This window comes from Streptomyces sp. NPDC028635 (assembly GCF_040637635.1).
Lineage (GTDB): Bacteria > Actinomycetota > Actinomycetes > Streptomycetales > Streptomycetaceae > Streptomyces.
In genome coordinates, this window is the sequence record NZ_JBEZWX010000005.1 from 1 (window position 1) to 54,749 (window position 54,749).

General features: G+C 73.0%; 54 protein-coding genes and 6 tRNA genes (1 of these 60 running past the window's edge). 24 read left to right on the top strand and 36 right to left on the bottom strand.

Annotated features, from left to right (window positions below; translation table 11 throughout):
• Positions 1–80 precede the first annotated feature (80 nt).
• A tRNA-Val gene (locus tag AB0E88_RS07125) sits at positions 81–152 on the bottom strand.
• 94 nt (positions 153–246) lie between these two features.
• On the bottom strand, positions 247–708 hold the full coding sequence (locus AB0E88_RS07130) for a TIGR02611 family protein (protein ID WP_361625175.1): 462 nt from the start codon (positions 706–708) through the stop codon (positions 247–249).
• A gap of 190 nt (positions 709–898) precedes the next feature.
• Between AB0E88_RS07130 and AB0E88_RS07135 the strand changes: the two genes are divergently transcribed.
• Positions 899–1,312, top strand: coding sequence for an SsgA family sporulation/cell division regulator (locus AB0E88_RS07135; protein WP_030011909.1), 414 nt, complete (start codon positions 899–901; stop codon positions 1,310–1,312).
• Between the two features lie 327 nt (positions 1,313–1,639).
• Entirely contained in the window at positions 1,640–2,200 is a 561-nt protein-coding gene (locus AB0E88_RS07140) for a CGNR zinc finger domain-containing protein (protein ID WP_361625178.1), read from the top strand.
• 54 nt (positions 2,201–2,254) lie between these two features.
• Here AB0E88_RS07140 and AB0E88_RS07145 read toward each other — a convergent pair whose 3' ends face one another.
• On the bottom strand, positions 2,255–2,422 hold the full coding sequence (locus AB0E88_RS07145) for a hypothetical protein (protein ID WP_361625181.1): 168 nt from the start codon (positions 2,420–2,422) through the stop codon (positions 2,255–2,257).
• Positions 2,423–2,600: 178 nt separating this feature from the next.
• Entirely contained in the window at positions 2,601–3,041 is a 441-nt protein-coding gene (locus AB0E88_RS07150) for a hypothetical protein (protein WP_361625184.1), read from the bottom strand.
• Positions 3,042–3,335: 294 nt separating this feature from the next.
• Between AB0E88_RS07150 and AB0E88_RS07155 the strand changes: the two genes are divergently transcribed.
• Positions 3,336–3,872: a DsbA family protein gene (locus tag AB0E88_RS07155; RefSeq protein WP_361625187.1), complete on the top strand. Its 537-nt coding sequence runs from the start codon at positions 3,336–3,338 to the stop codon at positions 3,870–3,872.
• A 150-nt stretch (positions 3,873–4,022) separates the two neighbouring features.
• Here the strand turns inward: AB0E88_RS07155 and AB0E88_RS07160 are convergent, their stop codons facing one another.
• The 3 genes from AB0E88_RS07160 to AB0E88_RS07170 all read right to left on the bottom strand — a co-directional run bounded on the left by AB0E88_RS07160 (position 4,023) and on the right by AB0E88_RS07170 (position 6,831).
• Positions 4,023–4,847: a GNAT family N-acetyltransferase gene (locus AB0E88_RS07160; RefSeq protein ID WP_361625190.1), complete on the bottom strand. Its 825-nt coding sequence runs from the start codon at positions 4,845–4,847 to the stop codon at positions 4,023–4,025.
• Positions 4,848–4,898: 51 nt separating this feature from the next.
• A complete protein-coding gene (locus tag AB0E88_RS07165) occupies positions 4,899–5,720 on the bottom strand; it encodes an aminodeoxychorismate lyase (RefSeq protein ID WP_361625193.1) in 822 nt (273 codons plus the stop codon).
• Between the two features lie 64 nt (positions 5,721–5,784).
• A complete protein-coding gene (locus AB0E88_RS07170; protein ID WP_361625196.1) occupies positions 5,785–6,831 on the bottom strand; it encodes a chorismate-binding protein in 1,047 nt (348 codons plus the stop codon).
• Positions 6,832–7,030: 199 nt separating this feature from the next.
• Here AB0E88_RS07170 and AB0E88_RS07175 point away from each other — a divergent pair.
• The 5 genes from AB0E88_RS07175 to AB0E88_RS07195 all read left to right on the top strand — a co-directional run bounded on the left by AB0E88_RS07175 (position 7,031) and on the right by AB0E88_RS07195 (position 7,512).
• Positions 7,031–7,103, top strand: a tRNA-Gly gene (locus AB0E88_RS07175).
• A 39-nt stretch (positions 7,104–7,142) separates the two neighbouring features.
• Positions 7,143–7,216, top strand: a tRNA-Cys gene (locus tag AB0E88_RS07180).
• 1 nt (position 7,217) lies between these two features.
• Positions 7,218–7,289: transfer RNA gene (locus AB0E88_RS07185), tRNA-Val, on the top strand.
• Between the two features lie 50 nt (positions 7,290–7,339).
• Positions 7,340–7,411, top strand: a tRNA-Val gene (locus AB0E88_RS07190).
• A gap of 29 nt (positions 7,412–7,440) precedes the next feature.
• Positions 7,441–7,512, top strand: a tRNA-Val gene (locus tag AB0E88_RS07195).
• 50 nt (positions 7,513–7,562) lie between these two features.
• Here AB0E88_RS07195 and AB0E88_RS07200 read toward each other — a convergent pair.
• The 3 genes from AB0E88_RS07200 to AB0E88_RS07210 all read right to left on the bottom strand — a co-directional run bounded on the left by AB0E88_RS07200 (position 7,563) and on the right by AB0E88_RS07210 (position 9,496).
• On the bottom strand, positions 7,563–7,859 hold the full coding sequence (locus AB0E88_RS07200; protein ID WP_361625199.1) for a zf-TFIIB domain-containing protein: 297 nt from the start codon (positions 7,857–7,859) through the stop codon (positions 7,563–7,565).
• 80 nt (positions 7,860–7,939) lie between these two features.
• Positions 7,940–9,118, bottom strand: coding sequence for a phosphotransferase (locus AB0E88_RS07205; RefSeq protein WP_361625202.1), 1,179 nt, complete (start codon positions 9,116–9,118; stop codon positions 7,940–7,942).
• Between the two features lie 183 nt (positions 9,119–9,301).
• Positions 9,302–9,496 carry a hypothetical protein gene (locus AB0E88_RS07210; protein ID WP_361625205.1) on the bottom strand — a complete coding sequence of 65 codons (195 nt, stop codon included), beginning with the start codon at positions 9,494–9,496 and terminating at the stop codon, positions 9,302–9,304.
• Positions 9,497–10,111: 615 nt separating this feature from the next.
• Between AB0E88_RS07210 and AB0E88_RS07215 the strand changes: the two genes are divergently transcribed.
• Positions 10,112–11,623, top strand: a complete 1,512-nt coding sequence (locus AB0E88_RS07215) for a protein kinase (protein WP_361625941.1) — start codon at positions 10,112–10,114, stop codon at positions 11,621–11,623.
• Positions 11,624–11,956: 333 nt separating this feature from the next.
• On the opposite strand, the gene AB0E88_RS07220 is transcribed toward AB0E88_RS07215, so the two are convergent.
• From AB0E88_RS07220 to AB0E88_RS07255, 8 genes are all read right to left on the bottom strand, one after another.
• Positions 11,957–12,775, bottom strand: a complete 819-nt coding sequence (locus tag AB0E88_RS07220; RefSeq protein WP_361625208.1) for an RNA methyltransferase — start codon at positions 12,773–12,775, stop codon at positions 11,957–11,959.
• 61 nt (positions 12,776–12,836) lie between these two features.
• Positions 12,837–14,063, bottom strand: a complete 1,227-nt coding sequence (gene cobA / locus AB0E88_RS07225; RefSeq protein ID WP_361625211.1) for a uroporphyrinogen-III C-methyltransferase — start codon at positions 14,061–14,063, stop codon at positions 12,837–12,839.
• A 144-nt stretch (positions 14,064–14,207) separates the two neighbouring features.
• A complete protein-coding gene (gene cobT, locus AB0E88_RS07230; protein WP_361625213.1) occupies positions 14,208–18,689 on the bottom strand; it encodes a nicotinate-nucleotide--dimethylbenzimidazole phosphoribosyltransferase in 4,482 nt (1,493 codons plus the stop codon).
• Between the two features lie 344 nt (positions 18,690–19,033).
• Positions 19,034–20,245 carry a precorrin-6y C5,15-methyltransferase (decarboxylating) subunit CbiE gene (gene cbiE, locus AB0E88_RS07235; protein ID WP_361625216.1) on the bottom strand — a complete coding sequence of 404 codons (1,212 nt, stop codon included), beginning with the start codon at positions 20,243–20,245 and terminating at the stop codon, positions 19,034–19,036.
• 85 nt (positions 20,246–20,330) lie between these two features.
• Entirely contained in the window at positions 20,331–20,969 is a 639-nt protein-coding gene (locus tag AB0E88_RS07240) for a GNAT family N-acetyltransferase (RefSeq protein ID WP_361625219.1), read from the bottom strand.
• 141 nt (positions 20,970–21,110) lie between these two features.
• On the bottom strand, positions 21,111–21,944 hold the full coding sequence (locus AB0E88_RS07245) for a MetQ/NlpA family ABC transporter substrate-binding protein (protein WP_361625223.1): 834 nt from the start codon (positions 21,942–21,944) through the stop codon (positions 21,111–21,113).
• Positions 21,945–22,009: 65 nt separating this feature from the next.
• Positions 22,010–22,753 carry a methionine ABC transporter permease gene (locus tag AB0E88_RS07250; RefSeq protein WP_361625226.1) on the bottom strand — a complete coding sequence of 248 codons (744 nt, stop codon included), beginning with the start codon at positions 22,751–22,753 and terminating at the stop codon, positions 22,010–22,012.
• Entirely contained in the window at positions 22,750–23,784 is a 1,035-nt protein-coding gene (locus tag AB0E88_RS07255) for an ATP-binding cassette domain-containing protein (RefSeq protein WP_361625229.1), read from the bottom strand. The genes AB0E88_RS07250 and AB0E88_RS07255 overlap by 4 nt, the downstream gene beginning before the upstream one ends.
• Positions 23,785–24,388: 604 nt before the next feature.
• Here AB0E88_RS07255 and AB0E88_RS07260 point away from each other — a divergent pair.
• A complete protein-coding gene (locus tag AB0E88_RS07260; protein ID WP_361625232.1) occupies positions 24,389–24,748 on the top strand; it encodes a hypothetical protein in 360 nt (119 codons plus the stop codon).
• A 1-nt stretch (position 24,749) separates the two neighbouring features.
• Positions 24,750–25,166, top strand: coding sequence for a hypothetical protein (locus AB0E88_RS07265; protein ID WP_361625235.1), 417 nt, complete (start codon positions 24,750–24,752; stop codon positions 25,164–25,166).
• Position 25,167: 1 nt separating this feature from the next.
• Here AB0E88_RS07265 and AB0E88_RS07270 read toward each other — a convergent pair whose 3' ends face one another.
• The 3 genes from AB0E88_RS07270 to AB0E88_RS07280 form a co-directional block, all read right to left on the bottom strand.
• Positions 25,168–25,665 (bottom strand): GNAT family N-acetyltransferase, encoded by a 498-nt coding sequence (locus AB0E88_RS07270; protein ID WP_361625238.1) that lies wholly within the window; start codon positions 25,663–25,665, stop codon positions 25,168–25,170.
• A gap of 57 nt (positions 25,666–25,722) precedes the next feature.
• A complete protein-coding gene (locus AB0E88_RS07275; protein ID WP_361625944.1) occupies positions 25,723–26,226 on the bottom strand; it encodes a sigma-70 family RNA polymerase sigma factor in 504 nt (167 codons plus the stop codon).
• Between the two features lie 207 nt (positions 26,227–26,433).
• Positions 26,434–27,615, bottom strand: a complete 1,182-nt coding sequence (locus AB0E88_RS07280) for a glycerophosphodiester phosphodiesterase (protein ID WP_361625241.1) — start codon at positions 27,613–27,615, stop codon at positions 26,434–26,436.
• Positions 27,616–27,958: 343 nt separating this feature from the next.
• On the opposite strand from AB0E88_RS07280, the gene AB0E88_RS07285 reads away from it, so the two are divergent.
• A complete protein-coding gene (locus AB0E88_RS07285) occupies positions 27,959–28,633 on the top strand; it encodes a lysophospholipid acyltransferase family protein (protein WP_361625244.1) in 675 nt (224 codons plus the stop codon).
• 132 nt (positions 28,634–28,765) lie between these two features.
• Here the strand turns inward: AB0E88_RS07285 and AB0E88_RS07290 are convergent, their stop codons facing one another.
• From AB0E88_RS07290 to AB0E88_RS07310, 5 genes are all read right to left on the bottom strand, one after another.
• A complete protein-coding gene (locus tag AB0E88_RS07290; RefSeq protein ID WP_361625247.1) occupies positions 28,766–30,283 on the bottom strand; it encodes an MFS transporter in 1,518 nt (505 codons plus the stop codon).
• A complete protein-coding gene (locus tag AB0E88_RS07295; RefSeq protein WP_361625250.1) occupies positions 30,280–30,846 on the bottom strand; it encodes a helix-turn-helix domain-containing protein in 567 nt (188 codons plus the stop codon). Before AB0E88_RS07295 ends, AB0E88_RS07290 begins: the two co-directional genes overlap by 4 nt.
• A gap of 94 nt (positions 30,847–30,940) precedes the next feature.
• Complete coding sequence (locus tag AB0E88_RS07300; protein WP_361625253.1) at positions 30,941–31,912, bottom strand: aldo/keto reductase; 972 nt, start codon at positions 31,910–31,912, stop codon at positions 30,941–30,943.
• A gap of 71 nt (positions 31,913–31,983) precedes the next feature.
• Positions 31,984–33,411, bottom strand: coding sequence for an argininosuccinate lyase (gene argH, locus AB0E88_RS07305; RefSeq protein ID WP_361625256.1), 1,428 nt, complete (start codon positions 33,409–33,411; stop codon positions 31,984–31,986).
• A 123-nt stretch (positions 33,412–33,534) separates the two neighbouring features.
• Positions 33,535–34,728 (bottom strand): argininosuccinate synthase, encoded by a 1,194-nt coding sequence (locus tag AB0E88_RS07310; protein ID WP_361625259.1) that lies wholly within the window; start codon positions 34,726–34,728, stop codon positions 33,535–33,537.
• Positions 34,729–34,871: 143 nt separating this feature from the next.
• Here AB0E88_RS07310 and AB0E88_RS07315 point away from each other — a divergent pair, with 143 nt between their 5' ends.
• The gene (locus AB0E88_RS07315; RefSeq protein WP_361625262.1) at positions 34,872–35,459 is read left to right on the top strand and encodes a pyridoxamine 5'-phosphate oxidase family protein; all 588 of its coding nucleotides are present in this window, start codon (positions 34,872–34,874) and stop codon (positions 35,457–35,459) included.
• 3 nt (positions 35,460–35,462) lie between these two features.
• Positions 35,463–36,164 (top strand): L,D-transpeptidase family protein, encoded by a 702-nt coding sequence (locus AB0E88_RS07320; protein ID WP_361625265.1) that lies wholly within the window; start codon positions 35,463–35,465, stop codon positions 36,162–36,164.
• On the opposite strand, the gene AB0E88_RS07325 is transcribed toward AB0E88_RS07320, so the two are convergent.
• On the bottom strand, positions 36,161–37,642 hold the full coding sequence (locus AB0E88_RS07325; RefSeq protein ID WP_361625947.1) for a HAMP domain-containing sensor histidine kinase: 1,482 nt from the start codon (positions 37,640–37,642) through the stop codon (positions 36,161–36,163). The two genes, AB0E88_RS07320 and AB0E88_RS07325, sit on opposite strands and share 4 nt — an antisense overlap.
• 20 nt (positions 37,643–37,662) lie before the next feature.
• The gene (locus tag AB0E88_RS07330) at positions 37,663–38,406 is read right to left on the bottom strand and encodes a response regulator transcription factor (protein ID WP_361625268.1); all 744 of its coding nucleotides are present in this window, start codon (positions 38,404–38,406) and stop codon (positions 37,663–37,665) included.
• 151 nt (positions 38,407–38,557) lie between these two features.
• Here AB0E88_RS07330 and AB0E88_RS07335 point away from each other — a divergent pair, with 151 nt between their 5' ends.
• The 8 genes from AB0E88_RS07335 to AB0E88_RS07370 all read left to right on the top strand — a co-directional run bounded on the left by AB0E88_RS07335 (position 38,558) and on the right by AB0E88_RS07370 (position 46,434).
• Entirely contained in the window at positions 38,558–39,910 is a 1,353-nt protein-coding gene (locus tag AB0E88_RS07335) for a ferric reductase-like transmembrane domain-containing protein (protein WP_361625271.1), read from the top strand.
• A gap of 11 nt (positions 39,911–39,921) precedes the next feature.
• The gene (locus AB0E88_RS07340) at positions 39,922–40,371 is read left to right on the top strand and encodes an FMN-binding protein (RefSeq protein WP_361625274.1); all 450 of its coding nucleotides are present in this window, start codon (positions 39,922–39,924) and stop codon (positions 40,369–40,371) included.
• 59 nt (positions 40,372–40,430) lie between these two features.
• The gene (locus AB0E88_RS07345) at positions 40,431–41,813 is read left to right on the top strand and encodes a ferredoxin reductase family protein (protein WP_361625277.1); all 1,383 of its coding nucleotides are present in this window, start codon (positions 40,431–40,433) and stop codon (positions 41,811–41,813) included.
• Between the two features lie 17 nt (positions 41,814–41,830).
• A complete protein-coding gene (locus AB0E88_RS07350) occupies positions 41,831–42,562 on the top strand; it encodes an FMN-binding protein (RefSeq protein WP_361625280.1) in 732 nt (243 codons plus the stop codon).
• 4 nt (positions 42,563–42,566) lie between these two features.
• Positions 42,567–43,349 (top strand): FAD:protein FMN transferase, encoded by a 783-nt coding sequence (locus AB0E88_RS07355; RefSeq protein WP_361625283.1) that lies wholly within the window; start codon positions 42,567–42,569, stop codon positions 43,347–43,349.
• 162 nt (positions 43,350–43,511) lie between these two features.
• Entirely contained in the window at positions 43,512–43,661 is a 150-nt protein-coding gene (locus tag AB0E88_RS07360; RefSeq protein WP_361625286.1) for a hypothetical protein, read from the top strand.
• An 80-nt stretch (positions 43,662–43,741) separates the two neighbouring features.
• Positions 43,742–45,577 (top strand): ABC transporter ATP-binding protein, encoded by a 1,836-nt coding sequence (locus AB0E88_RS07365; protein WP_361625289.1) that lies wholly within the window; start codon positions 43,742–43,744, stop codon positions 45,575–45,577.
• Positions 45,574–46,434, top strand: coding sequence for a serine/threonine-protein kinase (locus AB0E88_RS07370; RefSeq protein WP_361625292.1), 861 nt, complete (start codon positions 45,574–45,576; stop codon positions 46,432–46,434). The genes AB0E88_RS07365 and AB0E88_RS07370 overlap by 4 nt, the downstream gene beginning before the upstream one ends.
• A gap of 60 nt (positions 46,435–46,494) precedes the next feature.
• On the opposite strand, the gene AB0E88_RS07375 is transcribed toward AB0E88_RS07370, so the two are convergent.
• The 7 genes from AB0E88_RS07375 to argC all read right to left on the bottom strand — a co-directional run bounded on the left by AB0E88_RS07375 (position 46,495) and on the right by argC (position 52,766).
• Positions 46,495–47,271: a hypothetical protein gene (locus tag AB0E88_RS07375; RefSeq protein ID WP_361625295.1), complete on the bottom strand. Its 777-nt coding sequence runs from the start codon at positions 47,269–47,271 to the stop codon at positions 46,495–46,497.
• On the bottom strand, positions 47,261–47,848 hold the full coding sequence (locus AB0E88_RS07380) for an RNA polymerase sigma factor (protein ID WP_361625298.1): 588 nt from the start codon (positions 47,846–47,848) through the stop codon (positions 47,261–47,263). The genes AB0E88_RS07375 and AB0E88_RS07380 overlap by 11 nt, the downstream gene beginning before the upstream one ends.
• A 96-nt stretch (positions 47,849–47,944) precedes the next feature.
• The gene (locus AB0E88_RS07385; protein ID WP_361625301.1) at positions 47,945–48,487 is read right to left on the bottom strand and encodes an arginine repressor; all 543 of its coding nucleotides are present in this window, start codon (positions 48,485–48,487) and stop codon (positions 47,945–47,947) included.
• A gap of 7 nt (positions 48,488–48,494) precedes the next feature.
• Complete coding sequence (locus AB0E88_RS07390; RefSeq protein WP_361625304.1) at positions 48,495–49,691, bottom strand: acetylornithine transaminase; 1,197 nt, start codon at positions 49,689–49,691, stop codon at positions 48,495–48,497.
• A complete protein-coding gene (gene argB / locus AB0E88_RS07395) occupies positions 49,688–50,593 on the bottom strand; it encodes an acetylglutamate kinase (RefSeq protein WP_361625307.1) in 906 nt (301 codons plus the stop codon). Before argB ends, AB0E88_RS07390 begins: the two co-directional genes overlap by 4 nt.
• Entirely contained in the window at positions 50,590–51,741 is a 1,152-nt protein-coding gene (gene argJ / locus AB0E88_RS07400) for a bifunctional glutamate N-acetyltransferase/amino-acid acetyltransferase ArgJ (protein ID WP_361625310.1), read from the bottom strand. Before argJ ends, argB begins: the two co-directional genes overlap by 4 nt.
• Positions 51,738–52,766, bottom strand: a complete 1,029-nt coding sequence (gene argC, locus AB0E88_RS07405) for an N-acetyl-gamma-glutamyl-phosphate reductase (RefSeq protein ID WP_361625313.1) — start codon at positions 52,764–52,766, stop codon at positions 51,738–51,740. Before argC ends, argJ begins: the two co-directional genes overlap by 4 nt.
• 176 nt (positions 52,767–52,942) lie before the next feature.
• Here argC and AB0E88_RS07410 point away from each other — a divergent pair, with 176 nt between their 5' ends.
• Together AB0E88_RS07410 and AB0E88_RS07415 are read left to right on the top strand one after the other, a co-directional pair.
• On the top strand, positions 52,943–53,194 hold the full coding sequence (locus AB0E88_RS07410) for a hypothetical protein (protein ID WP_361625316.1): 252 nt from the start codon (positions 52,943–52,945) through the stop codon (positions 53,192–53,194).
• Between the two features lie 67 nt (positions 53,195–53,261).
• Positions 53,262–53,708, top strand: coding sequence for a carboxymuconolactone decarboxylase family protein (locus AB0E88_RS07415; protein ID WP_361625319.1), 447 nt, complete (start codon positions 53,262–53,264; stop codon positions 53,706–53,708).
• Positions 53,709–53,816: 108 nt separating this feature from the next.
• Here AB0E88_RS07415 and AB0E88_RS07420 read toward each other — a convergent pair whose 3' ends face one another.
• Positions 53,817–54,749, bottom strand: partial view of an alpha-L-arabinofuranosidase C-terminal domain-containing protein gene (locus AB0E88_RS07420; protein WP_361625322.1) — the 3' end only. Its footprint extends 1,542 nt past the window's final position; 933 of the gene's 2,475 nt are visible here — the last part of the coding sequence; the start codon falls outside the window, past its right edge; it ends in the stop codon at positions 53,817–53,819.

Below are 54,749 nucleotides of genomic sequence, written 5' to 3' on the forward strand. Positions count from 1 at the left end.
CGGTGTCGCGCCGGGGGGGGTTCCGCCCGGCGTTCGACACCGGCCCGCCTGGGTTGTCGCAGGCGGGCCGGTGTTCCGGGTGGGCGATACTGGGTTCGAACCAGTGACCTCTTCGGTGTGAACGAAGCGCTCTCCCACTGAGCTAATCGCCCGGGCGCAGGAAGAACATTACCCCATGTCAGGGGGTGCCTGTGACCACCCCGGAGCCGGACGGGCCGCGACCCGCGCCGCCCGTCCGGGTGCGGGTCACTGATCCTTGATCTTCCATGGCATCACGAAACCGAACTTCCACACGTAGAAGCCGACCAGCGCCGCCACGATGACGAGGCCGACGCTGGTGAGAATGATGTTGCGCCGCCGCACCTTGGGATCGAGCGCCTTCTGGGCCGCCTCGGTGACCTTCCGTTTCGTCCAGCGGAGCACCAGTTGTGCCCAGACGAACTCCGTCGCCCAGATCGCCATGCCGCCGAAGATCACGACCCAGCCGGGTCCGGGAAGGGGCAGCATCACGATGCCGGCCGCCACCACCGCGAGGCCGATCACGAAGACGCCCACCTGCCAGCTCAGATGGAGCATCCGGCGGGACTTGATGAATTCCGGCGCCCGGGAGCCGAGCCCCCGCTCGTCCTCGCCCGTCCGCGCCTCGCCCGGCTTCTCGCCGTCCGCCGACACGACAACCTCGCCCGGACCGTCACTCCCCGTATTCATACGGAGAAACTTTACCCGAAGGAAACCAGTCACCGGAATGGCCGTAGTTCGCGAAGATCTCTCGGCCGGAAGAGTTACGTAAAGAGACGCAAAACCCTCAGAGGGGTTTACAACGGCACCGTAGGTGGCATGTCGATTTCGCCGACGTGCGAATCCCCGAGCGCACACTGAGCGAAAGGCCCTGGCGCTTATGAACACCACGGTCAGCTGCGAGCTGCACCTGCGCCTCGTTGTGTCGAGCGAGTCCTCCCTGCCTGTCCCCGCAGGCCTGCGGTACGACACGGCCGACCCCTACGCCGTGCACGCCACCTTCCACACCGGAGCCGAGGAGACCGTCGAGTGGGTGTTCGCCCGCGACCTCCTCGCCGAGGGGCTTCACCGACCCACCGGCACCGGCGACGTCCGTGTCTGGCCGTCGCGCAGTCACGGCCAGGGCGTCGTCTGCATCGCCCTGAGCTCGCCGGAGGGCGAAGCCCTGCTCGAGGCCCCGGCGCGGGCCCTGGAGTCGTTTCTGAAGCGGACGGACGCCGCCGTGCCCCCCGGCACGGAGCACCGGCACTTCGATCTCGACAAAGAGCTCTCCCACATCCTGGCGGAGAGCTAGGCCGCGGCCCTCACCAAGCCGCCCGGCGCCGTCCACTCGGGGAGACGGCTCGGGCCAGGACAACCGCATAGGGCGTACGCCGACGTCGTCCGAGCAGTTCGCTGCCGGGCGGCGTCGGCGTGCGCGCGTCGAGGGTCCCTCCCGCTCCGTCCCGCTCGCCACCCCGCTCCCCTCACTCTTCGCGTTCGCCCGGGAACCCTGACGTGCCGCGTCGCGTTCTACCGGCATCCACGGGCCGGAACGCGACCGGTGCGCGGCCGGCGGGAGCCATTACCATCGGCCACCATCGGCGGGCGCCCGCCCGACCCCCAGGCCAGGGAGCGAAACGTGCTGATCACCCACGACACCCGGTGCGCCCTCGACGCCGTGGTGGATCTGGTGAACACCGCGCCGGAGGACGACGCGACGCCCGACGGGCTGGCGGATGTCGCCGCGCTCGAGGACTTCGTGCGAAAGCACCAGATCAGCGATGTGGGGGTGCTGTCGGAGTTCGATCTGTCGGGCGTGCGCAAGATCCGCGGACGGTTCGCCGGCATCTTCGCCGCGCCGGACCCGCGCAGCGCGGCCGGTCTGATCAACGATCTGGTGGCCGCCGCCGGGACCACCCCGCGCCTGACGGACCACGACGGCTACGACTGGCATGTGCACTACTTCGCCCCCGGTGCGTCGGTCGCCGACCATCTGGCGGCCGACTGCGGCATGGCGCTGGCGTTCTTCGTGGTGGCCGGTGAGCAGGAGCGGCTGCGCCGCTGTGAGGCACCGGACTGCCGGCGCGCCTTCGTCGACCTGTCCCGCAACCGCTCGCGCCGGTACTGCGACAGCCGCACCTGCGGCAACCGTCTGCACGTGGCCGCCTACCGGGCGCGCCGCAAGGAAGCGGCCGGCTGACCCCTGGCCGGTGCGCGGGGCCCGGCGGGTGACGCCGGGCTCCACGGGTACGGCTCACAGCAGCAGCAGGTCGTGCAACGAAGCCATGAGCAGCAGACACCCGATCACCGCCAGGAAGATCATCAGCGGTGGCTGGGAAAGGGCGAAGAGGCAGCCGCGCGGCTCTTCCTGCGGCGGCGCGGCCTCGCTCTGTGTCGTGTCCAGCTGCGTCGTGTCCAGCATCTCGCGGTGATGATGGCGCAGCCGGCGCCCGCTCGGCGATCAACACACACCTAATGCCGGGAGATCGCCGGAATCCTCTGTGACCTGCGCGAACCGTGATCGTTGAGTGATCACTTCGGGGCGGGCGCGGACCCACTGTGTCGTTTCGGCCCGCGGCCCTTCCGCGGGCGGCCGTCCGTCATATGCCGTGCTTCTTGAGGATGGCCTCGATGTCGGAGAAGTCGTCGGACGCGTTCGCCTTGGGCGCGGTCGCGGACCGGGTCGCCGGCCGGGTGCCCGGGCCGAGGGAGGCGGCGGAGGCGGTCGGGGCGACGGCGTCGGGCCGGGCGGCTCGGGCCGCCTTGCGCTCGGCGCGGGTGCCTCCGCGGCGGCGTTCGACGGCGCGGGTCGTCATGAAGAGAGCCCAGGCACCGCCGAGGATCACGACACCGGCCCAGGCCGTGGGGCTGAAGGCGGTGTGGGCTGCCCACTGGACGACCCCCGTCATGACCAGGCCGAGCGGCACGAGGGCGTACGCCGCGATACGGGCGGCCGCGAGGTAGCGCTTGCGGTAGGCGGTGACCACCGCGATGCCCAGGCCGGCCGCGGCGACGGCAGAGCAGACGGTCTCGGCAATCATCCGGTCCTCCAGCGGGCTCGGTCGGGCAGACGGACCGTCGGGTTCGTCCCTTCCATCCTGCACCGCCCGGTCCGTCGCGGGCCACGCCTGAGGCCGGACATCAGGGAGATGTCCGGGTGACCTCCTCCCAGGGGCTCCGGGTCCTCTCCACCTCAGGGAGCAGACACCCTCCACCCGGGCCCCTCCTTCGCAGGTCCGGTCGACCTGACCGCCCCGCCGTGCCCGCAGGAGCGCGGGCGGTCCGCTGCCCGGTCCGGCTTGGGGTGGCGGGGGCCGGACTGGGAGACTGGGCGCATGAGCGAGTCCTCCCCCGCGGCCACCCCTCCCGCGTCCCCCGTCGTCCTCGACGTGTGGTGCGAGTTGCAGTGCCCCGACTGCCGCACCGCCCTCGACGACCTGCGCGCCCTGCGCGCCCGCTACGGCGAACGGCTGGAGGTGCGGTTGCGGCACTTCCCGCTGGAGAAGCACAAGCACGCCTTCGCCGCGGCGCAGGCCGCCGAGGAGGCGGCGGTCCAGGGGCAGGGCTGGCCGTACGTCGAGGCGGTGCTCGGCCGGGTCGAGAAGCTGGACCGGGAGGGAGAGCCGTTCCTCGTCGAGGTGGCCGCCGAACTCGGCCTGGACGCCGAGGAGTTCGACACCGCGCTGATCGACGGCCGGCACATCCTGATCGTCGACGCCGACCAGGCCGAGGGCAAGGCGATCGGGGTGACGGGCACCCCGACGTACGTCATCGGCGGTGAGCGTCTCGACGGCGGCACGAGCCAGGAAGGCCTGCGCGAGCGCGTCGAGGAGATCGCCGACCGCTTGCTGGCGTCCGGCCGGGAGAGCTGACCACCCGGCAGGCGCGCCGGGACAGCCGACCACCACCGCTCCGTCCGACCCAGGAGAGCTGACCACCACTGCCCGGGAGACCCCCCGGGTGCCTGCGGCGGACGGCGCGGACACCTCGGACGGATGCGATGCCCGCCCGGCGGGGCGCGCCTACACCAGGTGTTTGTAGACGGCGTACAGCGTCGTCTCGTAGCCGAGGGACTCGTAGAGCCGCTCGGCGGGCGTGTTGCCCGCGAAGACGTTGAGGCCGATGCTCCGCTGCCCCGCCGTGACGGCCTGGGCCTCCGCCAGCAGCATGAGGGAACGCCCGTGCCCGCGGCCGCGGTGGGCGGCGTCGGCCTCGACGTCGAACACGAACGCGCCGTCCTCGCGCAGCGCCAGCCACAGCGTGCCGACCGGGGTCCCCTCGTGTTCGAGGACGCTGACGAGCATGCCGGGCGTGGCGCGGCCCTCGGGCAGCAGACCGGTGTGGTCCCGCTCCGACTTGGCCCGGGCCTCGGCCTCCGGCACCCCGCGCGCGATCCAGCTGCGGGCGTATTCCTCCTTGTTCCGGGTCAGCCAGGGACCGAACTCCTCGTCCGTCATCGGCCGCCCGACGCTGCCCTCGGGCAGCACGGGCGGGGTGTCGCCGAGCGGCTTGGCCATGTTGCGGTTGCGCACCACGTACCCGAGCGCCGTGGCGAGGCGGAACGCGGCGGCGGCGTCGGCCGGGACGGTCGCCTCGATCCGCCGGCAGCCCCAGCCGCGTACGACCTCCTCGGCGGCGAGCGCGGCGACCGTGGCGCGTCCGCGCCGGCGGTCGGGCTCCTCGACGCGCAGGTCCAGGAACCGGGCGACGGCGTCGCCGAAGACGGGGTGGGTGCCGAGGTGCACCGCGCCGACGGGCCGGCCGTTCACGCACACCTGGAAGCGGCGCGAACGGGTCCCGTCGGCGTTTCGCTGGAGCGGCTCGGTCGGCCGCAGAGTCGTGGTCATCACGGGTGTTCTACCCGCCGTACGCCCCCGCGTCAGCCGAATATCGTCGCTCTACGGGTCGAGGTCGTCCCCGGCGCGCTCCTGGAAGACGCGCATGGCCTTGGCGGTCACCGGGCCGGGGGCGCCGGGCAGTTCACGGCCGTCGACCCGGTGCACGGCCTGTACGTCGCGCAGGGTGGAGGTCAGGAAGACCTCCTCGGCGCGCTCGAGCACGTCGAGCGGGAGGTCGGTCTCCTTGGCGCCGGTCCACTCGACGACCAGGTGCCGGGTGATGCCGGCGAGGCAGCCGGAGGCGACCGGCGGGGTGTGGATCTCGCCGTCGAGCACGACGAAGACGTTCGAACCGGTGCCCTCGCACAGCTGACCGACGGTGTTGCCGAACAGCGCCTCCGAGGCGCCCTGTTCGTGGGCGCGGGCGAGGGCGACGACGTTCTCGGCGTAGGAGGTCGTCTTCAGGCCGGTGAGGGCGCCGCGCTCGTTGCGGGTCCAGGGGACGGTGACGACGGCCGTGGTGTCCGGACGGCGGGTGGTCTCGCCCAGGGCGACGACCAGGGTGGGGCCGTGCTCGCCGCGGTCGGAGCCGAGGGGGCCGTGGCCGCCGGTGTAGGTGATGCGCAGCCGGCCGAGCGGCATCGGGTTGGCCGCCAGGACGGCCGTGCAGGCGCGGCGGACCTCGTCGTGGTCGGGGTCGGGCAGGCCGAGGCCGCGAGCGGAGCGGGTCAGCCGGTCGAGATGGCGGGTCAGGGCGAACGGCGTGCCGTCCACCGCCTTCACCGTCTCGAAGATGCCGTCGCCCACGGTCAGCCCGTGGTCGAAGACGGAGACGCGGGCGGACTCGACGTCCTGCAGCGCGCCGTCCAGCCAGATCTTCACTGGTCGCCACCTCGCAACTTCGGGCCGGGGACCCGGCCGCCGCCGGCCGTCAGGGGTCGGTGCGTCATGCCGTCGTTCCCTCTCCACTCACCTCGTACGCCCCCGACGCTACCGTGAGCAGCCGGGACGCCTTCAGCTCGGTCTCCTGCCACTCCCCCTCCGGGTCGGATCCCCAGGTGATCCCGGCGCCGGTACCGAAGCGCAGCGTGCCGTCGCCGCGGTCGATCCAGAAGGTGCGGATGCCGACGGCCAGCTCCCCGGCGCCCCGGTCGGCGTCGACCCAGCCGATGCCGCCGCAGTAGGGGCCGCGCCGTGCCGTCTCCAGCTCCTCGATGATCCGCAGGGCACTGGACTTGGGGGCGCCGGTGACGGAGCCGGGCGGGAACGCGGCGGCGAGCAGCTCGGGCCAGCCTGCCCCCTCGCGCAGCTCGCCGCGCACGGTGGAGACGAGGTGGACGAGGCCCGGGTGCTTCTCGACGACGCACAGGTCGGGGACCGTGACGCTGCCGGTGGCGCACACGCGTCCGATGTCGTTGCGGACCAGGTCCACGATCATCACGTTCTCGGCGTAGTCCTTCGCCAGCAGGTCCGCCTCGGTGCGCCCGGTGCCCTTGATCGGCCCGGACTCGACGACGCGCCCGTCGCGGCGCAGGAACAGCTCCGGTGAGGCGGTGGCGATCTCCACGCCGTGGGCCGGCAGCCGAATCGTTCCGGCATACGGCGCCGGGTTGCCGCGGGCCAGCAGGGCGGTGAGGGCGTCCACGTCGGCGTCCGGCGGGACGGGCGCGGACAGGACGCGGCAGAGGTTGGCCTGGTAGACCTCGCCGGCCGCGATGTACTCGCGGATCCGCCGCACGCCCGCGGTGTACGCGGCGCGGTCGAGGGAGGACGTCCAGTCGCCGGAGGCCGGGCCGTGCCAGGCTCCGGGCACGGGCGCGGGCACCGGCTCGTGACGGACGTCCGAGAAGCGGGCGCAGGTCAGCCGGCCCTCGAAGTCGGCCGCGACCGCCCAGAAGCCGGAGGAGTCCAGGGCCGCGGGGTCGTCGGTGACGTCGGTCAGGCCGGTGGCGAGGCGGTCGCCGAACCGGGCGAGCGGGGGCAGTTCGAGCACGCTGTCGAGTCTATGGCGGGTGTCCGCCGGGCGGCCCGGGCGTGTCCGCGCGGTGGCCCGGGCAGCGGCGTGAGCGGCCCCGACCAGGTCGTCGCCGGGGTGCACCGCAGCACGCTGCGCAAACGCGTTTTTGTACTGGCCCAGGAATCCGCTAGAGTTCAACACGTCGCCGGGACGCGGAAGCGGACCGAAACGACAGGCGGACGTAGCTCAGTTGGTAGAGCGCAACCTTGCCAAGGTTGAGGTCGCGAGTTCGAGCCTCGTCGTCCGCTCGAAGGACGTAAGGGATCTTCCCGATCCCCTACACTCCTGGTGGAGTGGCCGAGAGGCGAGGCAACGGCCTGCAAAGCCGTCTACACGGGTTCAAATCCCGTCTCCACCTCCAAGGACGATTAGCTCAGCGGGAGAGCGCTTCCCTGACACGGAAGAGGTCACTGGTTCAATCCCAGTATCGTCCACTGGATCTCCTCGGAGGTCCGAGGATCTTCTCGTGAGATCCGCACCCCCCGCGCGATTAGCTCAGCGGGAGAGCGCTTCCCTGACACGGAAGAGGTCACTGGTTCAATCCCAGTATCGCGCACTGTCGGTGACCCGGTGGTCACTGATCCCGGACGATTAGCTCAGCGGGAGAGCGCTTCCCTGACACGGAAGAGGTCACTGGTTCAATCCCAGTATCGTCCACACACCGAAGCCCCCGGTCCTGCGACCGGGGGCTTCTTCGTGCTCTGCGCTCAGCTGGAGAAGAGCATGTGGCCGAAGCTCTTGTGACGGTGGTGACCGCCGTGGCCGTAGTGACCGCCGTGGTGGCCACCGTGCTGCGGGGCTCCCCAGGCGGGTGCCTGCGGGGCCGGGTAGGCCTGCGGGGCGGGCGGGGGCGGGGCCGGCTGGGACCACTGCGACTCCAGACGGGTCAGCGCCTCCAGCTCGCCGTAGTCGAGGAAGATCCCCCGGCAGCCGCTGCACTGCTCGATCTGCACGCCGTTGCGGTTGTAGGTGTGCATGGGCGCATGACACTTGGGACACTGCATGCTCGGCTCAACTCCTCGCCGTTCGGTCCTGCTTCGCGTATCGCCAGGACAGACTCTGTCCGGCCGCGGTCGGTTGCACCCTACGGTGTGACCTGCGCCGCCGTCTGCGCCGGGGCGCCGTCCATGCGGGCGCAGGCGTCCACGACGGCCCTCTCCACCTCGTCCAGCGGGCGGCCCGCGGCGTCGGCCTTGACGAGAGCGCGGGCGGCCGTCTGCACGGTGAGGGCGCGCGCCGGCACGTCCAGCGCCGGCCAGGGGTCGCCGGTCGCGGGGACCGCGGGGCCGCCGGCGGCACGGTAGGCGTCCAGGAAACGGGAGTACTCCTGCGGCGGGAGGAGTCCGCAGGCGTACCAGGCGGCCGGCCGGGCCAGGTCCCAGGCCGGCACTCCGGCACCGAGGTCGTCGACGTCGATGAGCCGCCAGGCCCCGTCCGGCGCGGGGTGCCGGACGAGCTGACCGAGGTGCAGATCGCCGTGGCAGAGGACGAGGGGACCGGGCATGGGCGCCTCGGCGCGGGCCCAGGCGGGCAGGGCGGCCCAGGCGCGCAGGACGGGGGTGGCCTCGGCGAGGAGAGGGGGGATGCCGGTGCGGTCGTCGGGGAGGGTGGGGGTGCGGGCCCCGGTGGCTTGGGAGGGGAGGGTGGGAGTGCGGGCGCCGGCGCCTTGGGAGGGGAGGGTGGGAGTGCCGACGCCGGTGGCTTCGGCGGAGAGCGGGGGAATGCCGGCGCCCGTGCCTTCGGCGGCAAGCGGGGGAATGCCGGCGCCGGTGACTTCGGCGGAGGGCGACGGGATACGGGCTTCGGCGGGGGCGGCGTTCAGGGCGGCGCGCAGGCGGGTGATCGCGTCCGCCGCCTTGGCCGGGCCGCGCATCGCGGGCAGGCCCGGCGGGGCGGGGGTGCGGTGGAGGCGGGCGAGGAGGGTGGCGGCGGCCTCCCAGGGGGCGGCGTCCGGGTCGCCGGGGTCCACGGGGGCGCCGTAGGGCCAGAAGGTCACCGGGCGCCCGTGCAGGGTGAGCGGGGCCGCGGCCAGCGGGGCGAGGAGGACGTCGGGCAGCCGGGCGGCGACGGCGAGGCGGGGGGCGAGACCGGCGGGGTCGGTGTGGGGTGCGTGCGCCTTGGCGACCGTGCCGGCGTGGCGCACGACGGTGGCGTCGGGGCGGTCGGCCAGCGTGCTTGCCGCGCAGGCGTCGCAGCGGGTGTCGTCGGGGTGGGCCCTTTGTCTGACCTGGCGGGCGAGGTCGGCGAGGAGGTCAGTGGGCATGGGGGTGAGAGTACGAGGATTTTCGGTGTCCGGGGTCCCGGTGCACGCGGGGCGGGCAGAGCAATGCCGGCGCAGCTCCCCAGCTGCGCCGGCATTTTTGCCGTCCGCCGCACCCCCGTCCCCACGGGGTTTCATGGATGGATGTCCCCGCCCGGACCGCTCTTCCGGGCCTGGGGTCGCCGCTCAGCGCCCCAGCATCACACCCACGGACGACGCCTGTGTGGCCACTGTCTCCCAGCCGTCGAAGACGAGCAGGAGCAGGGCCGCCAGGGGAAGGGCCATCAGCGTCGCCACCAGGGGGTGGCGGCGGCCCGTGCGGCGGGGACGCGTGAGGCGTCCCTGCGTGCGGAGCAGCGTCCGCGGTGCCGTGTGGGCCATGGTCCCTCTCCCGACCGTGCTCGGTTGTCCTTGGCAGCGGCGAGTGTCGTGACCTCGGGGGACGAGTACTGCACCCGCCGCTTGACCTCAAATCTAGGCGGGCCGCGGACCGCGGACGTCATGCCTTCGTACCGATTGCCGGGCCTCCCGGAGGATGAGCCGTCACCGGGGACGTACTCCCCTGGGTGGAGACGCGGACCCGGGTCTCGGGGTCTTCCCGGAGGGGGCGTCCGCTACGGGCGGGTTCGTCCCGGCCTTTCCGCCCCGCCCAGCGGGCCCGGCCGGGTGACTTCGATCACTTCGTCCGCTCTGCGGCGTACCGCCGTCGTCGCCCGGCGGCAGACCCCGCCCGTCTGTCCCCTGCGCGGACCCGGGGTGTCCCCCAGGGCCGGGGCCGACCGGCGGCTGCCGTGGACCCCAAGATCAACTTGGCTCGTTCCGTGGGCGGTTGAGATCCGTCCTGGTCCGCAGGCAAACCCTCGGCAGCACTTCTGACCCGGCCTCAAGTGCCGTGCCCGCGACCGGCAACGCATCGGCACGAGAGGGCGCGGCCTCTGCGCGCAACCGGCCGTGGAAACGTAAGCTGTGCCACGTCACACGGACCGGGCAGCGGGGATGAACATGGCGATGATGCGCCTGAGGCGCGAGGACCCGCGCGTCGTCGGCTCGTTCAGGCTTCACCGACGGCTCGGCGCGGGCGGGATGGGCGTGGTCTACCTGGGCTCCGACAAGAAGGGGCAGCGGGTCGCGCTGAAGGTGATCCGTCCCGATCTCGCGGAGGACCAGGAGTTCCGGTCGCGGTTCGCGCGCGAGGTCTCGGCGGCACGGCGCATCCGCGGCGGGTGTACGGCCCGGCTGGTCGCCGCCGACCTGGAGGCGGACCGGCCCTGGTTCGCGACGCAGTACGTCCCCGGACCGTCGCTGCACGACAAGGTCGCCGACGAGGGACCGCTGATCGCGGCCGACGTCGCCGCGGTCGGGGCCGCCCTGTCGGAGGGGCTGGTCGCCGTGCACGAGGCCGGCGTGGTGCACCGGGACCTGAAGCCGTCCAACATCCTGCTCTCCCCCAAGGGCCCGCGGATCATCGACTTCGGCATCGCCTGGGCCACCGGCGCCTCCACGCTCACGCACGTCGGCACGGCCGTAGGCTCGCCCGGCTTCCTGGCGCCGGAGCAGGTGCGCGGCGCGGCGGTCACACCGGCCACGGACGTGTTCTCGCTGGGGGCGACCCTGGCGTACGCGTGCACCGGTGACTCGCCGTTCGGACACGGCAGTTCCGAGGTGATGCTGTACCGGGTGGTGCACGAGGAGCCGCAACTGCACGGCGTACCGGACGCGCTGGCGCCGCTGGTGCGGACCTGCCTGGCGAAGGACCCCGAGGAGCGGCCCAGCACGCTGGAGCTGTCGCTGCGGCTGAAGGAGATCGCGGCGCGCGAGGCGCAGGGCCTGGCCGACGTGCGTCCGCCCGCACCACGCGCCGCCGAGGCCGACCGGCCCACGGGGCGGCTCGCGGACACGCTGTACCCGGAGCACACCCAGCGACGGCCGCAGACCCCCGGGAGCAGCCCGGGGACCCCGCTGCCGCGCGGCAACGCGGGATCGCGGGCCGGCGTGGGCCGGGGCGGGGCGCCCTCCCGGAGTGACAGCCCCTCCCGGGGCGGGAGCGCGGCCGCGCGCGGCGGCGGTCCGGCGTCGCGGGGCGGCTCCGGCTCCCGGTCGAACGGCCGGCCGACGCCGGCCTCCCGCGACGGCCGGCGGCCGGGCAACGGCGGCCGGCCCGCGCAGCGCGGCGGCTCCGGACGTCCGGCACCGCGCACCACGGGGACGCGGCTGCGCCCGGCCAACCCACGGCTGCTGCGCCAGCGGCTGACCGTGTTCGTGGTGGTGACGTTGCTGGTGGCGCTCGGCATCGCCCTCGTCCAGGGCTGCGAGGGCCCGGCCCGGGGACTCGGCGGGGACAGCGGCGTACGACAGACGCAGGAGGCGCAGCAGACGCGCCGGACGCCGGAGGCGGGCCGGACGCAGCGGACACACCGGTCGCCGGAGAGCGCGCGGCCCGGGTTCACGCCCCTGCCCGACGACGAGCTGATGTCGCAGCGGTACGCGTCGACGCTGCGGCGGGACTGAGAGACCTCCGCTACGGAGTTCGGCGGTCTGAGAGCGGCCCCCTGTCTCAGCTGAGGGCGGCCCTGTCTCACAGGCGGCAGCCTGCCGCGGGGCGCTGACGCGTTCCCCTGCCTCAGAGCGCCGGCCGGACCGGCAGCACGGCCGGCCTCGGAGAGCGCGCCGGGAGCGACAACGCCCGGGCGTCGGACCGCGGGCCGGACCGGCAAGGCGATACCGGCCTCGGACCGCGCCGGAAGCGATCACACTGCTGCCCCGGGCGCACCGCGTGGCCGGACCGACGGCGCGGCACCGGCCGAACTCGGAGCCCGGCGGGGTCCTGCGCTCGCGCCCGTCTCAGAGCTGCGGGCGGCCCGTCGCCACCGCGTAGAAGGCGACCGCCGCGGCGGCGCCCACGTTGAGGGAGTCCACGCCGTGGGACATGGGGATGCGGACCCACTCGTCGGCGGCGGCCAGGGCCTGCCGTGACAGGCCGTCGCCCTCCGCGCCGAGCATGAGCGCGACCCGGTCCATGGTGTGCGGGGCGCACTCGTCGAGGGTCCTGGCCTTGCCGTCGGGGGTGAGGGCGAGCAGCGTGAAGCCCGCCTCGCGCACCGGGTCGAGCCCTTTGGGCCAGGTCTCCAGGCGGGCGTACGGCACGGAGAAGACCGCGCCCATCGACACCTTCACGCTGCGCCGGTAGAGGGGGTCGGCGCAGTCCGGGGACAGCAGCACCGCGTCCATGCCGAGGGCGGCGGCCGAGCGGAAGATCGCGCCGATGTTGGTGTGGTCGTTGACGGACTCCATGACCGCGACGCGGCGCGCGTGCGCCAGCAGCTCGGCCGCCGTGGGCAGGGGCTTGCGCTGCATGGAGGCGAGGGCGCCGCGGTGGACGTGGTAACCGGTGACGCGTTCGGCGAGTTCCGGGTCGATCGTGTAGACCGGTGCCGCCGACGCGTCGATGACGTCGCGCATCGCGTCGATCCACTTGGCCGACAGCAGCATCGAGCGCATGGCGTAACCGGCTTCCCCGGCCCGCCGGATGACCTTCTCGCCCTCGGCGATGAACAGGCCCTCGGCCGGCTCGCGCCTGCGGCGCAGCTCGACGTCGGTCAGGCCGGTGTAGTCGGTCAGGCGCGGGTCGTCGGGATCGTCGATCGTGATGAGTTCGGCCACGGGGTGATACTGCCTTGTCGTGCGTGCGGAGCGGGCGGCGCGGGTGAGAGGGAGGCCCGGGTTACGGCGTCGGGCCGACCTTCACGACCTCACCGATGACGATGACCGCCGGAGGCTTCACGTCCTCGGCACGGACGGTCTCCGCGACGGTGGCGAGGGTGGCGTCGACGCGGCGCTGCGCGGCCGTCGTGCCCTCCTGGACGAGGGCGACCGGGGTCTCCGGGGACTTGCCGTGGGCGACGAGCGTCTCGGCGACCTTGCCGATCTTGTCGACGCCCATGAGGACGACGAGCGTGCCGGTCAGCCGGGCCAGCGACGGCCAGTCGACCAGGGAACGCTCGTCGTCGGGCGCGACATGGCCGCTGACGACGGTGAACTCGTGGGCGACCCCGCGGTGGGTGACGGGGATGCCCGCCGCGCCGGGGACGGAGATCGAGCTGGAGATGCCGGGCACGACCGTGCAGGGGATGCCCGCCTCGGCGAGCGCCTGGAGCTCCTCCATGCCGCGGCCGAAGACGTACGGGTCGCCGCCCTTGAGCCGGACGACGGACTTGCCCTGCTTGGCGTGCTCGACGAGGGCGTTGTTGATGGCCTCCTGCGCCATGAACCGCCCGTAAGGGATCTTCGCCGCGTCGATCACCTCGACGTGCGGCGGGAGTTCGGCGAGCAGGTCGCGCGGGCCGAGACGGTCGGCGATGACGACGTCGGCCTCGGCGAGCAGGCGCCGGCCGCGCACGGTGATCAGGTCGGGGTCGCCGGGACCGCCGCCGACCAGGGCGACACCCGGGGTGCGGGTGCGGTGGTGGGGGGCGACCAGCGTGCCGTCGCGCAGGCCCTCGACCACCGCGTCACGGATGGCGGCGGTGTGGCGCGGGTCGCGGCCGCGCGCGTTCGTGGTCAGTACGGCGACGGTGACGCCCTCGCTGTGACCGGTGGCCGGTGTCCAGGCGGTCGCCGCGTCGGCGTCGTCGGAGCGCACGCACCACACGCGGTGCCGCTCTGCCTCGGCGGAGGCGGCGGTGTTGGCGTCGGTGTCGCTGGTCGCGATCAGGGCGTACCAGGCCTCGGCGAGGTCGCCGTCCTGGTAGGGACGCCGGTGCCAGGTGATCTCGCCCGCGTCCGCCATGGCCTCGACCGAGGGGGTCGCCCCCGGCGACACGAGGTGGACGTCCGCACCGGCCGCGATGAGGGCGGGCAGGCGGCGCTGGGCGACCTGGCCGCCGCCGAGGACGACCACGCGACGGCCGGTGAGGCGGAGGCCTACGGGGTAGGCGGGGTGTTCGGCCATGAGGGACGGCTCCTCGTACAGCGGTGTGGTGGGGCGCGCTGCGGCTCCGGAGCGGCCCTGACGTGCGGATTTTAGGCGGTGGGCGGGGCGGGGCGCACGGGTGGTCCGGCAGGTGAACGCCGGACCGCCCGTGCGGCGCGTCGCCTACTTCTCGGTGACGCCGGCCGAGTCGAACGTCGCCACCTCGTGCATCGCCCGGGCCGTGGACTGCACCAGCGGCAGGGCGAGCAGCGCGCCGGTGCCCTCACCGAGGCGCAGGTCGAGGTCGACCAGGGGGCGCAGGCCCAGCTTGTTGAGCGCGGCGACATGGCCGGGCTCGGCGCTGCGGTGGCCGGCGATGCAGGCGGCGAGGACCTCGGGCGCGATGGCGCGGGCCACCAGGGCGGCGGCGCCCGCGCTGACGCCGTCCAGGATCACCGGCGTCCGCAGGGAGGCTCCGCCGAGCAGCAGGCCGACCATGGCCGCGTGCTCGAAGCCGCCGATCGCCGCGAGCACGCCGATCGGGTCGGCCGGGTCCGGCTGGTGCAGCTCCAGGGCGCGGCGGACCACGTCGGTCTTGCGGGCCAGCGTCTCGTCGTTGATGCCGGTGCCGCGGCCGGTGACCTCGGCCGGGTCGGCGCCGGTGTAGACGGAGATCAGCGCGGCGGACGCGGTGGTGTTGGCGATGCCCATCTCGCCGGTGAGCAGCGCCTTGTTGCCGGCCGCCACGAGGTCGCGGGCGGTCTCGATGCCGACCTCGATGGCCTTCTTGGCCTCCTCGCGGGTCATCGCGGGGCCGGTGGTCATGTCGGAGGTGCCGCCGCGGATCTTGCGCGGCAGTAGGCCGGGCGTGGCGGGCAGGTCGGCCACCACGCCGACGTCCACGACACAGACCTCGGCGCCGACCTGGTTGGCGAAGGCGTTGCAGACCGCTCCGCCGCCCAGGAAGTTGGCCACCATCTGGGCGGTGACCTCCTGGGGCCAGGGGGTGACGCCCTGGGCGTGCACACCGTGGTCGCCGGCGAAGATCGCGACGGCCGCGGGCTCGGGGATCGGCGGCGGGCACTGCCGGGACAGCCCGGACAGCTGCGCGGAGATGATCTCCAGCATGCCGAGCGCGCCGGCCGGCTTGGTCATCCGCTTCTGCCGCTCCCAGGCCTCGCCGAGCGCCTTGGCGTCCAGCGGGCGGATCTGCGCGACGGTCTCGGCGAGCAGGTCGTGCGGCTCCTCGCCGGGCAGCGCGCGACGGCCGTACGTCTCCTCGTGCACGACCCACGACAGCGGGCGGCGCTTGGACCAGCCGGCCTGCATCAGCTCGGGCTCGTCCGGGAACTCGTCGACGTACCCGACGCACAGGTAGGCGATGACCTCCAGGTGCTCGGGCAGGCCGAGCGCGCGGACCATCTCGCGCTCGTCGAAGAAGCTGACCCAGCCGACGCCGAGGCCCTCGGCGCGGGCGGCGAGCCACAGGTTCTCCACGGCCAGCGCGGCGGAGTACGGCGCCATCTGCGGCTGCGTGTGGCGGCCGAGGGTGTGGCGGCCGCCACGGGTCGGGTCGGCGGTGACGACGATGTTCACCGGGGTGTCGAGGATCGCCTCGATCTTCAGTTCCTTGAACTGCTTCGCCCGGCCCTTGGGCAGCGACTTGGCGTACGCGTCGCGCTGCCGCATCGCCAGCTCGTGCATGGCGCGGCGGGTGTCGGCGGAGCGGATGACGACGAAGTCCCAGGGCTGGGAGTGGCCGACCGACGGCGCGTGGTGGGCCGCCTCCAGGACGCGCAGCAGCACCTCGTGCGGGATGGGGTCGCCGCGGAAGCCGTTGCGGATGTCGCGGCGCTCCCGCATCACCTTCAGCACGGCCTCGCGCTCGGCCTCGTCGTAGGCGGGCGCGGCCGGGCCGGTGGACTGTGGTGCCTCTGCCACGGCGGCCTTGCTCTCGTCGTCCCGGTCGTCCCGGGGTTCCGGCTGTTCCTGGTCTGCCTGCGGTTCCAGGTCGTCCTGGTCCGCGGCACTCGTCCGCAGCTCGTCCGCGTGCTGGACGACACCGGCGTCGGCCTCGGCCTCACGGGGGGCCGGGACCGGGGCGACGGGCTGCGCGGCCGGCTCTTCCACGGGCAGCGTGAGGGGGTGCGGCGGGGTGGGGGCGAGGTGCGGAGTGGTGGGCACCTGGCCGTCGACCGGCACGAACTGCCCGATCGGCAGCGCGACCGCGGCGTCGGACGGGGCCGGCTGCGCGTCGGAGGGCGCGGCAGCGGGCTGCGCGGCCTGCGGTGCGGCGGGCTGCGGAGCTTCGGGGGCGGCGACGGCCACCGGCGGCTGCGGGGCGTCCGGTGCCTGCGGCACCTGCAGGCCCTGGACGGGCGCGGTGGCGTCGGCCGGGGCGGCGATCTGGGTGTCCGGCTGGGGGGCCGGGGCGGGCGCGGGCTGCGCCGCTTCGTCCGGGGTCGGCAGGGGGTTCTCCTGGGCTGCGGCGACTGCCACCGGGGGGTGTGCGGCGGCGGACGCGTCCTGCGGGGCGGCGACCTGGGCGGTACCCGGGTCGGCGGCCGGGGTGTCGGTGGGCTGCGGGGACACTGCGGGGGCCGGCTCGGTGGCCGGGACGCCCGCTTCGGCGGGCAGCGGAGCCTCGGCGGTAGGCTCGACGGGTTGGGGGGCCGCCACGGGGGCGGGCTCCGGGGCCTGGTCGGCTTCGGCGGGGGCGGGCTCGGCGGCGACGGGCTCGGCGGCGACGGGCTCGGCTGCGGGGGTCGGCTCGGCAGCCGCCGGCTCAGCCTGGGTCGGCTCGGCAGCCTGGGGGACGTCGGGGGCGGCCGGCTCGGGAGTCTGCGGGACCTCGGCGGCGGGTTCCGCTGCCGCTGCCTCGGACGCCGGGGCGGCGGGCGCTTGCGAAGCCTCCGGTGCCGGGGCGGCGGGCGCTTCAGCCGGGGCGGCAGCGGGCGCCTTGGCCTGCGGTGCCACGGCGGCGGGCTGGGCCTCCGGGATCGCGGTGGCCTCGGACGACTCGGTCGCCTGCGCTGCGGCGGGGGCCCCGGGCGCCGTCGGAGCGTCCGCCGGGGCGGCCTCGGTGCCCTGCGCCTCGGGGACGTCGGTTGCCTGGGCATCGGCCGCGGACGGCTCGTCGGCCTGCGGTGCCTCGGCGGCGGCCGACGGCTCGGGCGTCTGCGCCTCGGCGGGACGCACGGAAGCCTGCGGCACCTCGGGGGCCTGCGACGCCTCGACCGGGGCGGCGACCGGCTGGACCGCCTCGGGCACCACGGGCCCGGCGGGCGGGGCGGCCTCGGCGGCGTCCGGCTGAGCGGCGGGCGGGGCCTCGGCCGGGAGCGGCTCGGCGGCGGGCTCGGCCGCTGCGACCGGAGCGGCCTCGGTGACCGGCTCGGCGGGCTGCGCCGCTTCCTCGGCCGGAGCGGCGGGCTGGGCGGCATCGACGGGGTGGTGCTGCGCGTCGACCGGCTCGACCGCTCGCGCGGCGGCGTCCTCGCCCGGCTGGGCAGCGACGGACTCCCCCGTCACGGCCGCCTCCGTCACAGCCGGCTCCGCCACGGCCGCCTCCGTCACAGCCGGCTCGTCCGCCGTCGGCGCCTCGGCAGCCGGCTCATCCACGGGCCCGTTTTCGGCGCCGGGGGCTTCGGCGGTCTCGGCCGCGACCGGCTGCGCCGGGGCGTCGGCCGGTGCCTGCGCGCCGGCGGCGGCAGCGTGCACAGCACCGTCGGCACCCTCGGCAGGCGCCACCTCGGCACCGGCTTCGGCCGCCGCATCCTGCACCGGCGTCTGGGCAACGGCGGCATCGGCAACGGTGGCATCGGCAGCCGCCGGCGCCTCCTGCTCCGGCTGCACGGCCTCGGGCTGCACGGCCTCGGGCTGTTCGGCCTGCGCCGACACCTCAGCCGACGTCGGCACCTCGGCCGGCGCCACCGCCTCGGCCCCGGCGTCGACGGCCGCGCCGTGGGCCGGCGTCTCCGTCGCCGTTTGCTGGGCCTGCGGCGGCAGCACATGGCTGCCGGTCGCCGTGACCGCTTCCGTCGCGAGGCGGGCCACGGCGGCCTGGGCCGCGTCGACCGGGCCGGGCTGCGGCGCCGCCGCCGGGTTGACCGTTTCGGCAGGGGCCGCCGCGGCGGCCACCTGAGCCTGCGCGGGCCACGGCGCGGCCTCCGCGGGCGCCGGCGCGCCGGCCTGCTGCGGGGCGTCGAGGTACTCGGGGCCGGTGGCGGACGGGACGGCCTGGCGGACCGGGGCGTCGGCGGGGCCGCGGTCGGCGAGGGAGCGGACCGGGCTCGCGGAGGCGTCCGGGATCGGCGGGCCGAGGTGCAGCGGCCGGCGGGGGGTGATCGGCGGGATGGGCCGGGTGGGCGCCGTACGCTGCGGGGCCGGGCCCGGGAGCCGTACGCCGTTCAGGTCGACGGAGCCGCTGTCGCGGCCGGACAGCTCGTGCGGCCCGGGCTCGTGCACGGCTTCGACGACCGGCTCGGGCGCGGGCGGCGCCACCTCGTTGCCCCAGGCGCCGTGGGAGCCGGGCAGCAGCAGGTCTTCGTCCTCGGCGGGGCTCTCGGAGAGGTAGGCGTACGCACCGGGCGCGGAGACGCCCGGCTGCTCCACCGTGCCTGCGTTCTCCGGCAGCCCCTCGCCCGGGACCTGGCCGGTGTCGGTCATGCGTACCCCTCGCCCATCGGTTAGTGCCTCTACGACCAGTTCACCCGGAACGGCGCACCGACCGCCCCGCAGTGAAGAACGAGCGGGCGTGCCCAGCGGCACGAACGACCGCCCGGAAAAGGCGACAAAGCCATTCAGTGGCATTGTCCCGGCCGTTGCGCCGTCGCGACAGCGTGATCCGCGACAGCCCGCTGTGGACTGCGCCACGTTGCGCATCCACGCGTTCTGCCGTACCACACCCGCCCCGAAACGGACCGGTTTTTACGGACATTGACCGGCGGAGCGCCGGGCGACCGGTTGCGGTACGACGATCGGCCAGCCTACCCCGCGATACGACAAGCCGATCACGGGGTTCGGTCCGCGAGCACCCCGGTGAGCAGGAACGCCACGCTCCGCTCGGTCTCGGTCCAGGCCCGGGTGTCGAGCTCGACGGACTGCAGCAGGGCGCACTGGACGTGGTAGCCGTGCTCGGTCAGGTCGCGGCCGATGAGTTCGGCGGCGTCGCGGGTGCCGGCGTGGGTGACGATGCGCTGCGGGCGCCGGTCGGCGACGGCGGAGACGACGGCCGCGCCCCCGCCGCCGACCCGGACGACGTCGGGTTCGGGGAGGTCCTCCAGGACCTGCGGGGCGGTGCCGTTCACGATCTGCAGCTGGACGCCGTGGCGGCGGGCGGCGGCGTCGGTGCGGGTGCAGGCGTCGGGGTCTTGGTCGACGGCGAGGACGGCGGCGCCGGCGCGGGCGGCCTCGGTGGCGAAGGCGCCGGAGCCGCAGCCGATGTCCCACACGAGGTCGCCGACGCGGGGCCCGAGGCGGGCGAGTTGCGCGGCGCGCAGGGGTTCGGTCTCGCCCTCGCCGAGGTGGCCGTCGTAGGCGTCGGCGGGCAGGGTCCAGCCGCGGGGTGCGGTGGCCGGATCGCGGCCGGCGATCCAGCCGCCGTCCTCGGCGGCGCCGGCCCGGCCGCCGATGACGATGACGACGTTCGGGTCGCGCCAGGTGTGGTCGGCGGCCTTGTCGGAGGTGACGACGGAGACCTGTTCGCGTTCGGTGCCGAGTTCCTCGCAGATGACGAAGGTGCGGTGGACGCCCTCCAGGAGCAGCCCCAGTTCGGCGGGGCCGGCACCGGGGGCGGTGAGGACGGCGACCTTGGTGTGGGCGCGGCACACATTGACCGCGCGGCGCAGGGTGCGCGGGTGGGCGACGACCACCTGGGCGTCGTCCCAGGGCATGCCGGCGCGGGCGAAGGCGGCGGCGACGGAGGAGACGGCGGGGACGACCTCGACCTCGAGGCCGAACTCGGGGGCGCGCAGGGTGCGTACGACGCCGAAGAAGCCGGGGTCGCCGTCGGCGAGGACGACGGCGGTGCCGCGGTGGCCGGCGATGCGGCGGGCGGCGAGGGCGACGCTGCCCAGCCGGATGCGTTCGGCGGCGGGCGGCACCTCGGGCAGTGCCAGGTGGTGGGCGGCACCGGCCACCAGCGTGGCGGCGCCGAGGGCGGCGCGTGCCGCGTCGGTCAGCGGCGAGCCGTCCCAGCCGATCACCGTGACCCGGTCGGCCATCGTCGTCAGTCTCCAGGTTTGCGCAGGTCGTCAGGGGTGCTGGGCCCGGGGGCGGCTTTGAGCGTACCTGGTGGGGTGCCGCGGCTCAGTTCCAGTCGGAGTACGGCGCGAAGCCGCCGGTGTCGGCGAGCTGCTCGTCGGCTCCCTCGAGGTCCTCCGGCAGCAGGCTCCACACGATGAAGTCGGTACGCACGTCGGTCCACGTGCCGTCCTCGGTGCGGACGTGGACTATGCAGGCGTTGCGCAGCACGCCCTCGCTGATGCAGCCGATCTTCTGGGCGACCTGCTGGGAGGCGGTGTTGTCGGCGGCGGTGCGCAGTTCGATGCGTTCGAACTTCTGGTCGTTGAAGAGCCACTGGGCGGTGGCGAGCGCGGCCTCGGAGGCGTAGCCCTCGCCGCGCGCCCAGGGGGCGACGATGTAGGACAGCTCGGTGGACCGGATGTGCCAGTTGGTCTTGGTGAGCTGGACGACGCCGACCAGGCGCTGGGTGAGGAACTCGGTGACCGCGAGGTCCAGGCCGCGGCCCGTGGTGCGCTCGGCGCGTGCGTACTCGGTGATCCACTGCCGGGCGGCGTCCTCGGTGAACGGCCGGGGCACGTCGGTCCAGGCGGCGACCTGCTCGTCGTTCATCATCTCGGTCAGGGCGGGCACGTCGTCGTCGTCGAGGGGACGCAGCACCAACCGCTCCGTGCTGATGGAGATGTTGGGGAAGGTGCTAGTCATGCGACGCTCCGTAACCTTCGGGAGTTTCTTGAGGAACCGTCAGGGCTCACTGAACTGCCCAGCATGCAGCATGTAACCACTGAACCGCACAACGGGGTCCACCCCCCGTGAGGAGTGGACCCCGTTGGCGCACGCGCGGGCTCAGAACGCCGGGACGACGGCGCCCTGGTACTTGTCCTCGATGAACTTCTTCACCTCGGGCGAGGTGAGGAGCTTGGCGAGCTTCTTGACGCGCGGGTCGCTCTCGTCGCCCTTCTTCACCGCGAGGAAGTTGGCGTACGGGTTGTTCTTGGCGTTCTCCGCGGCGAGGGCGTCCTTCGCGGGGCTGAGCTTGGCCTCCAGCGCGTAGTTGCCGTTGATCACGGCGGCGTCCACGTCACCGAGGGAGCGCGGCAGCTGGGCGGCCTCCAGCTCCTTGAACTTCAGGTTCTTGGGGTTGGAGGTGACGTCCTTGGGGGTCGCGGAGTACCCGGCACCGGCCTTGAGCTTGATCACCCCGTTGTCCTCGAGCAGCTTGAGCGCGCGGGCCTCGTTGGTGGTGTCGTTGGGCAGCGCGACGGTGGCGCCGGAGGTGAGGTCGGCGAGCTTCTTCAGGCTCTTGGAGTAGACGCCGAGGGGTTCCAGGTGCACCGTGCCGCCGGGCACCGGGACGATGTCGGTGCCGTTCTTCTTGTTGAAGTCGTCGAGGTACGGCTTGTGCTGGAAGTAGTTGGCGTCGACCTCGCCCTGCTGGACGGCCGTGTTCGGGGTCACGTAGTCGGTGAACTCCTTGACCTCGAGCTTGAGGCCGGCCTTCTGCGCCAGGTTGTCCTTGATGTAGGTGAGGATCTCACCCTGCGGGGTGGGCGTGGCCGCGACGGTCAGCGTGGCGTTCGGGTCCTTGGCGGAGTCCTTGTCCGAGCCGCAGGCGGACAGGCCCAGGGTGAGGGCTCCGGCGGCGAGGACGGCGGTGGTGATCTTGGCGGTGTTACGCACGAAAAGTGCCTTTCCTTATGGGTGGTGCGACCCCGTTGTGAGGTGAACGGGGAGTTCTGGGGTGCTCAGGCCTTGCGGACGGCGTCGGCGGCGGCCGTGCCGCCGAAGACGCCGCGCATCGGGCGGAACAGGAGCAGGCCACCGGTCTTGCCGGTGCGGCGGTGCAGGGTGCGGGCGGTGTAGTCGCCGGCGAACTGCAGCAGGGAGATGACGACGGCCAGGATGGCCACCGTGATCCACATCAGTCCGGTCTCGAAGCGCTGGTAGCCGTAGCGGATGGCGATGTCGCCGAGGCCGCCGGCGCCGACGGTGCCGGCCATGGCCGAGTAGCCGATGAGGGCGATGATCGTGGTGGTGGTGCCGGAGATCAGCGAGGGCAGCGACTCGGGCACGAGGACACTGCGCACGACCTTCCAGGTGCTGCCGCCCATCGCCTGGACCGCCTCCACGAGGCCGCCGTCCACTTCGCGGACACTCGTCTCGACGAGCCGCGCGAAGAACGGGATGGCGCCGATGGCGAGCGGCACGATCGCGGCGTCCCGGCCGATGGTGGTGCCGGTGACCCAGCGGGTGAAGCCCATCAGCGCGACCATCAGGATGATGAACGGCATCGAGCGGGCGATGTTCACGATCTGGCCGATGACCTTGTTCGCGACGACGTTCTGCAGCAGTCCGCCCTTGTCCGTGAGGACCAGCAGGATGCCGAGCGGCAGGCCGCCGACGACGGCGATGAGGGTGGACCAGCCCACCATGTAGAGGGTGTCCCAACACGCCTGCGACAGCAGGGGCTGCATCTCGGACCAGGTCACTTGGCACCTTCCTTCACCAGCACGGGCTCCTGGCCCAGGACGTCGATCTGGAGTCCCTGCTCGCGCAGGAAGCCGATGGGCACGACGTTGTCCTCGTAGCGGCCGGGCAGCTCGATGCGCATGCGGCCGATCTGCAGGCCGCCGACGGTGTCGATGGCGGCGCCGAGGATCGAGATGTCGATGTTGTAGGTGCGCGCGAGCTGGGAGACGACCGGCTGGGTGGCGGCCTCGCCGTGGAAGGTGACGTCGAGGACGGTGCGGTCGTCCGCGGAGGCCTCGCCGCCGACCGGGAACAGCGCGGTGGCGAGCTTGCTGCCGGGGGTGGCGAGCAGTTCGCTCACCGTGCCGGATTCGACGATGCGGCCCTTCTCCATGAGCGCGGCGGAGTCGCAGACACTCTTCACGACGTCCATCTCGTGGGTGATGAGCAGGACGGTGAGGCCGAGTTCGCGGTTGAGGTCGCGCAGCAGGGTCAGGATGGAGCGGGTGGTCTCCGGGTCGAGGGCGCTGGTGGCCTCGTCGGAGAGCAGCACCTTGGGGTCGCCGGCCAGGGCGCGGGCGATGCCGACGCGCTGCTTCTGGCCGCCGGAGAGCTGGGCGGGGTAGGCGCCCGCCTTGTCGGCGAGGCCGACGAGGTCGAGCAGTTCGAGCGCCTTGCGGGAGCGGTCCTTGCCGGAGCGGCCGAGGATCTCCAGGGGCAGTTCGACGTTGTCCTGGACGGTGCGCGAGGACAGCAGGTTGAAGTGCTGGAAGACCATGCCGATACGGCTGCGGGCCTGCCGCAGCTCGCGGCCGGCGCGGGGGCCGCGTCCGGCGAGGGCGGTGAGGTCCTGGCCGGCGACGGTCACGGTGCCGGAGGTGGGGCGCTCCAGCAGGTTGACGCAGCGGATGAGGGAGGACTTGCCGGCGCCGGACTGGCCGATGACGCCGTAGACCTCGCCTTCGCGGACGTGCAGGTCGACGCCGGCCAGGGCGGTGACCTCGCGGCCGCGTGAGCGGTAGACCTTGGTGAGGCCCTGGGTGGTGATCACGTGGGGTTTCCGTCACTGTCGAGTGCGCGGCACGTCGTGGGCGCCGGGCACGGGGCATGAAGAATCGAAGGCAGCCGGGGCGCGGCGTGTTCTTCGGCGCGAAGGTGCGGCCGTGGGGGGTGGAACGTGCGCGCGCGGGGCGGGGGCTCGGTCGCGCGGGGCGGGACACGAGCGGGCACTCGCTTCGGGGCGCGAGGCTCAGGTGGTGCGGGGGCCCTCTAGCAGGCGCACATTCGGCGCGTACGACACATACAACGAGCACCGGGCGTCATGGTCGCCTCGGTCGCAGGGATGCGGTCGCTCGTCGTGGTCATGCGATCAGTAAAGCAGACGTACGGTGCTGACCGGTCGGAACTGTCCGGATAGTGGACAGTGGTGGGACGGCATCGGACGCGGCGCACGCCCGGACATCGGTCTCCGCGCCGGCGGCGTTGACCAGTGCGGACGGGGCCGGCGGGCGGACCCCGACGGGGCCGGCGCCGGACCCGTGGACGCGGTGGTTGTGGCCAACGCCACGGTGAGCCGGGCGGCGGGCACCCAGGGGCCGGGCGCCGACGGCAGGGGTGCGGACGGCGGGACGATTCGGCCGTAATAAAGTCGCTGCATGCTTGATGTCCTGACGCTGGTGACCGGGGTCGCCGCGCTGTTGCTGGCCGCCTGGTGCGGTTGGGCGGCCTATCGTGACCAGCCGACCAAGGACTGGCACTTCATCGGCATGGGCGTGGTCTCGCTGCTGGCCGTGGTCCAGCTCGTGGTCGGGATCGTGCAGCTGGCGCGGGGCGAGAAGCCGGAGCAGGGCACGGCGATCTTCGTGGCGTATCTGCTGGGCGCCTTCGCGTGCGTTCCGGCGGCCGGGTTCATGTCGCTGGCCGAGCGCACCCGGTGGGGTTCGGTGACCGTCGCCGCGGGCGGCGTGGTGCTCGCCGTGCTGGAAGTACGGCTCTACGACATCTGGGGAGGCTGAGATGACGGCGGTGCAGGAGAAGCCGGCCCGGCTGATCAGCGGGCCCGGCATGCTGCTGGTGTGGCTGTACGGCGTGATGGTGGTCGGCGCGGTGTCGCGCTCCGTCTACCAGATCGCGACCGAGTTCGACCGGGCGCCGCTGGCCTACTCGCTGTCGGCGGTGGCCGGCGTCGTCTACGGCTTCATCACGTACTCGCTGGTGCGTGGCGGCGAGAGGGCCCGACGGGCCGCCCTGTGGTGCTGCGCCGCGGAACTCGCGGGCGTGCTGACCGTCGGCACCTGGACCCTGGTCGAGCCGTCGGCGTTCCCCGACGCGACCGTGTGGTCCGACTACGGAATGGGATACATCTTCATTCCGGTGCTGCTGCCGCTCTCGGCGATCTACTGGCTGCGCAGGTCGCGGCAGCAGCAGCCCTGACTCACGCCGTCTGCGCGTACACCCCGGCCGGCTTCTCCAGGACGATCATCCGGACGCCGTCGGTGCCCTCGGCGGTACCGACGGCCTGGTAGCCGACCTTGCGGTACAGCCGCAGGTTGCCCTCGCTGCGGTGGCCGCTGTGCAGCCGGAACCGGGTGACGCCGTGCTCCTCGGTCAGTGCCGTCTCGGCCGTGCGCAGCAGCCGGGCGCCGATGCCGTGGCCCTGGAGCCGCGGGTGGACACAGAGCTTGCCGATGGCCGCCGAGCCGTCCTCGGTGACGCTGCCGCGCACCGATCCGACCACCTCGTCGCCGAGCCGGGCCACGAAGACGCAGTCCCGGGCGACTTCCTCGCGCACCGAGTCCAGGGTCTGGACGAGCGGGTCGATGCGGTAGTTGCCGTACAGCGCGGCCTCGCTCTGGAAGCAGAGGTACTGCAGCCTGAAGATCTGTTCGGCATCCTGCTCGGTCGCCGCAGAGATGGTCACGCTCATGCCCATGTGCGCACGCCTCCCGCTCACCTGATCATCTGTTGTCCCCCACTCCTATCCCCGCGGTCAGCGCGCCGCAACCTCCCGTACGAGCAAACGCCGCAGACATCCCAGACATCTGGAGCGTTCCGGGCCGAGACTGCCCTGTGAGATACCCAACTCCCCCGCGATCTCCCGGTATGTCAGGTCCCGCGGCGACAGCAGCGCCTCCAGCAGGCGCGGGCACCGGCCCGGCAGCCGGCGCACCGCCGCCCGCAGGGCCCGCCCCCGCGCGGCGGCCAGCACGAGCGCTTCGGGGCCGGGCTCCTTGCCGGCCGGCTCACCGTCGTAGCGCTCCTCCCGCCGCCGGGTGCGACGGGCGCGGCGGGCCTCGGCGCGGACGGCCCGGCGCAGCCAGCCCTGCGGGTCGGGCGGCGGGCCGGCGGCGGCGAGGCGTTCGAGCAGCCGCAGCCAGACCGCCTGCTCCAGATCCGCGGCCTCGCCCCCGCAGGCGTGCGCCTCGGCCCGGGCCTCGGCGGTGAGCAGCGGGCGCAGGGTGGCGAGCAGGTCGTGGGCCGGCCCGGGCGACAGGTCGTGCCCGGCGGCCGGGAGGTCGTGTGCCCGGTCCGGCAGGTCATGTCCCCTGCGCGGCAGGGCGTGTGTCCGGTCCGGCAGGTCGTGTGCCCTGTGCGGCAGGTCGTGTGTCCGGTGCGGCGCGTCGTGCGTCATGTCCGGCACGACGCGGCCGCCCGGGCGCTGGGTTGCCCGGGCGGCCGTGAGGTCACTCCAACGAGTCGGTCAGCCGTTGACGAAGGCCTCGCGGGCCAGCAGTCCGGTGTCCGGGTTGTCGGTGAAGACGCCGTCGATGCCGGTGGCGAAGTAGGTCCGGAAGGCGCCGAACGCGTCGCCGTAGGCGTCGGCACCGGTCCCCTTGCGGAAGGCCGTCGGCAGGAAGGGGTTCTCGTTGCGCATGGTGTAGGGGTGCAGGACCAGGCCCACCTTGTGCGCGTCGGCGACGAGCGTGGTGGGCCGGCCGAGGTTCCCGTTCGCGTCCTTGGGGATGACCAGGTCGAGGGTCGGCCCGATGCCCTGTGCGTAGCCGGCGATCTCGCGCAGGCCCTTCGGGGTGATCAGGTCGGCGACCGTGCGCGGGTCACCGGAGTCGACGAAGTCGTACGGACGGCTGCTCGCGGACGACAGCAGGACGACCAGCGGGTTGTCGACGAGCTTGTTCAGCCGCTGGATGCTGGTCGGTTCGAAGGACTGCAGGATGACCGGCGAGGTGCGCTTGTCCTTGCCGTACTTGTGCAGCAGCTTGGCCACCCGCTCCTCCAGGCCGAGGCCCAGCTTGCGGAAGTAGGTCGGGTGCTTGGTCTCGGGGTAGATCCACACCTGCTTGCCGCGCTTGCGGGTCTGCTCGTCCTGCCACTTCAGGACCTCTTCGAAGGTGGGGATCTCCCAGCGGCCGTTGTAGAGCGTGTTGTGCGGCCGGTTGGCCGGGATGCGCTCGATCGCGCGCAGCCGCTTCAGCTCGGCGAGCGTGAAGTCCTCCGTGAACCAGCCGGTGGTGGGCACGCCGTCGAGCGTCTTGGTGGTCTTGCGGTCGGCGAACTCGGGATGGTCGGCGACGTCCGTGGTGCCGCCGATCTCCGGCTCGTGCCGGCACACCAGATGCCCGTCCCTCGTGGGCACCAGGTCGCCGGCCTCGACGATGTCGGCGCCCAGGTCGAGGGCCAGTTGGTAGGAGCCGAAGGTGTGCTCCGGCCGGTAACCGCTCGCGCCGCGGTGCCCGATGACCGTCGGCACGGGCAGGCTCTTCAGCCCTCCGCCGTGCCGCGCGGCACCGCCGGCCGCCCGCGCCGTGCCGGTGAGTCCCAGCACGGAGGCGCCCGCGCCGAGCACCGCGGCGCCGAGCAGCGCGCGGCGTCCGGTCCCCCCGTTCGTCGTCCCCTCGGTCTCCCGCGACTCCTGCGTGCCCATGTGCGACCTCCTGCCCCTCGATGTCCGTGCGCGGCGATCGTAGGGGCGTGCACATGACGAAGGGGAGGCCCTGGCGGAAACGCGCGGATGACTGCGGATGTCGTATTTCGTCTCATACCCCGGCTGCTGACCCACCGTCGGGGTACTCGTGCGGCGTCCGGGTGAGCCGTCGGTCACATCGTCACCCGCCTGTCATACGCCGTCCACACGGCGGCACCGCAGGTGAACCGGCGTCAACAGTGCGTAAGACCTCGGTGAACCCGATGTGCGCCGGCCCCATGCCCGCGAGTATCGTCCTCACCTGCACAGACTCATACCGACTCCCTTGACACCGGAGGGCCCGTTGTCCCGCTTCGCGATCATCAAGGCAGTGCTCGGACCGGTCATGCGCCTGATGTTCCGTTTCCGGGTCGAGGGCGCCGAGCACATCCCGGGCGACGGCCCGGTGATCCTCGCCGGCAACCACCTCACCTTCATCGACTCGATGATCCTGCCGGTCGTCTGCGACCGTCAGGTGTTCTTCATCGGCAAGGACGAGTACGTCACCGGCAAGGGCTTCAAGGGCCGGCTGATGGCCTGGTTCTTCACCGGCGTCGGCATGATCCCGGTCGACCGCGACGGCGGCCGCGGCGGTGTCGCGGCGCTGATGACCGGCCGCCGGATCCTGGAGGAGGGCAAGGTCTTCGGCATCTACCCCGAGGGCACCCGCTCGCCCGACGGGCGGCTGTACCGGGGGCGCACCGGTATCGCGCGTTTGACGCTGATGACCGGCGCGCCGGTGGTGCCGTTCGCCATGATCGGCACGGACAAGGTCCAGCCGGGCGGGGCGGGGATGCCCCGGCCGGGGCAGGTCACCGTGCGGTTCGGTGAGCCGATGGAGTTCTCCCGGTACGAGGGGATGGACCGGGACCGGTACGTGCTGCGGGCCGTGACGGACTCCGTGATGGCCGAGGTGATGCGGCTGTCGGGGCAGGAGTACGTCGACATGTACGCGAGCAAGGCCAAGGAAGCGGCGTAGTTCCAGACGGGGCGCCCACCCGCCGTACAGCTGTGCGCTGTACGGCGGGTGCGGCGTCGTCGTCGCCGGCCGCGCAGTTCCCCGCGCCCCTCGGTGGGACGACCCGCCGTCGGTCCGGACGCGGGGCCCTGCTCAGTTCCCCAGCCGTTGGCCTCGCAGCATGAACCACGCTGCGGCAGCCGCCGCCAGCAGGACCGCCGCGCCCGCTCCGGAGGCCAGGGCGAGGCCGTCCACGAAGGACTGGCGGGCCGCGTCCAGCAGCGTCTGTGCCGTGCCGGCCGGCAGGGCGTGGGCTGCCTCCACCGCGCCGCCGAGTGATTCGTGGGCCTCGGCCGGGGTGCCGGCCGGGGCCTCGAAGCCGCGGTAGACGCCCGTCACGATGGAGCCGAGGACGGCGATGCCGAGGGCGGCGCCGAGTTCGTACGCCGTCTCGGAGACCGCGGAGGCGGCGCCCGCCTGGTCCTTGGGGACGCTGGAGAGGATCACGTCGGCGGTGACCGTGAACGAGAAGCCGGCGCCGATGCCGACGACCAGCAGCACGGTGCCGAGGACGGGGTAGCCCGTCGACCGGCCCAGCAGGGTCAGCGCGGCCAGCGCGAGGCCGACCGCGGCGAGTCCGCCGGAGACCACCGCACGGACCGAGAAGCGGCGTGCCGCACGCCCCGCGATCAGACCGGCCGCCACCGCGCCGACGGCGGCCGGGACTTCGGCCAGGCCCGCCTCGAAGGGGCGCCTGCCCTGCACCAACTGCAGGTACTGGGACAGGAAGAACACCAGCCCCGACATGCCGAGGACGGTGAGCAGGTCGGCCAGCACGGCGCCGCTGAAGCCGCGGTTGCGGAACAGCCGCATGTCCAGCAGCGGGACCGGCATGGTCAGCTGACGGTGGACGAAGCCGTAGAGGGCGGCCGCGCCGAGCAGGCCCACGGCGAGGGTCGGCAGGCTGAAGCCGTGCGAGGCCAGCTCCTTGACCGCGTAGACGACGCCGATCATGCCGAGCAGTGACAGCAGGACGCTGCGCAGGTCCCAGGGGCCCGGGTCGGGGTTGCGGGACTCCGGCAGCGTCTTGACGCCGACCAGCACCAGCACCGCCATCACCGGCAGGTTGATGAGGAAGACCGAACCCCACCAGAAGTGCTCCAGCAGGAAGCCGCCCGCGATCGGGCCGACGGCGGTGCCGGCGGACGCGGTGGCGCCCCAGATGCCGATGGCGAGGCTGCGCTCGCGCGGGTCGTGGAAGATGTTGCGGATCAGGGCGAGGGTGGCCGGCATCAGCGTGGCACCGGCGACGCCGAGCAGCGCCCGGGCCAGGATCATCAGCTCGGGTGTGGTGGCGTAGGCGTTGAGCACGGAGACGGCACCGAAGGCGGTGGCGCCGACCAGCAGGATCCGCTTGCGGCCGATGCGGTCGCCGAGGCTGCCCATGGAGACCAGCAGGCCGGCGATGACGAAGGAGTAGACGTCGCCGATCCAGAGCAGCTGGGTGCCGGACGGCTTCAGGTCTTCGCTGATGTAGGGGGTCGCGAGGCCGAGGACGGTGGCGTCGACGGCCACCAGCAGCACGGCCAGGACGAGGACGGACAGCGCGAGCCAGCGGCCCGGACGCTTCACCGCCTCCGTCGTGCCGGCCGGCTGCAGGGTGCTGGTCATGATTCCTCTCTTCTGATCGGGTCGTTGCGTCGTGCGCCGCCGAGCAGCAGCTCGACGATCATGTAGGTGAAGTCCTTGGGGGCCACCCGGCCCTCGGTCACCGCCCAGGCGCCGGAGGCCAGCAGGCCGTACAGCGCCTCGGTGAGCCAGACCGGGGTGAGGTCGATACGGAACTCGCCGCTCTCCTGGCCGCGCCGGAACAGGGCCGTCATGCGCTCGTCGATGCGGGCCCAGCCGGCGTTCTGCTCCTCGCCCTCGAACAGCTGGTTCTCCGTGTAGAGGAAGGCGATCAGGCCGGCGGCGGGTTCGATCTCCCGCACCAGCCGGTGAACGGCGTCCGCGGGCGGGCCGTCGTCGAGCCGGGCCGCGTCCAGCGCCGCCTCGCACTCGGCGATGCCGAGCGCCTCCAGCGCCCGGACCAGCGCGTCCCGTCCGGCGAACTGCCGGTGCAGGGTGGCGCGGCTGATCCCGGCGGCCTTGGCGACCTCGTCCATGGTCGCGGTGGATTTCCGGGTCAGCAGCGCCGCGGCGCTGCGCAGCACGTGGTCACGATCGACAGCCATGAGACAAGGATAGACCACATGAGACATTCGTGTCTCATTGAGGGCGTGCGTGACTCACCGAGGGGTCTCGCCGGAGAGGTCTCAGGGGGAAAGCTCAGTGCCAGGGCAGCCGGCTGCGGTGCTCCCAGTAGGCGTGCGGCTCCTCGGCCAGGGCGGCGAGCCGGGTGAGCTGGTCCTCGTCCAGGTCCACGACGGCCGCGTGCAGGTTGGACGCGAGCTGCCGGGTGGTCGCCGCGCCGGACAGGACGACGCCCGCCCACGGCCGGCTCAGCACGTACGCGAGGGCCACGGCGTCGCAGCCGAGGCCGGTGGACGCGGCCACGGCCCGCAGGGCTTCCGGGGCCTGCGCACCGGCCAGGCGCCCGTTGGCCATGCCCTCCTTGACGATCACCGTGAGCCCCGCGGCGTGCGCCTCGGCGAGGGCGGGGCCGGCGGAGGTCTCCAGCAGGTTGAAGGTGGACTGAACGGTCCGGAAGAGGGGCTCGCCGTCGACGGTCACCGCGAGGGCTGCGCGGACGGCCTCCGCCTGGGCCGGACCGCTGGTGGAGAACCCGATGGTGACGCCCTGCGCGGCGGCCTCGGCGAGCCGGGCGTGCAGGTCCTTGTCGGTGAGGGCCGGGCTGTCCGGGGTGACGGAGTGGATCTGGTAGAGGTCGAGCCGGTCCGCGAGGAGGGCGTCGGTCTCGGCGCGCTGGCGCTCATAGGTGGCGAGGCTGTGGTCCTTGACCTCGTGCTGCGCGGCGTCGGTGGACCAGTCGGCGGTGTAGGTGTAGCCCCACTTGCTGCCGACGACGACGTCCTCGATCCCTGGGCGGGCCTTCAGCCAGTCGGCGAGGAACTCCTCGGAGCGCCCGTAGGAGCGGGCCGCGTCGATGTACCGCACGCCCTGGGCGTAGGCGGCGTCGAGGAGTTCGTGGGTGCGCTCGCGCAGGGCGTCGACGCTGCGGTCCTCTCCGAGGTCGTCCTCGCGGCCGAGGTTGATGTACCCGGGGCGGCCGACGGCGGCGAGGCCCAGGCCGATGTGGCAGGTGGGCGTCGTGGCGGTCGCGAGACGTGCGAAGGGCATCGCGGGCTCCGTTCGGTCGGCCTGGTGCCGGTCCAACGTAACCCGCGACGCCCTCGCGTCACGTGCCGGTGCTACTTCTTGGCGTTCGCCCACTCCTGCTGCGCCGCCACGTCCGCCTTGACCTCGGTCAGCTGGACGGCGACCGCGCTGGGCGCCGTGCCGCCGCGGCCGTCGCGGGAGGCCAGGGCGCCGGGCACGTCGAGGACCGAGCGCACCTCGGGGGTGAGATGGGCGGAGATCTTCGCGAACTGTTCGTCCGTGAGGGCGTCCAGCTCCTTGCCCTCGGCCTCGGCGACCTTCACGCACTCGCCGGCCACCTCGTGCGCGACCCGGAAGGGCACGCCCTGCTTGACCAGCCACTCGGCGATGTCGGTGGCGAGGGAGAAGCCGGCCGGGGCCAGTTCCTCCATGCGCTCGCGGTTGACGGTGAGGGTGGCGATCATGCCGGTGAAGGCCGGCAGCAGGACCTCGAGCTGGTCGCAGGAGTCGAAGACGGGCTCCTTGTCCTCCTGCAGGTCGCGGTTGTACGCGAGGGGGAGGGCCTTCAGGGTGGCCATCAGGCCGGTGAGGTTGCCGATCAGACGGCCGGACTTGCCGCGCGCCAGCTCGGCGATGTCCGGGTTCTTCTTCTGCGGCATGATCGACGAGCCGGTGGAGAACGCGTCGTGCAGCGTCACGAAGGAGAACTCCTTCGTGTTCCAGATGATGATCTCCTCGGCGATCCGGGAGAGGTTCACCCCGATCATCGCGGTGATGAAGGCGAACTCGGCGACGAAGTCGCGGGAGGCCGTGCCGTCGATGGAGTTGCCGACGCTGCCGTGTTCGAAGCCGAGGTCGGCGGCGACCGCCTGCGGGTCCAGCCCGAGGGAGGAGCCGGCCAGGGCGCCCGAGCCGTACGGCGAGACGGCGGTGCGCTCGTCCCACTGGCGCAGCCGCTCGGCGTCCCGGGACAGGGACTGCACGTGCGCGAGGACGTGGTGGGCGAAGAGCACCGGCTGGGCGTGCTGGAGATGGGTGCGGCCGGGCATGGCCACGTCCGGATGGGCCTCGGCGAGGCCGATCAGCGCCTCCTGCAGCTCGGCGATCAGGCCGCCGATGATCCGGGCGTGGTCCCGCAGGTACATCCGGAAGAGGGTCGCCACCTGGTCGTTGCGGGAGCGGCCGGCGCGCAGCTTGCCGCCGAGGTCGGGGCCGAGCCGCTCCAGCAGGCCGCGCTCCAGGGCGGTGTGCACGTCCTCGTCGGCGATGGTGCCGACGAAGGTGCCGGCGGCCACGTCGGCCTCGAGCCGGTCGAGCCCGGCGAGCATCCGGTTCAGCTCGTCCTCGGTGAGGAGCCCCGCCTTGTGCAGCACGCGCGCGTGGGCACGCGAGCCGGCGATGTCGTACGGCGCGAGCCGCCAGTCGAAGTGGACGGATGCGGACAGCTTCGCCAGGGCGTCGGCGGGACCGTCGGCGAAACGGCCGCCCCAGAGCCGTACGTCACCGCTGTTGCTGCTCACTTGCGTTGCTCCTCGAAGCTGGGGGAAGGCTGTGGATCGGGCTCGGGATGTGCCACCGCCTCCCCACACTTCCAGGCGGGGAGGCGGCTGTCAGGCTGTTGCGCGTGAGGTGACCCGTGCGGGTCAGGTCAGGTCGCGCTTGGCGGCGATCTTCGACGACAGGCTGTAGATGTCGATGAAGCCCTTGGCCGCGGACTGGTCGAAGGTGTCGCCCGTGTCGTAGGTGGCGAGGTTGAAGTCGTACAGCGACTCCGCCGAGCGCCGGCCGGTGACGACCGCGCGGCCGCCGTGCAGGGTCATCCGGATGTCGCCGGTGACGTGCTGGTTGGCCTCGTTGATGAAGCCGTCCAGGGCGCGCTTGAGCGGGGAGAACCACTGGCCGTCGTAGACCAGCTCGCCCCAGCGCTGCTCGACCTGGCGCTTGTAGCGGGCCAGCTCGCGCTCGACGGTGACGTTCTCCAGCTCCTGGTGGGCGGTGATCAGGGCGATCGCGCCGGGGGCCTCGTAGACCTCGCGGGACTTGATGCCGACGAGACGGTCCTCGACCATGTCGATCCGGCCGATGCCCTGGGCGCCGGCCCGCTCGTTGAGCTGCTGGATGGCCTGCAGGACGGTGACGGGCTTGCCGTCGATGGCGACCGGGACGCCCTCCTTGAAGGAGATGATCACCTCGTCGGCCTCGCGGGCGACGGCCGGGTTCTGGGTGTACTCGTAGATGTCCTCGATCGGGGCGTTCCAGATGTCCTCGAGGAAGCCGGTCTCGACGGCCCGGCCGAAGACGTTCTGGTCGATGGAGTACGGGGACTTCTTGGTGGTCGCGATCGGGAGGTTCTTCTCCTCGCAGAACGCGATGGCCTTGTCCCGGGTCATCGCGTAGTCGCGGACCGGGGCGATGCACTTCAGGTCGGGGGCGAGGGCGACGATGCCGGCCTCGAAGCGGACCTGGTCGTTGCCCTTGCCGGTGCAGCCGTGGGCGACCGTGGTGGCGCCGTGCTTCTGGGCGGCGGCGACGAGGTGCTTGACGATGGTCGGCCGGGAGAGGGCGGAGACCAGCGGGTAGCGGTCCATGTACAGGGCGTTGGCCTTGATCGCCGGGAGGCAGTACTCGTCGGCGAACTCGTCCTTGGCATCGGCGACCTCGGCCTCGACGGCACCGCAGGCGAGCGCGCGCTTGCGGATGACGTCCAGGTCCTCGCCGCCCTGGCCGACGTCGACCGCAACGGCGATGACCTCGGCGCCCGTCTCCTCGGCGATCCAGCCGATGGCGACGGAGGTGTCCAGACCGCCTGAGTAGGCGAGTACGACGCGCTCGGTCACGGGTTTCTCCTCACAGTGCATTCGCTGACATGCATGAGTATGCAGAACTCTGCATGGTTCGTCAATCCGCCCTCTCCGGAGACGCGGAACAGAGCCGTGAATTCCTTAGACAGTCGAACGAATCTGATCAATAATCCTTAGACATGGGAAAGACCTATGAGCGCATCGACGGCAGGCTCCGCACCTTCATCGAGGAGCAGCCCCTCTTCTTCACGGCGACCGCGCCCCTCGACGGCGACGGCACGATCAACCTCTCCCCCAAAGGGCTCAAGGGGTCCTTCGCGGTGCTCGACGAGCACACCGTGGCCTATCTGGACTTCGCCGGGTCCAACGCCGAGACCATCGCCCACCTGCGGGAGAACGGCCGCATCACACTGATGTGGACCGCCTTCCAGGGCCCGCCGAACATCGTGCGCGTGCACGGCCGCGGCGAGCCCGTCTTCCGCGACGACCCCCGCTTCCCGGAACTGCTCACCCACTTCCCGGACATCGACCCCACCCCGCACGGCCTGCGGGCGGTCATCGTGGTGCACGCCGAACTCGTCCGCGACACCTGCGGATACGCGGTGCCGTTCATGTCCTACGACGCCGAGCGCGATCTGCACGCCAAGCGGTTCGCCCGCGAGGACGACGCCTCGCTCAGCGCGTACTTCACCAAGAAGGAGCACATCGCGACGAGCCTGGACGGCCTGCCCGGGCTGCCGCTGCCGCTGCCGCCGTCTACGGTCTGAGCCATGCGCTCCCGTGTCGCCGCCCCCGCCCTCGCCTGCGCGGGCCTCCTCGTCCTCGGTGCCGCCCCCGGCGGCGAGGTCCCGCTGCCCGAGCGGATGCGGGACACCGGCGGCGGCACGCAGCTGATCGTCGCCCGGGCGGCGGGCACCTCCTCGACGACGGGCACACTCAGCTGGTGGGACCTGCGCGGCGGGCGGTGGGTGCGGGCAGGCTCCGCGCCGGCCCGGTTCGGGGCCAACGGGCTCGTCGAGGGCGCGGCCCGGCGGCAGGGGACCAACACGACGCCCACGGGGCTGTACGAGCTGCCGTTCGCCTTCGGGGTCGAGTCCGCCCCTCGCGGGACACGGATGCCGTACCGGGCGGTGCGGCAGGACTCCTGGTGGTGCCAGGACAACGGTTCGCGGGCGTACAACCGGTGGAGCGAGCCGCTGGCGTCCGACTGCCGGGCCGCGGAGGCGGAGCACCTCGCGGACTACCGCACGCAGTACGCCTACGCGCTCGTCGTGGGGTTCAACTACCGGGCCCCGGTGCGGGGTCGCGGCGCGGGCATCTTCCTGCATGTCAACGGCCGCGGTGCCACGGCGGGTTGTGTGTCGGTGCCGAGGGACGCGGTGAGACGCATCGTGCGGTGGGCTGTGCCGTCCAGGAAGCCGCACATTGCCGTGGGCACGGTGGACGGAGTCACGGCTGTCACGCGGTATTAGCGTGCCGTGCGCACTTCCCCGCGCCCCTGCCGGGCGGGCAGCCGCACCGTGAAGGCCGTCGAGCCGGGCTTGCTCTCCACCTCCACGCTCCCCCCGTGCGCCCTCACCACCGCCGACACGATCGACAGGCCCAGGCCCGCGCCTCCGCCGGGGGCGTTCGTGCGGCGGTGGTCGGCCCGGGTGAAGCGTTCGAAGATCTCCGGCTGGAGGTCGGCGGGGATTCCGGGGCCGTCGTCGTGGACCGTGAGGACCGCGTCCGGGCCGTCGGACGTCAGGGACACCGTGACCTGCGTACCGGCGGGGGTGTGGCCGCGGGCGTTGGCCAGCAGGTTGGCCAGCACCTGCTGCAGCCGGTGGGCGTCGCCGGTGACCGTCACCGGCTCCTCCGGCAGGTCCAGCGTCCAGCGGTGGCCGGGGCCTGCGGCGCGGGCGTCGGTGACCGCGTCCAGCACCAGGCGGGTGAGGTCGACCGGCCGGCTCTCCAGCGGGCGGCCCGCGTCCAGGCGGGCCAGCAGCAGCATCTCGTCGACCATCTCGCCCATCCGGGAGGACTCGGCGGCGATGCGCTCCAGGGCTCGGCTGATCTCGGGCGGCACCGGCCCGGGGTGCAGCAGCGCCAGCTCGGCGTGCCCGCGCACCGAGGCGACGGGGGTACGCAGCTCATGGCTGGCGTCGGCCGCGAAACGGCGCAGCCGCTCCTGGCTGGCGTGCCGTTTCGTCAGCGCGTCCTCGACGTGACCGAGCATGCGGTTGAAGGCGGCGGCGACCCGCCCCACCTCACCGCGCGGGTCGGACTCCGGCGCCCGTGGCGGCAGCGCCACCTCTCCGCTGGCCAGGGGCAGCTCGCTGACCCGGGTGGCGGTCGCCGCGACCCGGCTGAGCGGCCGCAGCGACCAGCGCACCCACAGCGCCCCGGCCACCCCGGTCACGGCGAGCGCGACGCCGAAGACGATCGCGGCGACGGCCTCCAGCCGGTGCACGGCGGCCTCGACGGGCTCCAGCGGCAGCCCGGTGATCAGTACGTCGCCGTCCCGGCCCCGGCCGGCCAGCACCCGGTAGTCGTCCAGGGCGGACAGATGGACGCTGTGGCCGCGGCCGTCGACCGGGACGGCGGCCAGCGTGCGCGTGTCGCGGGGCGAGAGGGTGACGCCCAGATCGGCCGTCGTGTCGCCGGAGCGGACCACGGCCGCATTGGTGACCGTGCCGTTCAGCAGGCGGGCGCCGAAGGTGCCGGTGGCCTGGCGGCGGGTGTCGCCGTGCTCGTCGCCGTCGTGATCGTCGGGCGTCTGACCGGCGTGCTCCAGGCTGGCCGGGAAGCGGCTGCCGACGTCGGTGAGCTGCTGGTCGAGGCGGCTGGTGAGGAAACCGCCGAGTTCCACGACGGCGGCCACACCGACCGCGGCACAGCTGATCGCCAGCAGCACCACCAGACCGGCGGTCAGCCGGGCCCGCAGCGTCCGCGGCCACGGAAGGCGGATCCGCCGGGGCGGGCGCGGCGTCACGACGACACCGGCTTGAGCACGTATCCGGCGCCGCGCACGGTGTGGATCATCGGTTCCCGGCCGGCGTCGACCTTCTTGCGCAGGTAGGAGATGTACAGCTCGACGACGTGGGCGCGGCCGCCGAAGTCGTAGGACCAGACCCGGTCGAGGATCTGGGCCTTGCTGAGCACGCGGCGCGGGTTGCGCATGAGGAAGCGCAGCAGCTCGAACTCGGTCGGGGACAGCTCGACCAGCTCCCCCGCGCGGCTGACCTCGCGGGCCTCCTCGTCCATGACCAGGTCGCCGACGACCAGCTGGTCCCCCTCCTCGCTCTGGCGGGCCATGCCGGCGCGGCGCAGCAGACCGCGCAGCCGGGCGACGACCTCCTCCAGGCTGAACGGCTTGGTGACGTAGTCGTCGCCGCCCGCCGTGATGCCGGCGATGCGGTCCTCCACGGCGTCGCGCGCGGTGAGGAACAGCACGCACACGTCGGGCCGGACCGCCCGCAGGCCGCGCAGCACGGCGAAGCCGTCGGTGTCGGGGAGCATCACGTCCAGGACGACCGCGTCGGGCAGCAGCTCGCGGGCGGCGGTGAGTGCCGCCGCGCCGTCGCCGGCCGTGCGGATCTGCCAGCCCTCGTAGCGCAGGGCGCCGGAGAGGACCTCGGCGAGGTCGGGGTCGTCGTCGACGACGAGGACGCGCAGGGGCGTGCCGTCGGGGCGGGTGAGCGCCGGGCGGCCGGAGCGGGTGGTGGTGTTCATGGCTGTCTCCAGGATCGCCCCTCGCGCGGGCGGCGGACGGCGGTGGAGGCTCTGAGTTTCCTTTGAGTCCGTGCTGAGGCCGCCGTTTCAGAGGGTCCTCAGAGGTTCGCCCCGCACAGTTGCGTCCCGGACAGGCGAAAGGACACGACTGATGACGACGGTGGACGAGCGGCGGGCCGCCCCGCCCGTGGCGTCGCCCGCCCGGCCCTCCCCCGCGGCCGCCGTGGCGGCCGCGATATGGGCGGGGGTCGCGGCGGTGATCGCGCTGTGGTGGTCGGACACCGCGACGGTGGTGGGTACGGCGGGCTGGCTCACCGGGGCCGGCCGGATCGCGGGGCTGCTGTGCGGGTACGCCTGCGCGGTCCTGGTCGCGCTGATGGCCCGGGTGCCGCTGCTGGAGCGGCGGATCGGCTCGGACCGGGTGGCCCGCTGGCACGCCATGGCCGGCCGGTACACGGTCTGCCTTCTCCTCGCGCACATCGCGCTGATCCTCGCCGGATACGCCGCGCAGGACCACGCCTCACTGCTGCACGAGACGCTGACGGTGGTCCTGGACTACCCCGACATGCTGAAGGCCACCGCCGGCACGGTGATTCTGATCGCGGTGGGCGTCACCTCGGCGCGCGCGGTGCGCCGCCGCACCGGCTACGAGTTCTGGTACTACGTCCACCTGCTCACCTACGCCGCCGTCTTCCTCGCCTTCGGCCACCAGCTGACCCTCGGCAACGACTTCAACGGCAAGCCCGTCGCGACCGCCTTCTGGTACGCGCTGTACCTGGGCGCGGCCGCCCTGGTGGTGTGGTTCCGGCTGCTGACACCGTGGCGGCTCAACTCCCGGCACCGGCTGCGCGTGGAGTCCGTGCACCCCGAGGCACCGGGTGTGTACTCGGTCGTCGTGCGCGGGCGGCACCTGGACCGACTCGGGGCGCGGCCGGGGCAGTTCTTCCGCTGGCGGTTCCTCGCCCCGGGGCTGGCGTGGACGTCGACGCCGTACTCGCTGTCGGCGCCGCCGCGCGAAGACCGGATGCGGATCACGGTGAAGGCGCTCGGCGGGCACAGCGCCGCCGTGGCGGTCCTGCGGCCGGGCACCCGGGTGTGGGCGGAGGGGCCGTACGGCTCGCTCACCGCCGACCGGCGCACGGCGGCGAAGTCGCTGCTGATCGCGGGCGGTGTGGGCATCACCCCGCTGCGCGCCCTGTTCGAGACGCTGCCGGGCGAGGTGACCCTGCTGTACCGGGCGCGCCGGGTGGAGGACCTGGCGCTCGGCGGGGAGTTGGAGGCGCTGGCACGCCGGCGCGGCGCCCGGGTGCGGTACGCCCTCAACGGGCCGCACGGCGAACGCCCCGACCTGTCGGCCGCCGCCCTGCGGAGGGCGTTCGGGGACCTGGCCGCGTACGACGTGTACCTGTGCGGCCCGCACGGCTTCGCCACCTATGTGTACGAGCAGTTGCGCGCCGCCGGGGTGCCGGACCGGCGAATCCACCACGAGTCGTTCGAGCTGTGAGGCCTGCGAAAGTGCACGCACTGAGGAAGAACCGTCCGCTGCGCCGGATCGTGCTGGCGAGCGCCGCCACCGTCTCCGGGATGGTGCTGTTGCTGTCGCTGAAGCCGCACACCACTCCGGCCCTCGCGACCGCCGACTCGCGCAAGCCCGCGGCTGCTTCGAGCGCGGCGCCCGGTACCACCGGCACCAGGACCGCCACCGGCGATTCCGTCGACACCCGCTGGGGCCCCGTCCAGGTGCGTGTCACCGTCACCGGCGGCAGGCTGACCGACGTCACCGCGGTCGTCTACCCGACGGAGAACCCCCGCGACCAGGAGATCAACGCCTACGCCATCCCCCAACTCCGGCGTGAGGCACTGGACGCGCAGAGCGCGGACATCGACTCCGTCTCCGGCGCCACCTACACCAGCGACGGCTACAAGCAGTCGCTGCAGTCCGCGCTGGACTCGGCGGGACTCTGAACGCTCCCGTGGGACGGCGCGTATGTGTGGGCCAAGGGTCCCGTCCCCCCGGAGGATTCGTGAGCACCACGCTCGCCGGCGGCCGTGCCGCCCGTCGCCAGACGATGCGCCGCATCCGCCCGCGCCGCTCCCCCGCCGCCGCGCTGCTGCTCGCCGTGGGCGCGGGCGCGGCGGGCGTGTTGTGGCTGTGGTGGCGCAACACGCCGTCCATCGCGGACGACACCGGACGGGTCCTGGGCGCGGGCCGGATCACCGGGCTGCTCGCCGGCTATCTGATGGCGCTGGTCGTGCTGCAGATGGCGCGGGTCCCTGCGCTGGAGCGGCGGGTGGGCTCCGACCGGGTCGCCCGCTGGCACGCCATGAGCGGCCGTTACACGCTCAGCCTGGTGCTCGCGCACATCGTCCTGACCATGTGGGGCTACGCCCTCCAGGCGGGCAGACCGGTCACCGACCTCGTCGCGCAGACGGCCGACTCGGTCACCCGGCTGCCCGACCTGGGCAAGGCCGCGATCGGCACCGGTCTGCTGCTGCTCATCGGACTGCTCTCGGTCGGCGGCGTGCGCCGCCGGCTGGGCTACGACACCTGGTACCACGTCCATCTGCTGACGTACGCGGCGGTGTTCCTGACGTTCTGGCACCAGATCAGCGACGGCAACGACTTCGCCGTCGAACCGCTCGCCAGGAGCTTCTGGTACGGGCTGTACGGCACGGTCACCGCGCTGGTGCTCTGGTACCGCGTCCTCACCCCGCTCCGGCTCAACCTGCGCCACCGCATGCGGGTCGAGGCGGTGATCGAGGAGACGCCGGGCATCGTGTCGGTCCTGATCAGCGGGACCAAACTGCATCGCATCGGCGCGGAGGCGGGCCAGTTCTTCCGCTGGCGGTTCCTGGCACCGGGGATGCGGTTCAGCTCCCACCCGTACTCGCTGTCGGCGGCGCCGCGCCCCGGCATGCTGCGGATCACCGTGAAGGCGATCGGCGACCACAGCTCCCGGCTGCGGGAGCTGACGCCGGGCACCCGGGTGTGGGCGGAGGGCCCCTACGGCGCGCTGACCGCGCAGCGGCGCAGCCGGGGCAAGGTCCTGCTGGTGGCGGGCGGGGTGGGCATCACGCCGATGCGGGCCCTGTTCGAGACCCTGCCGGGCGCGGCCGGCGACCTCACCCTGCTGTACCGGGCCAACAGCACACAGGACCTGGCCCTGTGGGACGAGCTGGCGACGATCGCCGACGAGCGCGGGGCGCGGCTGATGTACGCCGTGAACAGCCCCGACGGGGAGCGCCCCGACATCTCGCCCGAGTCGCTGCGCCGCAAGATCCCGGACGTCGACCGCCATGACGTCTTCCTGTGCGGGCCGCCCGGGTTCGCGCAGTCGGTGTACGAGGCGCTGCGGGGCGCCGGGGTGCCCGCCCGTCGTATCCACCACGAGTCGTTCGAGATGTGAGCGGGAGCTGCACACAGATGAGGAAGAACCACCCCGTCCGGCGGGCCGTGCTGGCGACCGCCGCCACCGTGTCCGGTGTCGTCCTGCTGCTGACCCTCAAACCGGCCTCCGACCCGGCGTCGGCGCAGGCCGGTGCCGTCGCCCCGCCGCCGGCCGCCGCGCAGCCGTCCGCGCAGGGCGGCGCCGCCGCGGGCACGGTCACCGGGGACGTGGCCCGCACCCAGTACGGGGCGGTGCAGGTGCGCCTCACCGTGGCCGGCGGCCGGATCACCGAGGCCGAGGCGGTGCAGGCGCCCAAGGGCGGGCACAGCGACCAGGTCACGGCGATGGCGGTGCCGCGGCTGAACCGGGCGGCGGTGGCGGCGGGCAGCGCGGACATCGACGCGGTGTCCGGTGCGACGTACACGAGCGCGGGGTACAAGCAGTCGCTCCAGTCGGCCCTGGACAAGCTCGGCAAAGGCGGCCCCGCGGCCGGGGCGCGGACCGTCACCGGCGAGGTGGCGAGGACGCAGTACGGCCCGGTGCAGGTGCGGATCACGGTGAGCGGTGGCCGCATCACCAAGGCGGAGGCCGTGCAGGCGCCCAAGGGCGGTCTCAGCGACCAGAAGACGGCGATGGCCGTGCCCCGGCTCGACCAGGAGGCGGTCGCGGCCGGCAGCGCGCGGATCGACGCGGTCTCCGGTGCGACCTACACGAGCACCGGGTACCGGCAGTCACTCCAGTCGGCTCTGGACAAGGCAGGTGGCTGACCATATGGACGCGACGACTCCCGCCGCGGTGCGCCGGACGGAGGAGGTCATGGGGACGGTCTTCTCCTTCGACGTCCGCGGCGGGGACCCCCGGGCGGTCCGGGCCGCGCTCGCCGAGGCCGTCGCCGGACTGCACCGGGCGGACGAGGTGTTCAGCACCTACCGCGAGGACAGCCAGCTCTCCCGGCTGGCCCGCGACGAGCTGACCGTGGACGCCTGTGACCCCGAGGTGGCCGAGGTGCTGGAGCTGGCGGCGCAGGCCGAACTGGTCAGCGACGGCTGGTTCAGCCCGCGTTACGGGGGCCGCCTCGACCCGACCGGCATCGTCAAGGGCTGGGCCGCGGAACGCGCGGCACGCCTGCTGGCGCGGGCCGGGGTGAGCGGGGTGAGCGTCAACGGCGGCGGGGACGTGCAGATGTACGGCTCGCCCGGCCCCGAGCGCCCCTGGCGGGTCGGCGTCGCGGACCCGTTGCGCCCCGGCGGCCTGGCCGCGGTGATCTCCGCGGCCGGCACCGGTGAACTGGCGGTCGCCACGTCCGGCACGGCGGAACGCGGCGCCCACATCATCGACCCCCGCACGGGCCGTCCCGCGGTCACCGACCTGGTGGCGGTGACGGTGACGGCCCCCTCCCTGACGTGGGCGGACTGCTGGGCGACGGCGGCCTTCGCGATGGGGTCGCGCACGGCCCTGCCCTGGCTGGAGTCCCTGCCGGGGGTGGAGGCGCTGCTGATCACCTCGGGCGACGAAGTCAGGTGCACCGGGGGGCTCGCGGCGCGGCTGGGCTGAGGCGCCCGCCCCGGCTCCCTCCCCTTCGCCCTTCCCCGGCTCCCGCCCCGGCCCCGGCCGTCTCCGGCGTCTTTTGCCGCGGAGCGCCGTTTTTACCCTGGAACGCCATCCGTGCGCGGCCCTTCCACGTATCCCCTCTGAGCACATTTCAGGAGGCACGGTATGGCTATCTTCACCGCTCTCATGCCGGCGAAGCACCACAAGCACGGGAAGGACACATCCAGCGACGACTCCACGCGGCACGGGCACCGTCACAGCCGCTCCAGCCGCAACGGCCACACCAGTCGGCACGGCCACAGCCGCAACAAGTAGCGGTCCCGCACGAAGGCTGAGCGGACCGGAGGCCCGACGGGCCCCTCCGCTCCGCCTTCGAGCGCACGAGTACCCCTGCCATGGTGCGTCTTCTGCGGCGTCTGCTGTCGGTGGGCGAGTCCTCCGACGCCGTGGTCGCGGCCGCGCCGCCCCTGCCTCCGCTCGAGGTGTTCCGGCGGTTCTGGCCCTACACCCGCGGTGGCCGGCGCTGGCTCGTGCCCGTCGTCCTGTTCAGCCTGGCCGGTCCCCTCGTCGACGCCGCGGAGATCTGGCTGTTCAAGATCGTCGTGGACGACGTGCTGGTCCCCCGGGATCTGAGCCCCTTCCTGTGGATCGCCCCGGCCTACCTGGGGCTGATCGTCTGCTCCGGCATCCTGGGATTCGCCGACGACGTGACCTCCACCTGGGTCAGCGAACGGTTCCTGCTCGCACTGCGCACCGACGTCTTCCGCCATGTCCAGGGGCTGTCCCTGGGCTTCTTCGAACGGCGGCGCCTCGGCGACGTGCTGTCCCGGGTCACCGGTGATGTCGACGCGGTGGAGACCTTCCTGCTCTCGGGCGTCGCCGACGCCCTGTACTACGTGATCCGCCTGGGCGTCTTCCTCGGCCTGCTGTTCTACCTGCAGTGGGACCTCACCCTGCTGGCCCTGGTCATCGTGCCGCTGTTCTGGGGCGCCGCCCGGCACTTCTCGCGGCTGATCAAGAAGGCGTCGCGCGAGCGCAGGCGCCGCACCGGCTCGATCAGCGCGATCGCCGAGGAGTCGCTGGGCAACGTGGCCCTCGTGCAGGCGTACAACCGGCAGGGCTGGGAGCAGCGCCGGTTCGAGCGGGAGAGCCTCGGCAGGTTCCGGGCGGCGATGGCCTCGGCGCGCATCCGCGCCGTCTACGGCCCCGTCGTCGAGATCATCGAGGTGTCCGGCGGCCTCGCGGTCATGGGCCTCGGCACCTGGAAGCTCGCCCAGGGGCAGCTGACGCTCGGCGAACTGCTGGTCTTCCTCGCGCTGATCGGCAAGATGTACAGCCCGGTGCGCGGCCTGTCCCGCCTGGGCACGACCTTCTACACGGCGTCCGCCTCGGCCGAGCGGATCATCGAGTTGCTGGACCAGAAGCCTCAGGTCGTCGACGCGGCCGGGGCCCGGCGCATCCGGCGGGCGCGGGGCGAGGTGGAGTTCGACGGCGTCTGCTTCCGCTACCCCGGCACCTCCCGTCCGGCCCTGTCGGAGGTGTCCTTCCATGTGGCGCCCGGGGAGACGCTGGCACTGGTCGGGGCCAGCGGAGCCGGGAAGTCGACCATCGCCAAGCTCCAGCTGCGCTTCTACGACCCGGACCGGGGCGCGGTCCGCCTCGACGGCGCGGATCTGCGCGAACTGCGCCTGTCCGACGTGCGGGAGAGTGTCGCGGTGGTGCTGCAGGAGACGCTGGTCTTCCACGGCACCGTGCGGGAGAACATCGCCTACGGCCGGCCCGGGGCCACGGAGGCGGACATCGTCGAGGCGGCACGGGCCGCGGACGCGCACGAGTTCGTCGAGCGGCTCCCGGAGGGCTACGACACGCTGGTGGGCCAGCGCGGCCGTACCCTCTCCGGCGGGCAGTGCCAGCGTCTGGCGATCGCCCGCGCGATGATCAGGGACGCCCCCGTGCTCCTGCTGGACGAACCGACCACCGGGCTCGACGCCGGCTCGGGCCGGCGGATCATGGACCCGCTGCGCCGGCTCATGGCGGGGCGTACCACCGTCGTCATCTCCCACAACCTGCTGACCGTCCGCGACGCCACCCGCATCGTGGTGCTCGATCACGGCCGGGTGGTCGAAGACGGCACCCACGACGACCTCCTCGGCCGCGGCGGGACCTACGCACGGCTGCACCGGCTCGGTACCGTGACCGGCACCGCGGCGGCGGGGACGGTGCTGTCATGAGCGTCACCGCGGCCCCGGCGGCCCCTCCCCTGGCGCCGGGCGCCCGACCGGTGCCGGGCTACCGGATCCTGGCGCACCTGACGCGCACGGGCTGGCTCGACGTCTACGACACCTGGAGCGAGGAACGGGCCTGCCGGTGCGTGCTCAAGGTGGTGCGTCCGGACCGCCGGGGCGAGGAACGGCTGCGCGCCCGGCTGCTGCGGGAGGGCCGGTGGCTCAGGGAGTTCACCCATCCGCACCTGACCCGCGCCTACGACACCTTCGAGTCGCCCGAGCCGACGGTCGTCCTGGAGACGCTGACCGGTGAGACGCTGGCCCACCTGCTCGGCCGGTTGCGGCGCCGGCCGGCCGCCGCCGACGTGGCCCTTCTCGGCATGCAGCTGTGCTCGGCGATCCACTATCTGCACGGCAGGGATCTGCTGCACCTGGACCTCAAGCCGTCCAACGTGGTGGTGGAACGCGGTCACGCCAAGGTGCTGGACCTGAGCGTGGCCCGGCCGCCCGGGCCGGCCCCCGCCGGGCTCGGCACCTGCTGCTATCTGTCTCCGGAACAGGCCCGGGGCGGGCCGCTCACGGCCGCGGCCGACGTGTGGGGCATCGGCATCACCCTGTTCGAGTTCGCCTGCGATGAGCTGCCGTTCGACTGCGGCAGGCCCCCGCAGACACCGGACGACCGGGCGGCCGGCTCCCCGCAGGAGTGGTTCCCGCAAGCGGAGCAGAGTGCCCCGCCGGTCCGGTCCCTGCGGCGGCTGCCCGCCGCGCTCGCCGCCGCCGTCGACGCCTGCCTGCGGCCCGAGGCGGCCGCCCGGCCGACGGTCACCGAGCTGGCTTCCGCGCTGGAGGCCGCACTGGACTGACTCCGGCGCCGGGAGGCGGCTCGGATCGGACGGCTCTGGACCGATCGCGGAGCGGCGTGATCAGTCCGCCGTGGTCACCACACGGCTGGTCTGCAGCCGGGCCGTGGCGAGGACGGTGCCGTCCGGGGAGGTCAGGCGGGCGCCCGAGACGGCGACGGGGTCGACGCGGGCGGCCACGCCCCAGTGCCCGTGTCCGTCCCGCAGGGTGAAGGCACCCACGCCGACGGTCGTGCCGTCCGTGCGCTCGAGGAGGCAGTTCGCCCTGCCGCTGTACCCGCTGCCGTGCCCCGGGAGATCGACGGAGACGAAGACCCAGCCGGGGGCGCCGGGATGGGCGTAGATCTCCCCGACGGGCTGCCCACCGCCCGCGGCGGGCGAGACCATGTCCCCGATCAGCATGGGTTCGGACTCCACGGCGGGGCGGGCCGAGGCCGTGCTGCCGTCCACGGTCGTGCCGACCGCCCAGCCGGCGAACCCGAAGGAGACGGCCAGCCCCGCCGCCACCGCCACGAGCCGCAGCCGGGTCCGGCGGGCGCGGCCGTGCAGTCCGTGATGCGCGCGCGAGGTTCCGCGGGCGTTCGGTCGCCCCTCGTACGCCGCCGCGCCCTGGGGCAGCCTGCGCGCCACCCGCGTCTCGAAACCGAGCGGCGGCTCGCAGTCGGGGAGCAGGCCGACCAGCCGGTCGCCGACGAGCGTGAGTCGCCGGACGTGCTCCCGGCAGTCCGCGCACCGCTCGAGATGGCCGACCGCCTCGGCCCGCTCCCGGCCGGGCAGCACCCCGAGCGCCAGCTCGGCGCCGTACTCCCGCATCTTCTCGCAGGTCACATCACTGGCCATGGCCGCCTCGCTCCGGAGACGCAAGTGTGGTGCGCAGCTTCGCCATCGCTGCTCTGATCCGCGTCTTGGCCGTGCCGAGCGGGATGGCCTCGGCCTCGGCGATCTGCTGGGCCGTCATCCCGTAGATGCCCGCCATCACCAGGGCCCGGGCCTGTGCCCGCGGCAGCCGCGCCACGGCGGCCCGGAGCTGGGACGATGCCTCGTCGACCAGCGCCCAGCGCTCGGGGGTCTCGGTGACGACACCGAGCAGGGCGTCGAGATCCTCCGGTGGCACCGGTTCCGTCCGGCGCGCCCGGACGGCGTCGATGGCGAGGTTGTGGGCGATGGTCGTCAGCCAGGTCGTGACCGAGCCGCGACGCGAGTCGTAGATCTGCGCGTGCCGCCAGGCACGCTCGAACGTCTGCTGGGCGATGTCCTCCGCGAGCTGGGGGTCCCCGGTGACGGCCATGGCCACCCCGAAGACCCGGTGCTGGAACCTCCGCACGAAGGTGACGGCGAGTTCCGGGTCACCGGTGGCCAGCCCGGACAGCAGAGCCTCGTCCGGGAGACGGCCCACGGGGAACCGGAAACCCGACACATCTGTGTATACGGTCGCCGGCCGCCTGGGGATTGCCCGCCCGGCCGGGAAGATCACACACCCATTCTCCGCCGCCGGGCCGGGCGGTGCAGAGGATCAGTGCCCGTTCTGCGCCAGCCGCAGCAGGTGGTCGGCCAGCGCCTGGCCGCCGGTGGGTTGCCGGCTGATCAGCAGCAGCGTGTCGTCCCCCGCGATCGTCCCGAGGATGTCGTGCAGCTCGGCCTGGTCGATGGCCGAGGCCAGGAACTGCGCGGCCCCCGGAGGGGTGCGCAGGACCACGAGGTTCGCGGAGGCCTCGGCGGAGATCAGCAGCTCCTGTGACAGCCGCCGCATCCGCTCCTCCTTGGCGGACTCCCCCAGGGGCGCCCGGGGGGTGCGGAACCCTCCCTCGCTGGGCACCGCGTAGATGAGGTCGCCGTCGTTGTTGCGGATCTTGACCGCGTTCAGCTCGTCGAGGTCCCGGGAGAGCGTCGCCTGGGTGACGCTCAGCCCGTCGTCGGCGAGGAGCTTCGCCAACTGGCTCTGCGACCGCACCGGTTGCCGGTTGAGGATGTCCACGATCCGGCGGTGGCGGGCGGTACGGGTCTGCGGCACGGCAGGCCCCGCGGTGCCGTTCTCGTGCTCCTGCGCCTGGCTCATCGTCGTCTCATTCTCCGGCTCGTCCGTCCCCGTTGACCTGCGCCAGGATGCCGGGCAGCGCCCCGAGGAACGCCTCCGCCTCGTCGTCGCCCAGGTTCAGCGCGGGCATCAGCCGTACGACGTCGGCGGCGGGCGCGTTCACCAGGAACCCGGCCTCCTGGGCCGCCTGCTGCACCTGCTGCGCGTGCGGCCCGGTGAGCACGATACCCAGGAGAAGTCCCGCTCCCCGGACATGGCCGATCAAGGGGTGGCCGAGGCCCTCGATTCCGGTGCGCAGCTTCTCGCTCTGCCGCTTGACGTTCTCCAGCAGGCCGTCGTTCGCGATGGTGTCCAGAACGGCGAGGCCTGCGGCGCAGGCGACGGGGTTGCCGCCGAAGGTCGTGCCGTGCTGACCCGGCTGGAGCAGCTCCGCGGCCCGCCCGAAGGCGACGGTCGCGCCCAGCGGCAGGCCGCCGCCGAGCTGCTTGGCGAGAGTGACGACGTCGGGCAGGACGCCCTCGTGGGCCTGGTAGGCGAACCAGTGGCCGGTGCGGCCGACGCCGGTCTGCACCTCGTCGAGGACGAGCAGCGCCCCGGTGGCCGCCGTGATCGCACGGGCCGCCTTCAGATAGCCGGCGGGCGGCACGACGACGCCGTTCTCGCCCTGGATGGGCTCGATGACGACGAGGGCCGTCTCCTCGGTGACCGCCGCCGCGAGCGCCTGCGCGTCGCCGTACGGCACGTGGGTGACGTCGCCGGGCAGCGGCCGGAACGGGTCCTGCTTGGCGGGCTGGCCGGTGAGGGCCAGCGCGCCCATGGTGCGGCCGTGGAAGCCGCCGTCGGTGGCGACGACGTGGGTGCGTCCGGTGAGCCGGCCGATCTTGAAGGCGGCCTCGTTGGCCTCGGCGCCGGAGTTGCAGAAGAAGACCCGGCCCTCGCGGCCGAAGAGCTGCAGGAGCCGTTCGGCGAGCGCGAGCGTGGGCTCGGCCATGAAGAAGTTGGAGATGTGCCCGAGGGAGCCGATCTGCCGGCTGACGGCCTCGACGATCGCGGGGTGCGCGTGGCCGAGGGCGTTGGTGGCGATGCCGCCGACGAAGTCGAGGTAGCGGGTCCCGTCGGCGTCCCAGACCTGCGTGCCCTCGCCGCGGACGAGGGGCAGCCGGGGGGTGCCGTAGTTGTTCATGAGCGCGCCCTGCCACCGCGCGGTCATCTCCTGGTTGCTCATGACTCCCCCTCGGTGTCCTGGTCGGGCACGACCATGGTGCCGATGCCCTCGTCCGTGAAGATCTCCAGCAGGATCGAGTGCTGGACGCGGCCGTCGATGACGCGGGCCGTGGTCACGCCGTTGCGCACGGCGTGCAGGCAGCCCTCCATCTTCGGGACCATGCCGGAGCTCAACTCCGGCAGCAGCTTCTCCAGTTGGGAAGCGGTGAGGCGGCTGATCACCTCGTCGGAGTGCGGCCAGTCCTCGTAGAGGCCCTCGACGTCGGTGAGGACCATGAGGGTTTCGGCGCCCAGTGCCGCAGCGAGTGCCGCAGCCGCCGTATCAGCATTGACGTTGTAGACATGACCGTCGTCCTGGGAGCGGGCGATCGAGGAGACGACCGGGATGCGGCCGTCGGCGAGCAGCGCCTCGATCGCGCCGGTGTCGATGCCCGTGATCTCGCCGACGCGGCCGATGTCGACCAGCTCGCCGTCGATCTCCGGGGTGTGCTTGGTGGCGGTGATGGTGTGCGCGTCCTCGCCGGTGAGGCCCACGGCGAGCGGGCCGTGCTGGTTGAGCAGCCCGACCAGCTCGCGCTGCACCTGTCCGGCCAGCACCATCCGTACGACGTCCATGGCGTCCTCGGTGGTGACGCGCAGGCCCGCCTTGAACTCGCTGACGATGCCGTGCCGGTCCAGGGCCGCGCTGATCTGCGGGCCGCCGCCGTGCACGACGACCGGCTTGAGGCCGGCGTGGTGGAGGAAGACCACGTCCTGGGCGAAGGCGGCCTTCAGCTCCTCGTCGACCATGGCGTTGCCGCCGAACTTGATGACGACGGTCTTGCCGTTGTGCCGGGTCAGCCAGGGCAGAGCCTCGATGAGGATCTGGGCTTTCGGCAGGGCCGTGTGCTTGCGAGTGCTCATGACGAGTAGGCGCTGTTCTCGTGGACGTAGTCGGCGGTGAGGTCGTTGGTCCAGATCGTCGCGGTCTCGGAGCCGGCGGCGAGGTCGGCGACGATGTGTACCTCGCGGTAGCGCATGTCGACCTTGTCGCGGTCCTCGCCGACGGAGCCGTTCTTGCACACCCAGACGCCGTTGATCGCCACATTGAGCCGGTCCGGCTCGAAGGCGGCCTTCGTGGTGCCGATCGCGGACAGCACGCGGCCCCAGTTCGGGTCCTCGCCGTGGATGGCGCACTTGAGGAGGGTGTTGCGGGCGATGGAGCGGCCCACCTCGACGGCGTCGTCCTCGGTCGCGGCGTTGACCACCTCGACCTTGATGTCCTTGCTGGCGCCCTCGGCGTCGCCGATGAGCTGCCGCCCGAGGTCGTCGCAGACGGTGCGGACGGCCTCGGCGAACTCGGCGTACTCGGGGGTGACGCCGGAGGCGCCGGAGGCGAGCAGCAGGACGGTGTCGTTGGTGGACATGCAGCCGTCGGAGTCGACCCGGTCGAAGGTGACCTTGGTGGCGGCGCGCAGGGCCTTGTCCAGGGCCGCGCTGTCGAGGTCGGCGTCGGTCGTGATCACGACGAGCATGGTGGCGAGGCCGGGGGCGAGCATGCCGGCGCCCTTGGCCATGCCGCCGACGGTCCAGCCCTCCTTCGCCACGACGGACGTCTTGTGGACGGTGTCGGTGGTCTTGATGGCGATGGCGGCCTTCTCGCCGCCGTGCTCGGAGAGCTGCGCGGCGGCCGACTCGACGCCCGGCAGGACCTTGTCCATGGGGAGCAGCAGGCCGATGAGGCCGGTGGAGCAGACCGCCACCTCGCCGGCGCCGCAGCCGAGGACCTCGGCGGCCTTCTCGGCGGTGGCGTGGGTGTCCTGGAAGCCCTTGGGGCCGGTGCAGGCGTTGGCGCCGCCGGAGTTGAGGACGACGGCGGTCAGCTGCCCGCCTCTGAGGACCTGCTCCGACCACAGGACGGGGGCGGCCTTGACGCGGTTGGAGGTGAAGACGCCGGCGGCGGCGCGGCGGGGGCCGGTGTTGACCACGAGGGCCAGGTCGGGGTTGCCGTTCTCCTTGATCCCGGCGGCGATGCCCGCCGCCGTGAATCCCTTCGCTGCCGTCACACTCACGGCGCAACTCCGATCGTCGTCAATCCCGTGGTCTCGTCGAGACCGAGGGCGATGTTCATGCTCTGGACGGCACCGCCGGCGGTGCCCTTGGTCAGGTTGTCGATGGCGCTGATCGCGATGATCCGCCCCGCGGCCTGGTCGTACGCGACCTGGATCTGAACGGCGTTGGAACCGTGGACGGACGCGGTCGCCGGCCACTGCCCCTCGGGCAGCAGGTGCACGAAGGGCTCGTCGGCGCAGGCCTTGGCGTAGGCGGCGCGCACGGACTCCGCGGTGACGCCCGGGACGGCCTTCGCGCTGCAGGTGGCGAGGATGCCGCGGGGCATCGGCGCGAGGGTCGGTGTGAAGGAGACGCCGACCCTCTCGCCCGCCACGCCGCTGAGGTTCTGGATCATCTCGGGCGTGTGCCGGTGGCCGCCGCCGACGCCGTACGGCGTCATGGAGCCCATGACCTCGCTGCCCAGCAGGTGCGGCTTGGGCGCCTTGCCCGCGCCGGAGGTGCCGGAGGCGGCGACGATCACGGCCTCGGGCTCGGCCAGCTGGGCGGCGTAGGCCGGGAAGAGGGCGAGGGAGACGGCGGTGGGGTAGCAACCGGGGACCGCGATGCGCTTGGACCCCTCCAGCGCGGCGCGGGCACCCGGAAGTTCGGGAAGGCCATAGGGCCAGGTGCCGGCGTGCGGGGAGCCGTAGAACGTCTCCCAGTCGGCGGCGTCCTTCAGCCGGAAGTCGGCGCCCATGTCGATGACGAGGACGTCCGGACCGAGCTGCTCGGCGACGGCGGCGGACTGGCCGTGCGGCAGGGCGAGGAAGACGACGTCGTGACCGGCGAGGGTGTCGGCGCTGGTCGCGGCGAGGGTGCGGTCGGCCAGCGGCAGCAGGTGCGGCTGCAGGGCGCCCAGCTTCTGGCCCGCGTTGGAGTTGCCGGTGAGGGCACCGATCTCGACCTCGGGATGGGCCAGGAGCAGGCGCAGCAGCTCCCCGCCTGCATATCCGCTCGCTCCGGCGACCGCCGCGCGTACTGCCATGGAATCCTCCTCGTGGATGGCATGACTATACGCAGACCTGCACGTTTATGCAACGCCATGAATCACTATGCGGACGGCGGGGCGCAGTGACGGGTGGGGGGCCCGAGGGGAGGCCCGAGGGGGACCGCTACTCTCCCCCGCAGGACCGCCCCGACCGCCGACGAGCAGGAACTTCCATGATTCTGGCCGTGTTGTGGCTGTCGCCGATCCTCGTGCCCCTGTGGGTCGTCGCCGCGGGACTCCTGTGCCGCCGCATAGGCCGCACGGAGTCGGCCCGGCTGGGTTGGGTCTTCTTCCTCGGGGTGGGCCTGCTCCCCGTGGGAGGCGTGTTCGCTCTCGTCGGCCTCGTCACCGCCGCCCTGGTCGTGGCGGCGGTGGCCGCCCTCGTCCTGGTCCTGATCGTCCTGGACTGGTACGGCGCGCGCTGAGGGCGGGGCGGGTCGTGACGCGGCGGGGCTTGCGTTGGAGTGTGCTCGAACTCCTACGGTTCTCGTCATGACCGATCAGCACAGCACCACCCGTGACGAGCGCTTCGCCCAGGGCCTCGAGGTCCTCAGGAAAGTCGACGGCGAGGCCGGGCAGCGGGTCATCGACTCGCTCGGCGACATCAGCCCCGAGCTGGGGCACCAGATCGTCTCCTGGGGGTTCGGGGAGATCTACGCCCGGCCCCAGCTCGCCCCCCGTGACCGCCAGCTGGTGACCCTCGGCATGCTGACCGCGCTCGGCGGCTGCGAGCCCCAGCTGGAGGTGCACGTCAACGCGGCCCTGAACGTGGGCCTCACGCCCGAGCAGATCGTGGAGGCGATGCTGCACTCCGCCGGGTACTGCGGCTTCCCCCGGGCCCTGAACGCCACCTTCGTCGCGAAGAAGGTGTTCGCGGAGCGGGGGCTGCTGCCCGTCGGACAGCAGCCCCCGCAGGAGGCCCCGGCCACCCCGGCGTGACGGCCGGGGACCCCGGCTGCCTCCGCCTGATCCTCCCGGCCGCCTCCGCCTGATCCTGCCGACTACCTCTGCCTGACCCTGTCGACTACCTCTGCCTGACCCTGCCGGCTACCTCTGCCTGATCCTCAGGAAGGTGACCGAGTTGGCCGGGAAGGTGTACGTGAACCGCGCGGCGACCCCGGTCACCGTCGACGTCACCGGGGTGACCGGCGTGTTCGTCTCGCTGTTCACCGCGTCCGGCGCGGCCGCCAGCGTCACGGCCGTCGCCCGGGACGCGACCTTCGCTCCGCCCAGGTCGAGCGCGGTGCGGGCGGCCGTGTCCTGGGCGTTGACCACCTTGACGAGCAGGTCACCGGTGGCCGCGTCCCGCGTCACGACCTGCCGGAACGGTTCGGCCGGCTTGTCGTCGGTGAAACCGCCCCACTGCTGCCCGTCCAGGAACAGGGTGACCTGACGGCCGCGCACCTTGATGTCGATGTCGTAGGCGCGGCCGGTCTCGATCGACCCGGGCTTGGTCAGCAGCGTGCTCTTGCCGCCGTCGGAGGCCTGCTCGACGGCGGACTGGGTGTTGTTCCAGCCGCCGAGGTTCCACCAGTAGTAGTTCCCGGTGTCCTTGACGCCGAAGGCGACGAGGAAGCCCTCCTTGCCCGACTGCTTGGTGGCCTTCACATGGAGGTCGTAGTCGTGCCAGGCGGGATCACCGGCCTGGACCATCGTGTTCTCGGCCGTCGCGTCCGTCTGCACGTACTCGCCGTCGCGGACGGTCCAGCTGCCGCCGCCGGTGTGGGTCCACTTCGACGCGTCACCGGAGAAGTCGTCGCCGAACAGGGCGCCGCCGTCGGCCGCGGTGACCCTCACCTCGTCGTACGCCGCGCTGGTCGCCCAGGTCGACAGGCCGATCGCACCGCTGATCGGGCCGCTGACACCCGGCGTGCCGGACGCCTTCGAGGGGACCACCCGGTCGCCGGTGTTGTTCATGAACAGCTTCTGGACCTCGTAGTTGGCCGAGCCCCAGGAGGCGTGGTTGTTGAACCACACCAG

Coding starts and splice junctions, on each gene's coding strand:
- AB0E88_RS07210 (WP_361625205.1), bottom strand. CDS start 9,496: ATGGCCCACACGGCACCGCGGACGCTGCTCCGCACGCAGGGACGCCTC.
- AB0E88_RS07290 (WP_361625247.1), bottom strand. CDS start 30,283: ATGACCAGCACCCTGCAGCCGGCCGGCACGACGGAGGCGGTGAAGCGT.
- AB0E88_RS07150 (WP_361625184.1), bottom strand. CDS start 3,041: ATGATTGCCGAGACCGTCTGCTCTGCCGTCGCCGCGGCCGGCCTGGGC.
- AB0E88_RS07320 (WP_361625265.1), top strand. CDS start 35,463: ATGCGCTCCCGTGTCGCCGCCCCCGCCCTCGCCTGCGCGGGCCTCCTC.
- AB0E88_RS07315 (WP_361625262.1), top strand. CDS start 34,872: ATGGGAAAGACCTATGAGCGCATCGACGGCAGGCTCCGCACCTTCATC.
- AB0E88_RS07300 (WP_361625253.1), bottom strand. CDS start 31,912: ATGCCCTTCGCACGTCTCGCGACCGCCACGACGCCCACCTGCCACATC.
- AB0E88_RS07370 (WP_361625292.1), top strand. CDS start 45,574: ATGAGCGTCACCGCGGCCCCGGCGGCCCCTCCCCTGGCGCCGGGCGCC.
- AB0E88_RS07155 (WP_361625187.1), top strand. CDS start 3,336: ATGAGCGAGTCCTCCCCCGCGGCCACCCCTCCCGCGTCCCCCGTCGTC.
- AB0E88_RS07270 (WP_361625238.1), bottom strand. CDS start 25,665: ATGGGCATGAGCGTGACCATCTCTGCGGCGACCGAGCAGGATGCCGAA.
- AB0E88_RS07375 (WP_361625295.1), bottom strand. CDS start 47,271: ATGGCCAGTGATGTGACCTGCGAGAAGATGCGGGAGTACGGCGCCGAG.
- AB0E88_RS07385 (WP_361625301.1), bottom strand. CDS start 48,487: ATGAGCCAGGCGCAGGAGCACGAGAACGGCACCGCGGGGCCTGCCGTG.
- cobT (WP_361625213.1), bottom strand. CDS start 18,689: ATGACCGACACCGGCCAGGTCCCGGGCGAGGGGCTGCCGGAGAACGCA.
- AB0E88_RS07295 (WP_361625250.1), bottom strand. CDS start 30,846: ATGGCTGTCGATCGTGACCACGTGCTGCGCAGCGCCGCGGCGCTGCTG.
- AB0E88_RS07355 (WP_361625283.1), top strand. CDS start 42,567: ATGGACGCGACGACTCCCGCCGCGGTGCGCCGGACGGAGGAGGTCATG.
- AB0E88_RS07350 (WP_361625280.1), top strand. CDS start 41,831: ATGAGGAAGAACCACCCCGTCCGGCGGGCCGTGCTGGCGACCGCCGCC.
- AB0E88_RS07135 (WP_030011909.1), top strand. CDS start 899: ATGAACACCACGGTCAGCTGCGAGCTGCACCTGCGCCTCGTTGTGTCG.
- AB0E88_RS07160 (WP_361625190.1), bottom strand. CDS start 4,847: ATGACCACGACTCTGCGGCCGACCGAGCCGCTCCAGCGAAACGCCGAC.
- AB0E88_RS07260 (WP_361625232.1), top strand. CDS start 24,389: ATGCTTGATGTCCTGACGCTGGTGACCGGGGTCGCCGCGCTGTTGCTG.
- AB0E88_RS07280 (WP_361625241.1), bottom strand. CDS start 27,615: ATGGGCACGCAGGAGTCGCGGGAGACCGAGGGGACGACGAACGGGGGG.
- AB0E88_RS07365 (WP_361625289.1), top strand. CDS start 43,742: ATGGTGCGTCTTCTGCGGCGTCTGCTGTCGGTGGGCGAGTCCTCCGAC.
- argC (WP_361625313.1), bottom strand. CDS start 52,766: ATGGCAGTACGCGCGGCGGTCGCCGGAGCGAGCGGATATGCAGGCGGG.
- AB0E88_RS07215 (WP_361625941.1), top strand. CDS start 10,112: ATGAACATGGCGATGATGCGCCTGAGGCGCGAGGACCCGCGCGTCGTC.
- AB0E88_RS07200 (WP_361625199.1), bottom strand. CDS start 7,859: ATGCAGTGTCCCAAGTGTCATGCGCCCATGCACACCTACAACCGCAAC.
- AB0E88_RS07130 (WP_361625175.1), bottom strand. CDS start 708: ATGAATACGGGGAGTGACGGTCCGGGCGAGGTTGTCGTGTCGGCGGAC.
- AB0E88_RS07265 (WP_361625235.1), top strand. CDS start 24,750: ATGACGGCGGTGCAGGAGAAGCCGGCCCGGCTGATCAGCGGGCCCGGC.
- AB0E88_RS07360 (WP_361625286.1), top strand. CDS start 43,512: ATGGCTATCTTCACCGCTCTCATGCCGGCGAAGCACCACAAGCACGGG.
- AB0E88_RS07415 (WP_361625319.1), top strand. CDS start 53,262: ATGACCGATCAGCACAGCACCACCCGTGACGAGCGCTTCGCCCAGGGC.
- cobA (WP_361625211.1), bottom strand. CDS start 14,063: ATGGCCGAACACCCCGCCTACCCCGTAGGCCTCCGCCTCACCGGCCGT.
- AB0E88_RS07335 (WP_361625271.1), top strand. CDS start 38,558: ATGACGACGGTGGACGAGCGGCGGGCCGCCCCGCCCGTGGCGTCGCCC.
- AB0E88_RS07205 (WP_361625202.1), bottom strand. CDS start 9,118: ATGCCCACTGACCTCCTCGCCGACCTCGCCCGCCAGGTCAGACAAAGG.
- AB0E88_RS07330 (WP_361625268.1), bottom strand. CDS start 38,406: ATGAACACCACCACCCGCTCCGGCCGCCCGGCGCTCACCCGCCCCGAC.
- AB0E88_RS07240 (WP_361625219.1), bottom strand. CDS start 20,969: ATGACTAGCACCTTCCCCAACATCTCCATCAGCACGGAGCGGTTGGTG.
- AB0E88_RS07390 (WP_361625304.1), bottom strand. CDS start 49,691: ATGAGCAACCAGGAGATGACCGCGCGGTGGCAGGGCGCGCTCATGAAC.
- argB (WP_361625307.1), bottom strand. CDS start 50,593: ATGAGCACTCGCAAGCACACGGCCCTGCCGAAAGCCCAGATCCTCATC.
- cbiE (WP_361625216.1), bottom strand. CDS start 20,245: ATGGCCGACCGGGTCACGGTGATCGGCTGGGACGGCTCGCCGCTGACC.
- AB0E88_RS07410 (WP_361625316.1), top strand. CDS start 52,943: ATGATTCTGGCCGTGTTGTGGCTGTCGCCGATCCTCGTGCCCCTGTGG.
- AB0E88_RS07145 (WP_361625181.1), bottom strand. CDS start 2,422: ATGCTGGACACGACGCAGCTGGACACGACACAGAGCGAGGCCGCGCCG.